The following is a 57671-nucleotide window of genomic DNA, read 5'->3' as shown; positions in this document are numbered from 1 at the left end:
TACAATAGAACCTTTGATATTTTCTTCAATTTGTTCAGGTTGTCTATTCGCTGAGTTAATCAATCTTGTATATGGTGGTTCTTGTCCTGGCATCATACGTACATGCATTTTTTTAAATGTTCCTGAAATTTTAACAGCAGAGAATAAATTTTCACTTAACATTTTTTCTTTAACTTCATCATAAACTTCTGCTGAAGATTTATTGCTCGTGCTATACGTTTTATCAGGTGTAAATCTTGATACGGTTGCATATGGTGATAATTCGTCACCTTTCAATTCTACAAATTCTTTATGTTCATTGGCATGATAAGCTTTACCATCAACGATAATCACTTCACCATCTGAACCTGTTAAAGTCGCAATACCAATGTCTCCATGTTTTAATAAATCATTGATTGAAGCAGTACCTTGTAAAAGGCCTGCCATCAATGTACCTAGTGTGCCGTGTTGATATAGTACGTTAGTCATAACTTTATTCACTCCTATTTTGATAAATAATTAATCATTTTCGCCGTTTGATTCGATATTAGTTAAAAGCGTCAGGTAACATATTTGTTGAAAGTTTGACATTATCTTTGTAATTCACTGGGATATCAATTAATACTGGTCCTTCAGTTTCGTATCCCTCTTTAATTGCCGCTTCTAATTCTTCTTGATTTGTTACACGTAAGCCTTTAGCACCAAATGATTCAGCATATTTAACGAAGTCTACTGAACCAAAGTCTACACCTGAACTACGTTCATATTTCATTTCTTCTTGGAATTCAACCATGTTATATTTACCGTCATTCCAAATTAATTGAATGATATTAAGATTTTTACGTACAGCAGTTTCTAAGTCTTGTGCTGAGAATAAGAAACCACCATCACCAGCAACGGATACAACTTGTGTATTAGGACGTACTAAAGCAGCTGAAATAGCCCATGGTAACGCAACACCTAACGTTTGCATACCATTACTGAATAGCAAGTGTCTTGGATTGTAACTTCTAAATTTACGTGCCATCCAAATATAGTGACTACCTACGTCTACAGTTACTGTTGTATCATCTGATAATACTTTTTGCATTGACTTAATGACTTCAACTGGGTGTAACACGCCATCTTCATGTGTTGGTTTGATACCAGTTGATTCAAGTATATGCGCTCTTAAAGTTTCTAATTCGTCTAAATGTTTTTGACTGATAAAAGGTTCATCGACTTTGTCAGAAATAAGTTCGATTGTGCCAGCAATATTACCAACCAATTCTTTTGCTGGTTGCATATGATTTGTAATTTCCGCTTGAATTTCATCTATATTAATAATTTTAGTATCTAATTCTTTATTCCAATTGCTCGCTTCATATTCAATTGGATCATAACCAATCGTAACAACGAGGTCACTTTTTCTTAATAATTCGTCACCGACTTGGTTACGGAATAAACCAACACGACCAAAGAAATGGGATTCTAGTTCACGACTAATCACACCCGCACCTTGGAATGTTTCTACAACTGGTAAATTTGTTTTTTCAACTAATTTACGGATTGCATTCGTTTCGTCTGAACTTGAACTTCTCATACCTGCTAATAATACAGGGAATTTCGCGTTTTTAATCGCTTCAATTACTTCATTAACATTTTGTTCACTTGGCACACCTAAGCTAGGTTTTTGGCAAAGTGCAATCGCTTGTGATTCAACCGGTGCAGAAATAACATCTTGCGGTATGCTTATGAAACTTGCGCCATTTTTACCTGAAGTTGCAGTTCTCATCGCATTTGTCATAACTTCTGATAATGACTCTGGATCTTGAACTTCTTCACTATATTTTGTTGAAGATTTTAATAATGCTGCATTATCAATACTTTGGTGTGTTAGACGTAATAAATCGTTACGTTTAACTTGGCCACCTAATGCTAATACAGGGTCTCCTTCTGATGTCGCTGTTAAAAGTCCAGTCGTTAAATTACTTACCCCTGGGCCACTTGTTACTAAGGTAACACCTGGTTTACCTGTTAAGCGTCCAATACCTTGTGCCATCATTGCCGCGTTTTGCTCATGACGCGTTACAATAAGTTCTGGGCCATCATCTTCAAGTGCATTGAATAAATAATCGATTTTAGCACCTGGGATACCGAATACATATTCCACACCATTATTTTTCAAAGTATTTATTACCATATTTGCTGCTGTATAATTTTTGTCAGCCATTTTACATTCATTTCCTTTCAACATTTAATGCAAAAAATCATTAATCATTGCAAGCAATTTAAATTATTCACTTAACAATGTATTAAAAATTTAATCTCATTACATTATTATGAAAAATTCATATTTAATACTCTAAATTAGCGCCGTTCACATTTAGTCCTATACCATGGCATGTCATAACGAATGATTTGCGCTGTAAATTGATTACATACTTATTATAAAACGCTGCAACATATATATCAAATACATATTATCTATCTAACCCATAGAAAAAAGTAATGGTTAGAACATGTGAAAGTTGGATAATTTGCGTGTATATGGATAACTATTATATAGGAAGTTTTTAAAATAGCTGTTATCTTTCCAGTTGCTCAATGTTGATATTAGAAAATTAAACTTTCCTACTTTAATATGTACGCACGTGTACATACGCACGTGCGTGAATAAATAAATGTACAAATATTTTGATAGTCGTGTTTGTTGAAGATTGATCGGGGTAAAATTACATAGAACTATAATTTTTCTATATTTAATTAGCAATGCTATATTATGGAATGTTTGTAAATTTTCTGTTAAAATGAAGTTATACATCAATCGAATAACAAAAAAGATATTTAAAAAATTTATTTCTCTCTATGTTTTAATAGTAGAAATAAAAAAGATTCCATATTAGAATGGCACCTATAAAAAATATGTATTTTAATGATAGGTGATTTAGTATTATACTATAGTTGCAAGTTGAGATAAGGAAAGGTGATTAGATAATGGCTACTAACAAAGAGTCAAAAAGCGTTGTAATAATTGGCGCTGGGGTATTAAGTACTACATTCGGTACAATGATTAAAGAATTAGCACCAGAATGGGATATTAAATTATACGAGCGTTTAGATCGTCCAGGTGATGAAAGTTCTCACGAGCGTCATAACGCTGGTACAGGACACGCTGCTTTATGTGAATTGAATTATACAGTTAGACAACCAGATGGTTCAATTAACATTGAGCAAGCGAAAGAGATTAATGAACAATTTGAATTATCAAAACAATTTTGGAGTCATTTAGTTCAAAACAAAACAATCAGTAACCCTGAAGAATTTATTCGTCCGCTACCACACATTAGCTTTGTAAGAGGTAAAAATAACGTTCAATTTTTAAAAGATCGTTATGAAGCTATGAAAGAATTCCCAATGTTCGACAATATTGAATATACAGAAGATATTGAACAAATGAGAAAATGGATTCCATTAATGATGCAAGGTCATAGTGCAGGTGACATTATGGCAGCTAGTAAAATTGATGAAGGTTCTGACGTAAACTTTGGTGAACTTACTCGTAAAATAGCCAAAAACTTAGAAAAACAACCTAATGTAGATGTTCAATACAACCACGAAGTAATGGACTTTAACCAACGTAAAGACGGTAAATGGGAAGTTAAAGTACGTCAACGTAACAGTGGTAGTGTAGAAACACAACTAGCTGATTATGTATTTATTGGTGCAGGTGGTGGCGCAATTCCACTATTACAAAAAACAGGTATTCCTGAAAGTAAACACTTAGGTGGATTCCCAATCACTGGTCAATTCTTAATCTGTACAAATCCAGATGTTATACAAGCACATGATGCTAAAGTATACGGTAAAGAACCTCAAGGTACACCACCAATGACTGTACCTCACTTAGATACACGTTATATTGATGGTGAACGTACATTACTATTTGGACCATTCGCTAGTATTGGACCTAAATTCCTTAAACAAGGTTCTAATTTAGATTTATTTAAATCTGTTAAACCATATAACATCACAACTTTATTAGCATCAGCAGTTAAAAACTTACCATTAATTAAATATTCAATTGATCAAATCTTGATGACTAAAGAAGGTACTATGAACCATATTCGTACATTCTACCCAGAAGCACGTGACGAAGACTGGCAATTATACAATGCTGGTAAACGTGTTCAAGTAATCAAAGATACACCTGAAAACGGTAAAGGCTTTATCCAATTCGGTACAGAAGTGGTTAATTCTGAAGATCATACTGTAATTGCATTATTAGGTGAATCTCCAGGGGCTTCTACTTCAGTATCAGTTGCATTAGAAGTATTAGAGAAAAACTTCCCTAAATATAAATCAGAATGGACACCAAAAATCAAAAAAATGATTCCATCTTATGGTCAATCATTAATTGAAGATCCTGATTTAATGAGACGTACACGTCAACAAACTTCTAAAAGCTTAAACCTAAACTATTATAGTAAATAGTAGTTTAATGCATAATAATTTTAAAGGATTGTGAAAAAAATGAAAAAACTATTAGTAGTTTCAGTAATCGGCGCTATCGGTTTTTGCGCTTTAAAACGTTATCAAAAACACGTGAATAAAGCACCGAATATCGAATATTAAAAACAACTAACAATTGTAGGGCTTCAATTGAGAGTTTAGAACGACCCCCACTCTTAATTGTAAAAAGACTAATTCGCTTGAGCGAATTAGTCTTTTTTTATATTTCCAATCTTCTTAATCATGCTTCGAATTTCATTACACTTCTCTCAAACCAATTCAAAATACTCAAATTAATAAAATTCATATTTCCCAAAATTCATTCCAACTATATTCCAAATATAATTTTATATAGTATTATTTTTATATATTAATCATTTCATAAAAATTAGGAAGCTCATATGACAGAATATCTATTGTTATTAGGTGCAGATCAGTTTTTAAGAGAACATGCTTACGCTGGTGGCAAAGCAATCGGTGATTTTCAAATATGGACAGCAATTCAAAATGCAAAATATAAGTACAATGCGTATTTTGATTTTTGCATTGATGCCAATCCTTTAAGCTATGAAGAGATAAAGAAAGAGATAGCATATTATCAAATTCAGGGGTACGAACCAAAAAGCATCGTCCCCTTAAATGATTGGACATTAGAAGTAGCTAATCAATTAAATCGAGACTACGGTTTGCCTTACCTTGAACCAAAGGTTATTAAAGCTTGCAGAAACAAGCACATCATGAAATCCTTATTTGAAAAAGCAAACATTCCTACAGCAAAGTCGATACAATTTAATGATGCAACAGAATTGAAAGAATGTATCAAAGAATTTACTTTCCCAGTAATTATAAAACCAATGGATTTTGGAGGCAGTGATGGGGTTTACTTAGCAAATAACGAAAAAGAATGCATGGATGCCTATAGAAAATCGAAACAAATTATGGAGACTTATGCTGATACCTTTCATGTATCTAAAAATAAATTTCTGATTGAAACATTTATTGATAGTGATGACGAAGTTTCAGTTGAAGTGTTGTGTGGTCATCATTTTTATGAGGTCATTACAGTTACCGAAAAATATTTATCTCCCAGACCATGGTTTACTGAAATGGGTCATTTAGTCCCAAGTCACAGATATAAAAATGAAGATATTAAAAACCTTGCAATCCGCACGTGTCAGACTTTAGGTATTACGCGAGGCGTTGCTCATGTGGAAATAAAAATCAAAGGCGACCAACTCTATGTCATAGAAGCTGCTGCTAGACCTGGTGGTGACGCTATAATGGACTTAGTTGAAAATGCTTATGATATGAACCCTTATCAACTCCATATTTCTATGTACATTAATAATAAAGTTAAATCAGCAGATATATTCACACCAAAACGTACGTCTGCTATCGCTTTTATGAAAGCTAAAAAAGGTAAGATACAAAATATTAACTATCCTGATATAGCCAATGATTCTGAAATAAAAAAAAGTAAATTTATTAAAGGGTATTGGAGACAATGTAACCGATCCTGAAAATTGGAGCAGTCGTGAAGGACTTGTGTAGTTTAGCTGGCCTGAATTATCGACTACAAAAACTTTCAAACATATTCATAAAGCCAATGAACTGGCATCTAAAATTTTTGATTGTAGTGATGCGCATCATGACTAATTATTTAATAATCACTGCATTATACCGTTTTATCTGTTTAGCCTACCTAATTCTTTGCTTAGCAATTAGAAGTAGAAATAAGATGATGCATCTTACCTCTATAAACGAATCATCTCCACCCAAGTCATCTGTAAAATTAATACATTATTTTATGAGCATGCTATTGATTTTATTTTGAGTGCAGCAGTAAATCAATGCAATCTTTACATAGCAAAATCAGAGGATAATGAAAAGGCATTACGTGAAATATTATATGTCATTGATGATCAGTACACTATTTTAAAGACTTTGTTTAAAAGGTCGGATCTTAATATAGTTAAACAAACATTATCAAAGAAAATGCGCGACAACATGAATCAAGAAAATAATGAAATTACAATCCAATTTTTATCATCAGCTGTAGTAGGCATTATTGTATGGTGGATTGAAGCATCAAAACCATGTGATATTGATACTTTAACAACAGAGCTGTCCGTTTTATTGGAACCCCATTCAAAGCACTTATAATGCTAAAATTGATTGGAGCATAAAGTTTATATTAAATCGTGTTATAAATTGGGAGTCTGGGACATAAATAAATGTCTCAGTCTCTTTATGTACAATAAAAAAGAATATCTAAATCATTAACTAGTCATTTTTCAATGTCTATCCCTATGTCACTCAACAAAAATTAAAAGTTATAGAATTTATACATAAAATCGATTTAAATCCAAAATAATTTCAACTCTAGTTTAAACTGCGCCTGTTTTATAATTATAAACACTATCTTCATCATCCCCATTAAAAACATTAGAAATTTGTTTGAGAATGTCCTCAGTTATCATAATTAGATCCCCTTTCACTAATTATAGCCTCACAAATAAAGAAATTGATCTTTACTATTTCTATCTCAGTCGTTAAAATCGTTCCCTTTTATGTTCAAACTTTTTCTACATTAAACTGATTTTAAAAATTAATTATTTTAATTATAACAATTTAAGAACTTCTGTTCCCTATAAATATTTATATGTCTTTAGAGTATAATTAAAACAAAATGAAGAAATGAGTGATTTGATGAACAGCGATTGGGGACATGAGTTGCAATCAATAATTGGGAAGATAGATCCAAAAGATGTAAAGAAAGTACTTAATGATTCAAACAAATCATATGAAGAAATAAACAATGCTAGTAAAACTCGTAATAAAAATGAATATTCAATGAATCTTAACGAGATTATTAAATTAGAGGTAGAATTCATTTATTACAATAATGTTAAAAGCTCTACAGATATTAGTGAGGCACTTGAAAACAAACCAGATAAATGGGAAGATGATGATTTATTTATACCAACCAAAACGAACTTTTCAGCAAACTTCAAAAAGTTTTGTCATTACCTTGGTATCAATCCAGATAACTTTAAAAATGGAAAATCCTTTGCATTTAAACCTAAAAGTAAATATGTAATACATGATATTTTATCAAACAACTCTGATTACCTTCATTTTTTAAAGTATGGTGCTAATGAAAAAGACTTAAATCATATGAATAAAATCAATGAAAACCTTTTTTATTTTATTAAAAATGAAATAACAGATTCCACTGATTATGAGACAGCTCTGACAAATTATTACTTATATTTTTTAGTGAATTCAAATGTCGAAGTAGGTATTAAATCTAAAATCGTAGATATTATAACCGTACCTGACCTTAATAATAATCAAAAATTAAATGTTCTAGAATACTACTTAAGCGAACTAGCAGAGTTGAATGACGAGATAAACTCAAAATTAGCTGAATATCAATCGTATGATTATAACAAGTATTTAAAACATGAAACGCGTGTTCCAATAGATATTAATTTAGCTAAATATATTACTAATAAAGAAACACAATCTTCTGCACCTAAAGATTTAATACTCAAACTGTTAACTAATAGTGAATTAGTCGGCCAACCGAAATTTACTAAGGAACATAGAAATAAACTCATTTCTGAATTAAAAAAAGCATTAAATTATCATTTAAATAAAAGTGATAATTATTCAGAATTTTTTTATATTACAACTAAATAGTTATATACCAATGAAGTATCGACTAATGTCGGTACTCTTTTTTTGTCAATATAATTTTCAATTATTATTGTATGGAAATTACTCCCCTATTTTCCGAACTTACACCTGTCGTTTTTCATTATATATTTATACATGTATTCGGCCGATACATAAATTAAAATAGTCGGAGGTAAATTATTATGAAGTACAAAGGTGAAGATTTTAACGAATTTAAAAGAAGAATTTTAGGTGCTGCTTTCAGTCTATCTGAAGATATTACATTTACATTTAGTGATTTAAACTTAAAATCTGGATTTACCTGTTCAACTGAAGTTCAACAAGAGGTAGGTCGTTGGTTCTCATACTTTGTAAAGCACACACCAAATGTTCCATTTGTCATTATTGGTAAGAATAGTAATGGGAACTTAGTTTACCGTAAGACAGGACCTAATCCAATGCGTCACAAACGTAACTGGAAAGGTGGTAACAACTAATGACTAACAACATATTCGAGCAAAATCCATATTTTTTAAATTCAAATGGATTTTATGAAGTGATTCCACCTAAAAGTAACAATGATATAGAAAAAATCATCCAATTGTCTAGTCCCATAATTATTGAAAATAAATTTCTCGACCCGTCTACAGGGGTTGAGAAATTGGTTATTACAGACGGAAAAAATATTGAACGTATTGAAGCATCAGATATCTTAACATCTTTCAAGCTACCTGGATTGATTAAGTACGGCTTCAACATCAACGAACGGTACATTAAATCATTAAGCTATGCGTTACAATCGATGCGCCAGTCACTTCCATTATCTAAATTATATACCGGCGTAGGTGTATTACAGTCTGATGATGAAGGTATGGTCATTTCATTGGATAAACCATACTTTTCAAAAGAAATAGAGCAGTCTCAAGCTAATGAAATCATTTGTGAAACACACTATGATTTACAACCAAAAGGTACTTTCAAAGGCTGGTGGGAGATGTACTTAAAACAAGTTAAAGGGAACTTACTCCTAGAACTTGCAGTAGTATTTGCTGCTTCTTCATTAGTTACGGCTTTCCTAAAAACAAGACATGAGGTCGAGTTTGCGGGAACCATCTTCTCATTTATGGGAAATTCAAGCACAGGTAAATCGACTGCAGCCGCTTTAGCTGTTTCAATAGCCGGCAATCCTACTAAAGGTAGCAATACACTTTTTAGGTCTTGGAATGGTACTAGAAACGCGCTTGAAGGATATTTAAGTAGCAATTATGGTTTGCCTATCGTATTGGACGAATTATCGGCTGCAACCTTCAAAGACACTACTGGGTTGTTGTACAGTCTGGCAGAAGGACAAGGCCGACAACGATCTAATATAGATGGTAATGTCAAAGCACTCAAAAATTGGGGGACCTCAGTGATAAGTACGGCAGAACACAGTGTTTTAAATAATAGTGCACGTAATGATGGATTAAATGTTCGTACCATTGAAATATCAGAAGCTTTTACGACGAGTGCTGACAATGCAGATGCAATTAAAAGGGCTACATCGGTCAATTATGGCCATATCATGCCATTAGTAGCTGAATATCTTTTAAAACGTGAAGACGAAGTAATTAAATGGTTTCATGCGGAACATGATTGGTTCAAAAACCAACTAAAAAATGAAACGAGTAATACTGGTATTCGTATGTTCAAACGCTATGCAGTGATTGCGACATCTGCTCGGATATTCGAACGTGTTATTGCAGTACCTATTGATATAGATGCAGTAAGAGCATACTTGGTTAGTTATCACTTGGAGTCAGTTTCAGAACGCTCACTAGCAGAGAAATCTATTGAGGTCATTGTTCAGTTTGTAGCGCAAAACCGGGGGAAATTCTCTGAGGATGCCAAGCTATCAACAATGATTGAGAATTATGGACTTATTGAACTCAAAGAAGACCACATACAAGTTAAAATCCTGAAAAATGTATTTAAAAATATGTTGAATGAAAATCAATTCCAAGATGTAAATATTGTAATTGATGCTTTACGAGACAAAGATTATATCCATTCTGATCGGAACCGTAAAACAACAAAACGTAGCGTTCCAGATTCTAATGGCAAAAAGAAGACTATTGTCTTTTACCATCTTAAGCTAGATATGACTTATGCTTCAATGTTTGGTTTGAGTTCTAAAACAGAACCTAGTATACCCCCACCATTCGTTGATAATACAAATCCAAATTTGCTAGAAGATTTTGTAACGAAAGCTAAACAATTCGAAGCAAATGACGATTTAGGATTATAAAATATCGCTATAACACCCTAAAGGCTGTTGTAGCTTACTTAATCAAATACTTGGAGGAAATTAAAATGAATACTAAATTCAAATTAACACAATACACATTATGCTCTTTGGTCGAATTAGAGAATCAACAATTAGTCGTAAACTATATTGATCATGACTATGATATAGAATCCTATACGTTAACTGAGACACAACGTAAGCTCTTGATACTTTATAAATTGCACCCTGAATTTATGAATGAGGTAGCTCTCACTAATTTCTTTGTGAAAAGTACAAGAGACGACAGAATGACTGTTTATCATATTATCAAATCCTTAAATATTTTATAGAATCGGAGGTCTTTTCATTGGACGAATTAATCACATTACTCGCTGATTTAGTGATTGAAGAAATCAATCACTCTGATGACTAATAATAACGCCCAACACCTCACTGGTGTTGGGCTTATATATAAATTCGTTCATAAATATATATTATCAATTTGGAAGGAGGAAACAGGATGAAACAAGCAATAGGTTATCTACGTCAAAGTACACTCAAACAACAATCACTCTCAGCCCAGAAACAAACCATCAAGGCATTAGCCGAAAAGCATAATATTCAACACATTACCTTTTATAGCGATAAGCAATCAGGACGCACTGATAAGCGAAACGGTTACCAGCAAATTACTGAACTGATTCAACAAGGACAATGTGACGTACTATGTTGTTATCGTCTGAATCGACTTCATCGTAATTTGAAAAATGCGCTAAAATTAATTAAATTATGCCAGCAGTACAATGTAGATATCTTGAGTGTTAACGATGGCTATTTTGACTTAAACAAATCATTTGATCGTCTAAAACTCAATATCTTCATTTCATTAGCTGAACTTGAGTCAAATAATATTGGTGAACAAGTAAGCAACGGGATAAAAGAAAAAGCACGTCAAGGTAAACTGATTACCACACATGCACCTTTTGGATATCATTATTATAAAGGCACATTTGTAATCAACCCAGTAGAAGCACAAACGGTGACTGCAGTATTCAAATACTATCTTCAAGGGTATGGTTACAAAAAGATTGCACAATATTTGGAAAAAGATAATAAGTTAATCAACCGAAAACCATATCAAGTACGTAACATTATTATGAACCCTAATTACTGTGGACGTGTGAATAACAAATACGGCACCTTTGATAATATGTTCCCATTTATTATCAGTAAATCAGTGTATAAAGATGCTCAAGCAATACGAGTAAATAAACAAGTTCAGCGCACGCCTTCTGCTAATTTACTCAAACAAAAGATCAAATGTCCTTGTTGTGACTCAACGCTGACAAATATGACGATAAGAAAAAAAGAACATACATTGCGATATTATGTTTGTCCTAAAAATATGAATGAATCTCGCTTTGTCTGTTCATTCAAAGGGATAAATGCACAAGAATTAGAAGTTCAAGTCTTAGCAACATGTCAGAACTTCTTTCAAAACCAACAGCTCTATTCAAAAATTAATAATACGATTCATCAACGCCTCAAAAAACAAAGAGTGATAGAAGCTAAAAGTACGCTAACTCAAGAACAACTGATAGATAAACTTGCCAAAGGTATGATTGATGCTGAATCATTCAGAAAACAGACTCATTCGATGAATCAAAAGCACAAAACCATATCCTCCATAAGTGATAATCAGTTACAAACATCACTACAAAATGTGATACAGCAAAGTTTCACGTTAAACATGCTGTATCCCCATATTGATGAAATTCATATTACTAAAAACAAAGCCCTTGTTGGGATCTATTTCAAAAATGAACCATTGAATATTGTGAACCAAACCTCGCAATCATCGATTGCCTAACAAGAAAGGATGAAAAAATATGCAACAACTTAAACAAAAACGTGTCGGTATCTATGTCCGTGTATCAACAGAAATGCAAAGTACTGAAGGATATAGTATCGATGGACAAATCAATCAAATTCGAGAATATTGTGATTTCAATAACTTTGCTGTTGTAGATGTATACGCGGATAGAGGTATCTCTGGAAAATCTATGAACCGACCAGAACTACAACGTTTGTTAAAAGATGCGAACGAAGGCCAGATCGATTCTGTTATGGTCTACAAAACAAACCGGCTAGCACGTAACACTTCTGACTTACTCAAAATTGTTGAAGACCTTCATCGTCAAAATGTCGAATTCTTCAGCTTATCTGAACGTATGGAAGTTAATACAAGCAGTGGTAAACTGATGCTACAAATTCTAGCGAGTTTTTCAGAATTTGAAAGAAATAATATTGTCGAAAATGTATTCATGGGTCAAACCCGACGCGCTCAAGAAGGCTATTATCAAGGCAATTTGCCATTAGGCTATGAGAAAATACCAGATAATAAGCATGAACTCATGATTAATCAACATGAAGCCAATATCGTTAAATACATCTTTGAATCATATGCTAAAGGCCATGGATATCGTAGAATTGCCAATGCACTCAACCATAAAGGTTATGTCACTAAAAAAAATAAACCATTCAGTATTGGTTCAGTGACCTATATCTTATCCAATCCGTTCTATATTGGTAAAATTCAATTTGCAAAATACAAAGATTGGAATGACAAACGTCGTAAGGGATTAAATGATAATCCAGTAATTGCTGATGGAAAGCACTCCCCTATCATTAGTCAAGAGCTGTGGGATAAAGTACAAGCTCGTAAGAAGCAAGTCAGCAAAAAACCACAAGTTCATGGTAAAGGGACAAATATTTTAACTGGGTTAATTTCGTGTCCCCAATGTTCTGCTTCAATGTCTGCGAGCACAACAGTTAATACACTTAAAGATGGTACTAAAAAACGCATTCGCTACTATTCGTGTAGTAACTTTCGTAATAAAGGGTCAAAAGTATGTTCTGCGAATAGTGTCAGAGCCGATGTAATTGAAAAATATGTTATGGATCAAATACTCGAAATTGTTAAAAGCGACAAGGTTATCAAGCAAGTCGTTGAGCGTGTCAATCAAGAACATCAAATTGATACGTCTGCACTCAATCATGATATCGCATATAAGCAACAACAATATGATGAGGTCCAAATCAAATTAGATAACTTGATAAAAACGCTTGAAGATAATCCAGACTTAACATCTGTGCTTAAAAATACGATTCATCAGTATGAAAAACAACTCAATGACATCACAACTCAAATCAATCAACTTAAGCAACAACAAAATCAAGAGAAACCATCTTATGATACGAAACAAATCGCTGCCCTATTACAACGAATATTTCAAAATATAGAATTCATGGATAAATCACAGCTCAAAGCTTTGTACCTAACGGTTATTGACCGTATTGATATTCGTAAAGATGAGAATCATAAAAAGCAATTCTATGTCACACTCAAGCTCAATAATGAGATTATTAAACAACTTTTCAATAATACTCAGCTCGACGAAGTGCTTCTCAGCACTTCGTCTTTGTTTTTGCCTCAAACTCTTTACCTTAAAATCTAATAAAAAAAGCAAGATGCATTTATGCACCTTGCCTATCACTTATCTTCATCATATTCAAATGGAAACCTGTATGGATCGTCCATCAGACGCTGTCTTTTTTCGTCTAGTTTTGGGATATCCTCCTCATCTGCAATAGCTTCATCATAATTCAAACCTAATGCATTGAGAGCATCTTCAAAATCCATATCTTTTTCCTGCATGTAAAACCAAACTCTATCAGTAATGTATATTCCATCATATAAATGATAACCATCAATGGAACCATTCATATCATACTTCAAGTCATCATCTGAATAATGACCATATTTACTAAAACTTACCACTAGCTTCAACTCCTTTGACTTTCACTTTATATTACACCAAAAGTCAAAGTTAGTCAAAGTTAAATTATATGTATTTCAACTTATTTTCTCAGTGTCCTTTCGTCATTCAATAACACTCATCTAACAAATATATTCAACACGCTAACAAATCATGGCTCAATGTGAAGCTTATATTGATATGACGAAAGAACATCCCAAAACAAAATATAAGTGGGATAGTAACGGGATTGGCTAACTTCATGTAAGAGAAGGATTACGCAAGCGTAATCCCAAAATCCCATTATTATTTATAAATAAATAATATAAAAAGAAAAAAGTAAATCATAACCACACCTATTAATCCAAATGATATATAAATATATAGCTATATTTCCCGAGAAATGAGCGGGATAACGGGATTTCCTTGTCATATCAACAATTATCACGACTTTCGATTGGGATCTTTTCTGTATTTCAGTGGGATTTCTAGGCGAAACAAATGGTATTTCAAACTTATATTATCAAAATGATGTATCACATGCATACGTCAATCCAATACATTAGGAGGTCATAACAATGACACTAGAACAACAACTCAAGCACTATATAACCAACTTATTCAATCTGCCAAAGGACGAAGTGTGGCACTGCGAATCTATCGAGGAAATCGCTGATGATATCTTACCCAATCAATATGTAAGACTTGGCCCACTCAGTAATAAAATACTTCAGACTAATACCTACTACTCTGACACACTTCACGAAAGTAATATCTATCCTTTCATTCTCTACTATCAGAAACAACTCATAGCCATCGGTTATATCGACGAAAATCACGATATGGATTTCTTATACCTACACAACACTATCATGCCTCTTTTGGATCAACGATACTTACTAACAGGAGGACAATAATATGCATAAATACATCAAAATTACACAATTAGTCATTACAATACTAAGTGAAATCATCATTTGGATGAAAGAGTCAGAACGAAAGGAAGTCTCTTATGAATAGATATATCACCCGGGGTATCGCCAACAACTTACCTAATATCTTACAACACCAATTATGGCAACTCGTATCTGAACGAGAACAAGAACAAACCAAAGATAATACCTTAGTAGATTATTTTCATATATTCCAGTTCAATACACATCGCAATCAATTATATATCAAACACAAACAAGAACGACCAGCGTATGTGAAAACTCAAAAGGCAAATATCAATCAACCTATCAATATCAATAAGGTCTACATTATCCGTGAAGATGATGTAGACCTTTCTTATTACATTATGTTATTACCAAATGAATATTAAGGAGATAAAATCAATGGAAAATATCACAAATACACTTGTCACTACTGCAATATTTGACGAAAAGAGAACTCACCGCTACTTACTAACAAAGACATGGGACAGTGAAAAACAAACACTTACAATCATCACGATGTATCCGCACTATGATGGCATTATCAATATTGACCTAACAACCCAACTCATTATGAACAAAGTTTCAGAAATGGATGCATTTGGGTCCATCTATTTTGTGAATCTATACTCTAATATTACAACACCTATCAATCTCAAACATTTAGAAGAAAATGCTTATGATAATCATACAAATATTCAAATTATGAAAGCAGTGAAAGAATCAGATGAAGTGATATTAGCATGGGGTGCTTACGCTAAAAAGCCCGTTGTTGAAGCACGTGTTAATGAAGTATTAGAAATGTTGAAACCACATAAGAAGAAAGTGAAACAACTCATGAACCCAGCAACCAATGAAATCATGCACCCCCTTAATCCGAAAGCACGTCAAAAATGGACATTGAAATAAAAGGAGGATTATCTATGAACCATGACACTACACAATCAGGTTGGCGAACAGTTGCTAGTTGCTTAGCATCTCAAAATTATACTTCAATCTTAAAAGGGCTAGTACATCACTTCACAGCAATTGAAAATGAAGAAATACTTGATAAGATCTATGATGATTTTATGAATGATGATTCTATAACAACGGTACTTAACAATGATTTACAAACAATTATTAGCCATTATCTATCAAAATGAAAACTATATTCTAATAAAACTAGAGCATCCTTCACTTTTACGGTGAGGGATGCTCTTATTACTGTTTTTTTTATTTTAATCTCTGATAATATAGAAATAGAGAACTTTAACTTTTTATCTACTAAAGGAGATATACATAATGAATGAATATAAAAGACACCACCAAACATCAATCAACGTCCAAAAACAAGCAAATCTTATTTGGAACGTCGCAAACATTTTAAGAGGTTTATATAAACCACATGAGTACGGAAAAGTCATCTTACCGATGACAGTCATTAAACGTCTCCATGACACATTACTGAAAACACGAGAAGAAGTTCTTAAAACCGCAGAAAATACCCAATCAATGAATGACGTGATGCGAGAAAACTTTTTGAAGAATGCTTCAGGATATTCATTTTACAATACAAGCCTATACACTTTTGAAACATTACTCGCAGATCCAGCAAATATTGAATCGAACTTTAGAGCTTATCTCAACGGTTTCTCTGAAAACATGCAAGATATTCTCGATAACTTTAAGTTTGATGTTGAAATTACGACAATGGCAGATAATGATGCGCTATTTTATGTAATTCAAGAATTTAACAAGGCAGATGCATATCTAGGTCCAGACAAGATGACGAGCACCGATATGGGATACGTGTTCGAAGAGCTTGTCCGAAAATTTTCAGAAAGTTACAACGAAGAAGCAGGAGCGCACTTTACAAGTAGAGATATTATTTATCTTATGACTGATTTATTGCTCATCGAAGATAAAGATACTTTGTTTAAAGATCATGTATTTAAAACAGTTTACGACCAGACAATGGGAACTTCTCAAATGCTCTCAGCAATGACAGAACGTATTCACGATATGAATGATACTGCCGAGGTAGCTACATTTGGTCAAGAGCTAAACCCCGAAACTTATGCGATTGCGAAAGCAGATACAATGATTCGTGGTGGAGATCCTGAAAACATGGCGCTTGGAAGTACATTAACGAGTGATCAGTTTGAAGGATTTACATTTGATTACTGTATCTCCAACCCACCATTTGGTGTCGATTGGAAAAAGGACCAAAAAGTAGTAAAAGTAGAACACGAACTTGGTGAACTCGGTCGTTTTGGAGTTGGATTGCCTCGGGTTAGTGACGGACAGTTGCTGTTTCAACTCAATGGTATTTCAAAGTTAAAGGAAACAGGACGCATGGCAATTATTCACAACGGTTCTGCCTTGTTTTCTGGAAATCCTGGTGGAGGCGAGAGTTTAATTCGTCAGTATGTAATTGAGAATGATTGGTTAGAGGGCATAATCCAACTTCCTAACGACTTATTCTACAATACAGGAATTTCAACATATATTTGGATTATTACTAAAGATAAATCTCCAGAACGTCAAGGGAAAGTACAACTCATTGATGCGTCCAATATGTATGAAAAACGCCATAAGAATATTGGTGAAAAACGCGTAGATATTTCTGAAGCATGTCGAGAAATGATTGTGCAAGCTTATGGAGAATTTGATAATAAAGAATATTATCTAGGAGACAGAACAGTAGAGTCAAAAATATTTGATAATGAATCATTTGGTTTTACTCAAGTCACTATTGAACGGCCTCAACGAGACGAAAACGGAGATATCGTTTATAAGAAGAATGGAAGCAAAAATGTAGACACGAACCTTAGAGATACAGAAGATATTCCTCTAACAGAAGATATAAATGAATATTTTGAACGTGAGGTATTGCCGTTTAGTTCAGACGCATGGGTGGATCGTAAAAAAGATAAGGTTGGCTATGAAATTCCCTTCACGCGACTTTTCTATAAGTACACAGCACCAGAGCCATCAGAAGTCATTGCTGAACGCATCAAAAAATTAGAGGAATCAATTGTCGCAAACTTCCAAGCACTATCAGGGAAGGATGTGGAAAATGTTGACTAGGAAAATGAAGGATAGCGGAATTAAGTGGATTGGGGAAATACCAGAGGATTGGGAAATTAGAAAGCTAAAGTATACACTTGAAGAAAGAAAAGAAAAGAATAATCCAATAGTTACTGATAATATTTTATCATTATCAGTCGAAAGAGGAATCTTTCCTTATGCAGAAAAGACTGGTGGCGGAAATAAATCCAAGGCGGATCTAACAGCCTATAAAGTAGCTCATCCAAATGATATTGTAATTAACAGTATGAATATATTAGCGGGTGCAGTAGGACTATCTCGATACACGGGTGTTGTTAGTCCCGTGTATTATACGTTATACACAACTTCGGAAGAAATTAATATAACTTATTACTATTATTTATTTCGAACAAGAGAGTTCCAACGAAGTCTTTTAGGTTTAGGCAATGGAATAATGATGAGAGAGTCATCTACAGGTAAATTGAATACAATTAGAATGAGAATACCTATGGATAAATTAGCTGGTTTATTTCTTCCCCTACCTCCTAGGAGAGTTCAAGACTTAATTGTCAAGAGTTTAGCAAAAGACATAAAAGTTGTAAATAAATTAATAAATCAGACCGAACAATCCATCAAAGAACTAAAAAATTACAAACAATCACTCATCACAGAATCGGTGACAAAAGGCATAGACCCGAATGTGGAAATGAAAGATAGTGGTGTTGAGTGGATTGGAGCTATTCCTAGTCGCTGGGGACTAAATCAAATTAAAACTGTCGCCAAAGTGATGAATGGTAAAGAGATTGAAAACGATGGTGGGCATATACCCGTATTTGGTTCAGGTGGAGTATTTAAGTATACAAATACAAAATTGTATGATAGAGAGTCTGTATTGTTCGGTAGGAAGGGTACTATAGGAAAGCCATTAATAGTTAACCAACCTTTTTGGACAGTTGATACAATGTTTTATACACATATTTTTGAAAATAGAGCTTTTCCAAAATGGCTCTATTATATCTTAATATCATTACCCTGGGATGTTTATTCAACCCAAACTGCTATTCCTAGTATTGTTGGAAGTGAAATCGAAAGCATTAGAATACCTGTACCAGCAATAGAAGAACAACAACAAATCGTTGAATATTTAGACGATAAAGTAACCACTATCGATAGACTCATCGAGGATAAAACAAAAGTTATTGAAGAGTTAGAGAACTATAAAAAATCATTAATTTATGAATATGTCACAGGAAAAAAAGAAGTGTAAGGAGGGGTGTCTATGATTGAAAATAGAGAAATTAACTTTGAACAAGATATAGAAGCAAGTCTGGTTCATCACGGGGGATGGGATTCTATACGGTTTCAAGATACTCATTACGACGCAAGACTCGCTCTTGACTCAATAGTTTTATTAGAATTTGTAAAAGAAACTCAACCTAAAAATTGGAAAAGATATATTTCTATTTACCGTACAGATGCAGAACAGAAGTTTCTAAAACGCTTAAATGAAGAAATCACAACACACGGAATATTACATGTCCTCCGAAAAGGAATCAGAGATCGTGGAGTCTCTTTTAAAGTTGTTTACTTCCAACCCGCATCATCTTTGAACACACAAAATATTAAAAAGTATAGAGCCAATCGTTTCCAATGTGTGCGTCAATTTCAGTATAGTAACCAGCATAGAAACACTATTGATATGGTGTTAATGATTAATGGGATTCCTCTTGTTGCATTAGAACTTAAGAACCAATATACAGGTCAAAATGTAGAACATGCGAGATTACAGTTTGAACAAGATAGAGACCCACGAGAATTGGTTTTTCAATTTAACACTCGTTTTCTAGTATATTTCGCAGTAGATCATTTTAATGTGTTGATGACAACAAAACTTGCAAAAAACAGAACTTACTTTCTTCCTTTTGACCAGGGATCTAACGGTCCTGGTCATGTCGGTGACGCAGGGAACCCGCCAAATCCTGATGGATATCCGACTTCTTATTTATGGGAGAATGTACTCACAAGTCATCAGTTATTGGATATTATTGAACGATTTATGAATTTAGAAGAAAAAAAGAAACTACTGATTTTTCCACGTTATCACCAACTGGATGTTGTAAAAAAATTAGTATCAGATACTCAGCATTATGGTCCTGGAAAGAATTATCTCATTCAACATTCTGCTGGTTCGGGTAAGTCTAATAGTATTGCTTGGTTGGCATACCATCTTGCTTCCTTGCATAATGACGAGGATCAGCCGATTTATTCATCGGTCATTATTGTTACAGACCGTACTGTTTTAGATCGCCAACTTCAAAATACATTAATGAGTTTCGAACATACCACTGGGCAAGTCGAAACTATTGGAGATAATAAAACTTCTCAAGATTTAAAAATAGCTATAAATGACCAAAAGAAAATTATTATTACTACATTACAGAAGTTCCCAGTAATTTATGATGAGATAGATAATACAGCTGGTAAAAGTTTTGCTATTTTAGTCGATGAAGCGCATTCTTCTCAAACAGGGAATAGCGCACAAAAACTAAAACATGCGTTAGCAGACAAAAAAGCTTCTTTAAAAGAATACCAAGAATTTGAAGAAAGCGTTGAAAATCAATCGTTAGATGACCAAGATCAAATTGTTCAAACATTACTGTCCCAAGGTCAACACGACAACTTAAGTTTTTTTGCTTTTACAGCTACACCGAAAGAGAAAACGATTGAAATGTTTGGAACAAAACAAGCAGATGGGTCCTATCATCCATTTCATATTTATAGTATGAGACAAGCCATTGAAGAAGGATTTATTCTAGACGTTTTACAAAATTATATGACATACAACACTTCCTATAAAATTGCGAAATCGATTGAAGAAGACCCGGAATTGCCAAAAACAGAAGCAGTTCGAGCTATCGCTAAATATCAATCTCTTCATCCTTGGGTGCTTAGACAAAAAGCCGAGATTATGATTGAACAATTTAGATCAGTGACACAAAAAGCAGTCCAAGGTAGAGGAAAGGCAATGATTGTGACAGCTTCACGACTCCACGCCGTACGGTATATGCAAGAGTTCAAAAAGTACATCAAAGAAAAAGGATACACGGATATGGATGTGTTAGTCGCTTTTTCAGGTACTGTAGAAGATGATGGAATTGAATATACAGAACCGAAGATGAACTTAACGCATTCTGGAGAACGCATACAAGAAAATCAACTGAAAGAAGCATTTCATAGTGAAGACTTTAATTTATTAATTGTCGCAGAAAAATACCAAACGGGATTTGACGAACCTTTACTTCATACAATGTTTGTCGATAAGAGATTACGCGGAGTAAAGGCAGTCCAAACATTGTCTCGCCTCAATCGTACTATGCCTGGAAAAACAGATACTTTTGTTCTTGATTTTATAAATACAGCAGAAGAAATATATGAAGCATTCCAACCTTTTTACGAAGCAACTTCTCTAAAAGAAGAAATTAATATTAATTTAATTTATGATACACAGAGTAAACTCCGTAAATTCCATATATACGATGATGATGACATTCAAACAGTAATGAAATTAAATCGTCAAGCAAAACAAAAGCAAAATGATCAATTACTTGGTCGATTGAGTAGCGTGTTACGCCCCGTTATTAGTAGATACAGTGATCTTCCAGAAGATGTTCAATACGATTTCAGAGTTACACTAAGGAACTTCAACAAATGGTATAACTATATCGCCCAAATTGATCGTACTTTCGACAAAGAGTTACTAGAAGAAAATATTTTTACTGGTTTCTTATTAAAATTTATTCCTAAAAAACAACGCAATTATATCGATATCGAAGACAAAGTTAAGCTAGAGTATTATAAATTGCAAGAAGATTTCAGAGGAGATATAGAACTTGTCAATGAAGATATGGAAAGTGGGCAATTGGCTCATCCTTCAGAAGTGAATGCAACTGTTGGACCTGAAGAAGAATACGATTCTTTAAATGAAATTATACAAAAAATCAATGAACGATTCCCAGATGATTTTACTCAAGGTGACAAAGTGCTCGTTAAACATCTGCGAGAAACATTGATGAACAATACAGATGCGAAACTTGTAAACATGGCTCAAAACAACAGCGAAGAAATGTTTGCGAGTAGTTTATTCCAACAACAATTCCAAGATTTCTTGATTGATCAATATAATCAAGGAGAATCTGCATACTCTAAAATGTTTAGCAATAATAGAGATTTTTATGACACTGTTTATCAACTACTAGCAAAAGATTATTACAGATGGCTACGATCACAAAAAGCAGATAATTTTTCTTAAATTAATTATTTTTAAACTAACTTAAAGATTGTTCGCAGTCTTTAAGTTAGTTATTTTAAAATTTTAATTTAGCAATAGACTCTCGTCCTAAGTTCACTTTCATATGATATGTTTTTTAATATTTAACCCTTCTAAATTTTCCGATTCTTCTAACAACTGTGATATGTATGCCTCTAGTTTCTTATCCATTGATATTTCTCCACGATAATCCACTATATAAGTTGCTCTTTCTAAATAAGTAGGTAATTTTAATAATTCCATTTTATAAGGCGACATAAAAACTTTTCGATAACCTTTAATTTTTTTATTATATGAAATTTTATTAATAATAAAAGCCCATATAGCTCCAATTACTGCACTAACTATTTCACTTGACATTGTTAATCACTTCTGCTTTCCAAATAAATTAAAGGACTCTAATGTCTGATTAACTTTTTCAAGAAAAAACCGCATCATTTATGATATGCTTCTCCTCGCATAATCTTAAACGCACGGTAGATCTGCTCTATCAACACGACACGCATCATTTGGTGTGGGAAAGTCATTTTACTGAAGGATAATGCATAATCGCTACGGTCTAGCACATCTTTATGTAAGCCGTTGGATCCACCAATAATAAAGGTGAAGTCACTTTGTCCTCTAGTCATGCGTCCTTCCAGTTCTTTGGCTAATCCTTCTGAAGTCAACATATGCCCTTTAATTTCTAAAGTAATGACTGTGGATTGTGGTTTTACTTTTGCTAATAAACGTTGTCCTTCTTTGTCCTTAACTTGTTCAACCTCTTTGTCACTCATATTTTCTGGTGCCTTTTCATCTGGTACTTCAATTATTTCAATTTTGGAGTATGCACCTAGTCTCTTTTCATATTCTGCAATTGCTTGTTTCCAGTACTTTTCTTTTAATTTACCTACTGTGAGTATTGTAATTTTCATTATGAGCCTCCATGTTTATAAATGTAATAAGTTATTATAGTTATCCACAAGTTATCAACTTATTCACACTGTTCCCTCTTATTATAACAAGATTGCATACTAAAAATTAATATAAATTACGCTTTATTCACAAAAATTCGTTAATAAGTCACTATTATGTGGATAACTCTGTGTATAATGTGGGTATTTACCTGTGAATTGTGCACATCTCTGGATAACCGTGCACAAAACCGTGGATAACTTGAAGGTCGTCTTACATACTTATTCACAAATTTTACATTCCTTTTACAAATATATGCTGATAACGCTTGAAAATCCTCAAGTTATCCACTGATGATTATTTATCCCCTAACTGTATATTCCATTTCTAAATTAAGACCTCGGTTTGTATACCTAATAAAATTTTCACTGTTCTCTTTTTTGTAGCTAACAATCAACCTTTAAATACACTAGGGTATGTTCAATGATGAATTATATATTAGATAAGTTAAATGATTCATCAGTTTACAACCGCTCACTACACTTGCATAATGCACACGATCCAATACATCTTTATAAGTCTGCCTAACATCGCCTTCAAAAGCTCTAATCTTGATATTATAGTTATCGATGGTTCTGGTTTGCTGAATGTAATACATTGAACGCCCACACATGCCCAAGTGCTACGTTAATTTTCGATATAATATTGCTGTTATGACATTAAAAGACGCTGTACCTCAGAGAGGTAAAGCGTCTTTATAAAGTATATATAGGTGTTGCTTTGGCTTTGTCTGTATCACACAGCAATATGTCACGTTCTGTATCGATATCATGTTCGTTTAGGACTTGTCCCACACTCATGCGAGCAAGATCTTTCATGTTGTTATCTTGTGATAGATGCGACAGGTAAATGCGTTTAGTGCTACCTGTGATGACGTCTGTCATTGCGTGTGCTGCATCTTCATTGGAAACGTGGCCCATATCACTCAAGATACGCTGTTTGGTTTTCCACGGATAAGCGCACATGCGTAACATATCCACATCGTGATTACTTTCAAATATAAAGGCATCACTACCTTGAATCATACCTTTCATGCGATCTGAAACGTAGCCTGTGTCTGTAATAATTGTGAATTTCTTATAGTTATTATGGAAAATATAGAATTGAGGATCAATCGCATCATGCGATACATTAAATGATTCTATATCAAATCCAGCTATAGATTTCGTATCATATGGATTGAAAATGAATTTTTGATCCATTGGAATCTTACTATCTTTCTTTTCAATAGCTGTCCATGTTTTCTCATTGGCATAAATCGGTAAGCCGTATTTACGAGCTAACACACCTAAACCTTTAATATGATCAGAATGTTCATGTGTAACTAATATACCGTTTAAATCTTTAATTTGTTTATCAATCTGTCCAAATAGTTCTTCCATTTTCTTACCTGTCAAACCTGCGTCGACAAGTATACTTCCTTTATCACTTTCCACATAAGTGGCATTTCCAGTACTACCACTCGCCAATACACTCATTCGTATCAAGCGATTCACCCTTTCTAATCTATAAACACTGTTTAGCCCAAATGGCTATGGGGCAGACTTCGGTTTATGTGCCCTCAATATGCCCTCTGTCTAATTTATTATTTTATATAAAGTCTGTGCTTCAATATTATGGCATTATGAAATGACTGCTCTTCCATAAATTCCTATAAGCACGTTTTAAAATATCACTTATATTATACTATATCGAATCATTACTCACTGCTTCAATTACTCTGTTTAACAGTATTTAATTTTAACATACTTTCAGCTATCCGCGAATCATTATTAATTTCCTATCTGACCTCTAATATATTTAACCTTTGTTCATAATTAGGTCCTTATGTTGATTACTATATTTTTGAACCTCTATATTTCAGACGTATTTTATTCTACTTGTTTATGTATACACCATACCAAAAACGCACATCTACTTAAAAGATGTGCGTGTCTTGATTAAAGCTATTCTTCAATAATCTTTGGACTATCAGAGACTGCTTCTACATAATATGTTGTAATCTTATTGTCGTGTTTGACTTTGATTTCCCAGTTAGCTTCTAACACTTGTACATTCGGTTCTTTTACTACAGTGTAATAACCTAGACTTGTATTCATTACTTCGTCATTTCGTTTTAAATATTGATTGTAGTAAAGCGCTTCAATAGCACGTCTTGCCGTAATCACTTGTTTCTCATCGTTATTTGCACCCTCTGAAGGCTCGATAGATTTCATAGCAGTTTGTTTATAACTTGAGGCTTTCCCGTTATCATTCACGTTAAATTGCAAGCGCGCTTTATCATTATTCATAATCGGATAATTGTTATACGTCTGTTCAAAAGTGACGTTTTTATTATTAATCTGACTCATCTCATAATTTGAACCTTTGTAGACTTTATCTTTTACATAAGATTTTAAGTCTGTATATTGATCATTGCTTACATCGATTGGGCTACTAATATCACCTTTAAGCAAAGAGCCTGACTGCGCGCTCGAAAGATGCGTATGTCCTTTTGCATAGTCTGAGAAATCATTAGATCTTGCCGTCAATAATTGCATTTTTAGATTTTTCACACTCGGGAGATTGTCTGGAATTTTAATTTCTTCTTGTTTAAAATTCACTGCGTTTTCATCTTCACTATCATTGATATGTGATTTATTCACTTTATCAATATAAATAATAACTAGACCAATATTAACTAGAATAAATACGAAAATAAATAATGTCTTTGCGCGTTTCCAGTTCATTTATTCTAGCCCCCCATCTTTGTACGTGAGCCATTCTCCATTATACTCAACATACCATTGTGGTTTGAATTCACTGTTACGCTGAATTTCAATATCACTTTTATCTGGTTGGTTTTCCATTTTATAACCAATCGTCATATTCGTCACTTTTTCAAAATCAATATTCGGATTATTCGCCAACTCTGAACGAACGGATTCAGCACCAGGTAAATCTTGTTCGTCTTCGCCACTATCAATCGTTACATTGGCTTTCAATAGGGCACGTGCATAGCTAAAGACACCTTTATTGCCCCATGAGACCTTAATATTATTTAGATCATCATCGTTAAATGTAGGACGACCGTTTAAGAACATTTGGTAAGTGAGCTCACCCTTTTTATTATCTGTGCTAAACAGTCTGAAATCATCTGTAAAGCCACCATGATTATTAATATAATCATACGTACTTGGTATGCTGTCTTGCATATTCGTTGAACGGTTTTCATCTTCTGAAAGATTCGTATAACGATATTTTTCACTATCGTCATTGTAATTGGCGACACCCGTATTGTTATTGTATGTTGTCGTACCACTCTTTGAACTGCGCACAACGACTGAATCATTAAACAAAATGGAGTTCATCGTATCTACACTGATTCGGTTATAGATCGTGTGGTATGATTTCAAGTCCTTCGGTGCACTTGGTGCGAATATATGTGTAGCCTTATCAATCGTATCTTTATTTGTAATAATTTCTGTATAAGGCTGCATTTTTTTACGCAATGACTCTAGTTTTTGTGTGAATTTGTCTTGTTTAGCTGTTGTCATCATACGCACGACATTGTGACGATCTTTACTAATCGCGTACAGTTTGACCTTACCATCTTTCGTTCTATCAACTAATAAACGATTAAATTTAAAGTTGTTAGGTACTTTGGCATTGATATTCAGGGCTTGACCTAAGTATGTAGCCAATGGCATATCATAAGTAAAATCAAGTACTAAAAAATCATCACTCAAGTCTGGAATAATCAAATTATGATTACTATGCATTTGTTCTGACTGAATTACACGTTGATTCTTCAATGGTTTCGTCATTTCATTGATATTACTACGTGTGGCTTCCATCCCTTTAGTGTCTTCACCTTTTGAATAGATGACTTGGTAAGGTGTTATGACTTGATTCATACCTTGATTCAACGGCTTGCCAATAGTATTCGGCTTAGATTCATCACTATGCTCTTGCTTATCAACGTCAGCTAAATCCGGTGAAAAATTCCATGTCATATAGGTTAAAACGACACTCATTAATACCAGTAGGAATAGGATCATAGATTTGATTAACTCTTTACTCCGCATCCCAATCACCATCTTCTAAAACTTCACAAGGCAGCGTGATAAAGATTGACGTCCCCTGGCCTTCCACACTGTTCGCCCATATGCGACCATTGTGTGCTTCAACAATTTCTTTAGAAATCGCTAAACCTAATCCTGTACCACCCATTTTTCTTGTACGTGCCTTATCCACACGGTAGAAACGATCAAAGATTTTATCTACTTTATTGATTGGAATACCAATACCATTATCTTTCACACGGATCGTCATGCGATTATAGAGTGCATTCTGTTTCACGTGAAACTCTACGCGTTTGTCGCCGCGTGAATATTTCATTGCATTGGTAATAACGTTATCAAATACTTGTGTCATCTTGTCTGGATCGATTTCTGTAAAAATGGTTTGTTTTGGAATTTCACGAATAAATGTAGTATCTTTCGCTGCCATTTCATGTCGATTAATAATTTTGTTGATAAACATATTGAAGTCGACAATTTCTTTCGTAATTTGATCTGACTCGTTGTCCATTTTAGACAATTGAAGTAAATCATTAACAAGACGAATCATTCGTTCTGTTTCTTCACGCGTTACCGAAAGGAATTGTGGCGCTAAGTCATCATCTTTCCAAGCACCTTCTTCTAAGGCTTCAATGTAACTATTCATAGATGTTAACGGTGTCCGGAGTTCATGTGAAACGTTAGCAACGAATTCACGGCGTTCACGTTCAACTTGTTGTTGTTCTGTGACATCATGCAGCACGGCAATATAACCTGTTACAAAGCCTGTTTCCTGCACAATCGTACTAAAGTTAACCCGGGCAATAATGCCTTCTGTCTCATTGATGTCTAACAAGAAGCTGTCATTATTCTCTTGAATTTCATCTAGTGAAAAATATTCTTCCAAGTTCAGTACATTTAGCATGTAATCTCCGATGATATCTTCCTTCACCGTCCCCATCATCGTCAATGCCATGTCGTTAACAATACGTACACGCCCACGACGGTCGGTTGCAATAATACCATCACTCATGTGGGTAATCACGGAGTCAAGACGACGCTTCTCACTTTCCGTATTAGCTTGTGCTTCTTGAACACGTTTGGACAAATTGTTAAAGGCTAGCGCAAGCTCACCAATTTCATCATTCCCATAGATTTTCACGCGTTGTGTATAGTTACCTTTAGACATCTCTACAGTTTGATTTCTCATATCTGTGATTGGCTTTGTAATGGTACGCGCAATAAAGAACCCTAGAATAACAGTGATCAGTAATGAGATACCTGTCCCGACAATAAAGATTTGGTTAATATTGCTTAACTGGTTATACACATCATTGATGTCTGCTTCGATATAGACGTCACCGATTGTACCGTTATTTGAAGTCTTAACTGGCAAATTGTAGACCCACACACGTTGTTTCCCGCCACCGTAATCTTTGAGCACTGTATGGCTATTAATTTCGCCTAAAGATAATGCTTTTTGAATGGAATTATCATTCGCTTTTTGATTGATTAGACTACGCGTAGACTGCTTCGATGTTGCCATAATGATTTGGTCTTTATCAATAAAACGTATTTCTTCAATTTCTTGTCTATTGGCATACTCATTTAATAAGTTTTGAACTTCTTTTTGAGCGTTTACCGAATTGTCTTCGTCATAGACTTTTTCTATATTAATTTCTATTTGTTTCGCATATTGCGAAATATTATTTTTAAATGTTTGTGTTAATTCTTTTTCTAGACTATTGGTAAAGTATAAACCGATAATTTGCATACCGATTATAATTAGCAACACATAGACGATTACAAGCTTCGTGTGTAAGGATTGAAAATGCTTAAGCCATTTCATTTATCGTTGCCCTTTATTCGTGTTGTTGGAGGAAATATCCAACACCACGACGTGTCACAATATATTCAGGATGCGATGGATCGTCCTCAATTTTTTCACGTAAGCGTCGAATTGTTACATCTACAGTACGCACATCACCAAAATAGTCATAACCCCAAACGGTTTGTAATAAGTGTTCACGTGTCATTACTTGGCCCATATGTTTAGACAAATAATGGAACAACTCGAATTCACGGTGTGTTAATTCTATGTCATCGCCACGTTTTTTAATTGAATAAGCATCAGGATATATTACGATATCTTTAATAGAAATTTCATTAGAAGCATCATTTACTTCCTGTGCAGGTTGTGAATAGTGACGACGTAAGTTCGCCTTCACACGTGCAATTAATTCGCGTGTACTAAACGGTTTCGTTACATAGTCATCTGCACCAAGTTCAAGGCCTAATACTTTATCAATTTCCGAATCTTTCGCAGTTAACATGATAATTGGCATTTCATATTTTTTACGTACTTCACGACATACTTCCATGCCATCACGGCCAGGTAACATAATGTCTAGTAACACAATGTCTGGCTCTTCATCATATATTAAATCTACTGCGTCATTACCATCGTAAGCACAGAATACTTCATAACCTTCTTTTTTTAAGTTGAATTCTAAAATATCAGCAATTGGTTTTTCATCATCGACTACAACAACTTTTCTAGCCATATTTATAAACCTCATTTCTTTATTGTAGTACTTTTTATTTAAGCATCTACATACACATTTCCTTATTATCTAATTTACCATTTATGCAGTGCTAATTCTATTGTTGTAAATAAAAAGTTATATTAGTAGATTGTATAATAATACCATGTCTTTACACACTTCGTAACTAAAGTGATGTTTCACATATGTATTAATTGTATACATTTTTCAATCTATTTACGAAATAATTGCTTGATACTTTTTTAAAATAAAAAAAGATACATTTAAGTTTCATTATTTATCTTTAAAATGAACACTTATCTGTATCTTTATTTATATTATTTTTAATGATTTAAATTATATTGCTTTAGGCTTTTTCACAAAGCATGCACAAATCAATCCAATCATTGCTAAAGCAATAATGAAGTAAAAGACATATTGTACACTGTGGGCGATTGCCACTTCATTAGTCGCATGTGCATGACCTTTCATAAACATGCTCATACTCGCTGTGTAAAGCGTAATGGATAGTGCAGTACTTGCAGAGCCACCGACTTGGATTAACGTCGTAATCGTCGCTGAGCCGTCAGCATATAGAGCACGTGGTAGCTGATTTAACGCATTCGTTTGTGCAGGCATCATCACAAGTGATATGCCTGCAAATAGAATCATGAAGGTAAGGATAATTGCCCATACCGGTGTAGAAGCGGAAATAATGACTGCAAATATGATAGCCGCTACTAAGATACACAAGAAGCCTATGATTCCAAAGTATCTTGCACCAAAACGATCAAATAAAGATCCTATCACTGGTGATAATACTAAATTGACTGCATTGCCTGGTAATAATATCAAACCAGCAATAACGGCACTATAGAGTAATGCACCTTTTAAATACAATGGTAATAAAATACCTGTTGATAAAACACATAAAATAGTAACAAATACCATGACTGCACCAAGTACAAACATTGGATATTTAAATACATTCAAATTAAGCATAGGTGATTCTAATTTAAATTGACGTACAATAAATGTTACTAAACTTACAATACCTATCGCTAACGGCAACCAAACGATGACATTGGTCACTGCTGCTTCTGCCATAGTACTTAAGGCAAATACCAATCCTGCAAAAGCAATGGTTGATAAAAAGATAGAGATAATATCAATTTTAGGTCTTGTAATTTCTCCTACATTTTCTACTCTCCAAAAAGCTAAGATTAATACCACAATATATAACATTGCGCTAATCCAAAATATAAAATGCCAACTTAATGCTGAAATAATAATTCCGGATAAAGTGGGCCCAAGCGCCGGACCGGCCGTTATCACGAGACCCATAATGCCCATGATAGCGCCACGTTTTGCTACTGGGAAGATGAACATTAATACTGTCATCATAATAGGTAACAACATACCTGTCCCTAATGCTTGAATAATACGTCCGAGTAATAATACGCCGAAGTTTGGAGCGACAGCACCTATTAATACACCTGCTAACGATAACAATATTCCTGTGATGACGAGAGACTTCGTATTAAACCATTTGATTAAATAAGACGATGCAGGCACTAAACATGCCATCACAAGTAAATATCCTGTTGTTAACCATTGTACCGTTGCCGCTGGTACTTGAAAGTCCTGCATAATATCTGTTAACGCCATATTCAATGCTGTTTCACTAAATAGACCCATAAAACCACTAATCATTAATACAAATGCGTACATTTTTGGGTTTTTTACTATTACTTGTTGTGTCATTTGCTATACTCCTTTGTTAATGACGAAATGAAGTATAAGTATAATTGAAAGATATTAAGTAAGTTATTCTTGAAATAAAATATTAATAACTCATAAATTGCTGTTTATTGGCAGGCCATTTTACTACAATGATCTTTAAAATTATTTATCACTTATTCCTGTATTTCAATTCACATATTTGTCTTTTTTATCTTACCTATCTGTATTGTTAGAACAGTAAACATTCAAAATCAGTACTACTCATATAGTCATTAAGTAAAGTACTTACTAGGTACTATCTAACTGTCTAAAAATAATATGCACTAAAAAGACGACTTACTTACTTTAGCAAAGAGTCCTAAATATTGTCAACTAGGTTGACAATATTTAAGGTAAAAAATTTGAGCGTTTGTTTCTCTCTAAACAGATAAGTATTAAACCAACGCTCTATATCACTGAAACACTATATTTCATTTTTACTTTTAAATTCAGTCAAATGCCAATCTTGTTGTAAGATGGTTTTAAATATTTGAAATTGTTCTGTACCTATAATCGATTCAATGTGTTGTTCCAAAGTTTGTTTGCATGAAATGTAACTGTCAAAACACGCGCTGCCATAAGAAGTCAACGTTACACATTTTTCTTTTTTATTATTTGTCATGCTACCAATGATAACCAACTCTTTTTTTTCAAGTTGCTTAACAGATTTATGAATAGCTTGTCTTGTTAAATTCACCTTATGTGCAATTTCTGAAAATGTTAAAGTTTGGTTGTATAGCATAGCCATGATGTACCATTCAGAGCTATTCACGTTTATATCATTCATTTGATTGGCTTTTGACTCTACTATATTTCTCATAGCCCCATGCCTCTCACTCAAGGTATCTATCACATCTAACACTTTTAAGTCTACATTTTCAAACATTGTTACACTCCTTAACTTCGTTTCTATCATTTTAACGCTTTTTATTTCAATTACATAAAAAAAGCATTATACACATATAATTTCCACAGTCAGGCCCTTCAACCATTGCAAAACTAAGCATAAAAAAATGCCCATCCTATTGGATGGGCAATACGGTCTCGACGGGAATCGAACCCGCGATCTCCTGCGTGACAGGCAGGCGTGTTAACCGCTACACTACGAGACCTAAAAAATGGTGACTCCTACGGGACTCGAACCCGTGTTACCGCCGTGAAAGGGCGGTGTCTTAACCGCTTGACCAAGGAGCCTGTCTTAAGCACAAGATAAATTATATCAACTCTCGCTAGGGATGACAAGCTATTTTTTAAATTTTATTAGTATAATTTTCCTTATAAGTTGTATAAAGTGAGAAAAAGGTGGTTTATAGCAGAAAATAACATCTTTTCAAACTTTAAATCTTCTTAAAAACATCTATTTTAGAGATTACAATAAACACTTTTTATTTTCTTCCTTATCTAAATTCTCAATTAATATAAAACAATTTATAATGCAAATAAAAACTATTAATATTTAAATCTTTTTTGTTTACAAAGATATTTGATAAACTTATCTAATAACACATTTTAGGAGGAAGACAATTGGCAAAAGTATTATTTATTAATCCAGGACCATCAGGCCATCTCAACCCAGCCGTAGCAGTCAGCAAGACATTAGTAGAACGTGGCGAAGATGTTGTGTTTTATGCTAACGATCACTACAAAGAAAAATTAAGCGGTACAGGGGTAGAACTGCGTATCATCCCTTCAGAACCTATCGTGGAGGCTTTTACTACATATGGTATGAATCATCTCTTTAACGTCATCAATGGCCTTTTAAAAACGACAGACATTATCTTGCCACAAATATTAGAAGACGTACAACATGAACATTATGATTATCTCATCCATGATTCTATGTTTGGTTGCGGCCACTTAGTATCACAAAAATTAAATATCCCTACTATATCAACCGTTACATCGTTTAACCAAACTACACAAACGTTTGATGCTTTTACGAAACATTTAGCCACAACGCTTACTCAAGATGAAGTTGATAACGCAAATGCAGCGTTTGATGAATTGAAGCAACACGTTGAATCTACATATCATGTCGATGTGCCTTCTCGCTTTGAAGTCATGAATAACCCAGGTGATTTAAACCTATCTTATGTTATGGAAAAATTTCAAATAGACTATGCTTCTTTTGATTCACAGCGCAATTACTTTGCAGGTCCTTCAGTGATCCAGCCACAACCATCTGGTTTTATGGAGCAAATTGATCGTTCTCGACCTATCATTTATATTTCTCTAGGCACCATCTTTAATCAAAATATTGCCTTTTTCAATAAATGTTTTAAAGCATTGAGAGATTTAAATGTAACTGTAGTTGTTTCCATAGGCAATGAAAATCGTTTAGAAGATTTTGAAGACATTCCAGATAATTTTATACTTAAAGCATATGTTCCTCAAACCGAGCTCCTCCAACATACTTCATTATTCTTAACGCACGCAGGGATGAATAGCACAAATGAATCTATGATGATGGGTGTGCCGATGCTTGCATTTCCGCAGAGTGCCGATCAACCAGTTGTTGCTCAACAAATAGAAGACTTAAATTTAGGCCAACAATTAAATGCAGAAACGATGACACCTGAAATACTAAAACAAACTGTATTAGATATGTTAGGCAATTTGGATTATTACCAACACAATATAGACCAAATTAGAGATACTGAACCAAATCAGCGTCCAGGTTATGAATTAGCCGTAGATCGCATACTCGCATTTCGCGACCAAAATTGTAAGTAATTCATACAATTTAAGATAAACAAAAATACCTTGTAGATGCGCCAATATTGGCAACAGCTACAAGGTATTTTTTTGAATATCTTAACATGCTCGATTTATGTACTTTATACTTCCCATAAATCTTCTAATAAGTTTGTTTGATTACGGTCTGGACCTACTGAGAAGATTGAAATCTTCACATCACATAACTCAGAAATACGTTCTAAATAGTTACGTGCATTATCAGGTAACTCTTCTAAAGTACGGCAACTTGTAACATCTTCAGTCCAACCTGGTAATGTTTCAAAGATTGGCTTGCAGCGTTGTAAGTCTTTTAAGTTTGCAGGGTATTCAGTGATTTCTTTACCGTCTAATTCGTATGCAGTACAAATCTTCACATTTTCAAGACCTGTTAATACATCGATAGAATTGATAGATAAATCTGTAATACCACTTGCACGACGTGAGTGACGTAATACAACTGAGTCGAACCAACCTACACGACGTGGACGTCCTGTAGTTGTACCGTATTCACGACCAACTTCACGGATATGATGACCATCTTCGTCAAATAGTTCTGTTGGGAATGGACCATCACCAACACGAGATGTATACGCCTTACATACGCCGATTACTTTTGACACGAACGTTGGACCTACACCGCCACCTACAGTAACATTACCTGCAACTGGGTTACTTGATGTAACGAATGGATATGTACCATGATCGATATCTAACATAACGCCTTGTGCGCCTTCGAACAATACTTTTTCATCTGCAACAAATGCATCATCTAACACTTTAGCTGTATCTGTAACGAATGGTGCTAAACGTTGACCTGCAGCATAATATGTTTCAAAGATTTCATCAAATGATGGGCACGTTTTACCAAACATACCTTTGAAATAAGCTTCTTTATGTTCAATATTTTGTTTTAATAGTTTTTCAAATGTTTCTTTGTCTAATAAATCCGCTACACGAATACCGATGCGTTGTGCTTTATCTACATAAGCTGGACCGATACCTTTTTTCGTTGTACCGATTTTATTATCTCCGCGGCGTTCTTCTTCATATTCATCTTGTTTTAAGTGATAAGGTAAAATAACTTGAGCGCGATTAGAAATACGTAAATTATCTGTTGAAATACCTCTTTCATTTAAAGCGTCTAATTCTTTTAATAATGCGACTGGATCTACAACTACACCATTTCCGATAACTGCTAATTTTTCTTTATAGAAAATACCAGATGGTACTAAGTGTAATTTGTATGTTTCTCCACCAAATTTAATTGTATGGCCTGCATTGTTACCGCCTGAAAAACGTGCAATAACATCTGCTTGTTCTGCTAAGAAATCCGTAATTTTACCTTTACCTTCGTCTCCCCATTGTGTCCCAACGACTACGATTGATGACATATGAGCACCTCCAAGTTTTTCTCAATTAACCATTTCGTATTCTACCAATACAAAAGGCATAATGCAAACAAAAATCGAACATTGATTTTTCATCATTTTATAACTTTTTGAAATTCTTAAAAACTAAACGCACACGCTATAGACCTAGTCATACCAACCTTTTACCTTTAATTATCATAAGATTACGATACATACTTCCATTGAAACAAACGAACTGAATGCAAACAAAAACCGTACAATAAAACAAATTCAAGCATTATTGTACGGTAAAATTATTTTTTATCTTTTTTTATCCCATCTCTGCATGGGCATAATCTATATCGGTAAATTTATTGTATTGTTTCATAAAGTGTAACTTCACTGTGCCGGTTGGGCCGTTACGCTGTTTGGCGATTATAATTTCAATCTCACCATTATCGTCATTTGTTTGAGGTTCATAATTTGAATCATCGTCATCTTCGTCTTCGCCACGATTATAATAATCATCACGATATAAGAAGGCAACGATATCGGCATCTTGCTCAATAGAACCTGATTCACGAATATCACTCATCATTGGTCGTTTATCCTGACGTTGTTCCACGCCACGAGAAAGCTGACTCAATGCAATAACTGGACATTCTAGTTCTCTGGCTATCGCTTTTAACGTACGAGAAATCTCAGAAACTTCTTGTTGACGGTTATCTGAAAAGCGTGATCCACTACCAGAAATTAACTGCAGATAGTCAATGACAATCATATCTAACCCATGCTCTTGCTTTAAGCGTCGACATTTCGAACGGATATCCGTAATACGAATACCTGGTGTATCATCAATAAATATCTTTGTGCGTGATAGTTTACCTACTGCTATTGTAAAACGGTTCCAGTCTTCTTCTGTCATCATCCCCGTTCTCAAACGGTTGGAATCGACATTACCCGAACTACAAATCATACGTGTTGCTAGCTGATCAGCACCCATCTCAAGCGAGAAGATCCCTACAGAGAAATGATCTTCATGTGTGGCTACTTTTTGCGCAATATTAAGTGCGAAGGCAGTCTTACCTACAGAAGGTCGGGCTGCTAAAATAATTAAATCATTACGGTTGAACCCAGCAGTCATCTGATCTAAATCTCGATAACCTGTAGGTATCCCAGGTGTCTGACCACTATTTTGATCTAATAACTCCGCGTTTTCATATACGTCACCAAGTACATCACGAATATCTTTAAAACCGTCACTTTCACGTGTCGATGATAATTCTAATATACGTCGTTCCGCATCATTAAGTATCGTATCAAGTTCCAGTTCATCATTGTAACCATCATTTGCGATGCTATCAGCAGTTTGAATTAATTTACGCTTAGTTGCGTGTTTAAAAACAATCTCTGTATAGTACTGGATATTACGCGTTGTTGGTACATTGCTAGATAACTCAGCAAGATATTGTGGTCCACCCGCTTCATTCAATCGTCCTTCTTGTGACAATTGATCCATGATTGTTACCACGTCAATATCTTTATTGTCTTCGTTGAGATTCATCATAGCTCTAAAGATGTGTTGATGTGCGCCTCTATAAAAGGACTCAGGAAGCAAGACTTCCTGAGTTGTGTTAATCAATTCTGGATCTATGATAATGGCACCTAAGACAGATTGTTCAGCCTCATTGCTATGTGGCATTTGATTTTGTTCATACATTCCATCCATTACGATTACACCTCATATACTCAATCCGTTATTATTGTTCCACTGTGTGCACACGAATTGTACCTTCAACTTCTTTGTCTAGTTTAACTGGTACATTTGTATAACCCAATGCATGGATACCGTTTGGTAAATCCATTTTACGTTTGTCAATTTTAATATTATGTTGCTCTTGTAATGCTTGTGCAATTTGTTTTGTACTTACTGAACCAAATAATTTGCCGCCTTCACCTGTTTTAGCAGATACTTCGACTTCGATATTGCTGAGTTGTTCTTTTAATTTTTTGGCATCATCAATTTCTTGTTGACGTTCTGCTTCTGCAGCTTTATTTTTTCTTTCTAATTGTTTTAGATTGCCTGGTGTTGCTTCTACAGCGTAGTTATTTTTTAACAGAAAGTTATTTGCATAACCCACTGGTACATCTTTAACTTCGCCTTTTTTACCTTTACCTTTTACATCTTGTGTAAATATTACTTTCATGAATTTTCACTCCTACTCATTTGTTCTGTGATTGCTTCTTGTAATTGCTCAATCGCTTCATCGACAGTCACATCTTTTAGTTGTGTGGCTGCGTTAGTCAAGTGGCCACCGCCACCTAGCGCTTCCATCGTTAATTGTACATTAACTGCACCCAGTGATCGTGCAGACATACCTACGACATTATCTTCACGTCTAGCAATTACGTATGATGCTTCTACACCATCTAAACTTAACAGTTCATCAGCTGCCTGTGCAACTGTAACAGGATGATAGATTTTTTCGTCTGAACCATAAGCGATTGCAACACCGTGCTCTTGCAATTTCACAGTTTGAATTAACTCAGTACGATTAATGTAAGTATCGATATCATCTTTTAAGAAATGTTGGGTCAAAATAGTATCTGCACCATGTGCACGTAAATAACTCGCAGCATCGAACGTTCTCGAACCAGTACGTAAAGTAAAGTTACGTGTATCGACTATAATACCTGCAAACATCACGGTCGATTCTAGACGTGTCAGTCGTTGTTCGGTCGGTTGATACTCTAATAGTTCTGTTACAAGCTCTGCTGTGGAGCTCGCGTATGGTTCCATGTAGATTAACAATGGACTAGAAATGAAACTTTCACCACGTCTATGGTGATCAATAACGACTTTACGATTAGCTTTATTTAAAATATTTTCATCAATAACCATTTCTGGTTTATGTGTATCGACGATAACTAAAGTTGTCTTAGATGTCATAATATCCCACGCTTCATCTGAAGTAATGAAACGATCTTTCAACTCGGGCTTTTCATTCACTGCTTCCATGACTCGACGTAACGTTGGATCTATGTCTGATTCATTCAATACGATATAGGCATCTAAATTATTCATCATTGCAAAACGTGATACACCAATTGCGGCGCCTATCGCATCTAAGTCAGGACGTGTATGTCCCATAATGATAACTTTGTCGCCTTCCATTAAGATATCTTTTAAAGCATGTGAAATCACTCGTGCTCTTACGCGCGTACGTTTTTCCATAGGGTCAGTCTTACCGCCGTAAAAACGGACGTTCCCGTTCATATGCTTAATCGCAACTTGGTCACCGCCGCGACCGAGTGCTAAATCTAGACCTGATTGAGAAAGCTCTCCAAGATCAATTAAGTCCTCTGAACCTTCTCCAACACCAATACTTAACGTTAATTGCGCACGGTAACCCACACTTTTTTCTCGTAATTGTCCCAAAATACTAAAGTTAGAGGCCTCAATTTCATTTAAAATACGCTGATTTAAATAAGAAACAAATTGATCAGAACTATAACGTTTAAAGTACACATTATATTCTGCGGCCCACCTACTAATGACACGCGTTACCATAGAGTTAATCTCTGAACGCTGTGTATCGTTCATATTTTGAGTAATTTCATCATAATTATCTAAGAAAAGTGTTGCAATAATCGGTTTAGATTCTTCATACAATTCATGTGTTTGAACTTCCTCTGTTATATCGAAGAAATACAATACATGTTCGTTTTCTGAATATCGCACACGATAATGGTAATCATTTTCTTGAATTTCAATTTCTTGCGTTTTTTCTAATTGTTTTAAGATATTAGGATATACTTCATTAACTGGATCGGAAATCACATTACGAGTTAAACGTTCCGACATAAATTGGTTCATCCACTCTATGTTTTCATTCTCATCTAGGATGATCATTCCAATAGGTAAATTCTTAATTGTTATGTTATTGCCTGCTGAAATTTTCCCACCTAGATTATTTACATAGTTGTCTAATTTCTGTAAAGCCTGCCTTACCATAAATGCTGTCCCGATAATTACAAACACTAATACAACCGTTGCAATACCTGCAATCAATTGATTAAATATAAACCAAACAACGACAAGTGCAATTGCTGTTAGTGCCATAATAATAAATGGTAAAACCAAAGCTTTTTTAGTGGATTGACGGTTCATTCTTCCACCTCAAATCATTTTTTAATGATACTTTTTAGATTAACACATAAATCTATAACACCCAGCAAACTTACAATGTGTGTGACTGGCATCAATATTGTCCCTATCACCATCAATACAACTGTAAGTGCAGGCGGCATGGATTTAGCTTTACCAAAAAAGTGAATAACACTTAATCCCTGAATATACATACATAATGATAACACAATTTCTAAATTTAATACGGTACTTTGGAATGTACCCGGTTGGGCGGCAAACATAACACAAAGCAATACAATTATATAAATAAATAATAATGAACGCTTCATTTGCCATGCATATAATGGTTTGAATATTGGTGTAGCAATCTTGAATTTACGTAAAATTGGAAAAGTGATAATTAAATTGATTAATACGAGTAGAAATACTGCAAAAACTACATAACTCGGTAGTTGCACCGAAACTTGACGGAAGCCTTCTGCAAGCATTTGTTTATAGTCTGCGCTCGCTCCAGATTCTGAAATAAGATGATACAATTGTTGTTTCACTGGCTTCATAATTGTTGTTGCTTTTGGCAATTTATCAGATACTTGTAAGACCATAACTGCAATTAATGAGACTATACTGATATATGTAGTTGTAATATAAAGTATACGCTCTTTAGACGTACGTTCTTTTAATAATTGGCCTACAACGAAACTCAAGACGAGTACGAGGACCATGATAGTTAATACAAAAATATTACCCAATAAAGTTGTTAAAATAACTGTAATAACCGCTGTTATGCCAAATGTTTCTAAAGATTTATGCCATAAGATAATGCCTGGTATTGTTGCAAAGAGACTTAATACCAGTCCAAGCGGTGGTAATATATGTAAAGCTAAAGCGACTATGATTAGTGCTAATGTACCAAGGATAGCTGCCTTAGGATATATTTTTGAAAACAAATTCGCCACTCCCATACTATTTTTGACTATAACTTCTATTTTAACCTCTTTAAAACTTTTTCACAATTTTGTCGCCCATATTAATTAAAGATTAAAATAAATTGCATTAGTCTGTGGTTGCTTATGGTTCATTCACATAAAAATAGGACGACAAGTAATAACCATGCATAAAATATGCCCAGTTATGCCCAGTATAGTTACTGTTTGTCGTCCTGTACGTCATTTTATTTAGCTTAATCAGGCAATATCATTTTCTTTTAAATTGAGAAACTTTTAAGAAATGATATAAATTAGGTGCCCAGTCATTAAAATTAAGCAAGAAACCGTCATGCCCGACATTATCTGGCACAAAAAAGTGTTTATGATATTTAAAGCGCTCCCCTACTGCACGTACAAGGTCATCTGGATAAAGCAAATCATCTGTAAATCCCATAGTCATAACTTTCGTATCTAATTGCCTAAACACTGTGTCCACGTCATTACGCCCTCTATCTACATCATGACTATCCAAGACATCCAGTAGTGTTAAATAGCAAGCTGCATCAAAGTAATCTTTAAATTTATCGCCTTGGTGTTTTTGATAAGCCACGACTTGGTCTGGTGTAAAACGCTTATCATAACTTTTAGATGAACGATAAGTTAAGAAACCCAACTGTCTTGCAATACTCATACCTTCCTTGCGATTCAAATGAATAGACTGTCTCGCAATTTGATTAAAGGCACGGCTATACGAGGAAGTTCTATCTGTAGCAGCAAGAATCACAGCCTTTTCAACAACAAATTTACGGTTGTACAATAATTCCACTGCTTGCATGCCGCCTAAAGACCCACCGATAAGAATATTAATTTTTTGATGTCCTAATGTTTCAATACCCAATTCTATGGCGCGTACAATATCACGTAACGTAAGATGTTGTGGGAAATCTTCATCAGTTAGCGCTGAACTTGAACCATACGGGCTACCTATTACATTAAATGTTAAAAATTGATAATCATGTATTGGCATATAACCACCATCAATAATTTCTCTCCACCAACCGGGGTTTTCACTTGTTCCATAAGTTAAATGGTTTCCTGTTAACGCATGGCATACTACGACAAGCGGTTGTCCTGCTAATCCAACATGCTCATATCGTAACTTTAGGTTAGAGATTGTCTCACCTGACTCTGTTGTAAATGGCCCTAATTCTAATGTATCAACCGTATAATTCGTCATGATTTACCCCCTACTTAATAAAAAACTCCTCACCCATTATAAGTAAGAAGTTAATCATACTTATCATTCGAGTCTCTCGTTGGTTTTAGCACCGTACTTAAAATAGCCGGTTGCTGAAGCTTCACGGGGCCAAATCCCTCAGCTTCTCGAAATAAGATTTGATTTTAATTGTATATATCTCAGTGTACTAAATATCATTCCCTAATAAACATACTTGAAATAAAGAAATTTCATAATTTTCTAATTATTGTTATTCTAACGGATATTACGACTTACATCAATGAAATAATTAAAAGAACCATCGTATAATTGCTGTAATAATAATTCCACTAATGATCGTAATCGTTAGACTTCTAGTGTATAGAGCAATCAAAATGGTTGGAATCATCGTAATTAAGAATGGCACGTTCAAATTATAACCCATACTACCTTCATGTTGTTCTATCGCTCCGTCAATAACCAACGCTGTAAATAACGTTATCGGAATAAAAGATAGCCATTTTACTGTCTTTTCAGATAAACGTATCTTGGATATCATAACGAATGGTATTACACGTGTAAGCCATGTCACAATACCACACAATAAGATAATCATTAGCATATGTAGTGTAGTTGTCATCGATCCATCACCACCCCTAAAGCAGCAGTTAGTGTGGCTGCAAGAATAATTGCTATATATGACGGCATTATCAAACTAAATAAAAGCATCATAACAATGACGCACACGATTAATACAAGATAAGTCTTAATGTGTGAGCGTTGGATGGTTTCAAACTGTGAAATTGCTAAAAAGATAAACATAGCAGTAATTGCGAAATCGAGACCTAATGCATCTGGATTATGTATGTATTTACCAAAAACTGCGCCTACAATCGACGCAAGCGTCCAAAATAAGTATGCAGTGATGTTTAACCCGTGTAACCAACGGTCATTAATTTTTTCACCTTTTAGATGTGGTGTAATCGCAACACCAAATGTTTCATCTGTAATTAGCGTTCCAAGGCCTAGCCGGTTGAATAATCCATAGTTTTTATAACTTGGAGCAAGCGTCATACTCAGTAGAAACATTCTAGAATTAACAATAAAAGTAGTTAATATAATCGCCGAAATGGGTGTTCCTGATATGACTAACGCACAAATAATAAACTGTGCTGCGCCAGCATAAATGACAAGACTGAGCAAAATAATTTCTAGTAAACTAAAACCTGAGGCTATTGCCACAATACCAAATGACAACCCCACTCCTGCATACCCTAACAACGTAGGTATACATTCTTTAACACCTTGTCTAAACGTTACATGTGGCTCCACAGCCTCACTCCTTTATATTAAAATAATAGCTGTATTCTAATATAAAGTATAAACAACATTCAACGCCTTTACACTACCGTTTGTGTGACGGAAGACAAGTGGTTGTGTAAAAGCATTGTTTTACCGCCTTATTTTAGGTTTCGGAATTTTCTGTAAATGTTTAGACTACCCTATCTTTTTCTCTAGCACTTCGTCTGTTTCTCTTCTGATTCGCTGCTTTATTTTTGCTATTTTTATAATTTTTTATGTATTTACACCTCCCCCACCCTACCCTGCAAAATAAAAAACCACACGACAAGGGGCGTTGTCATGCGGTTCTTAGTATTGCTTTATTATATTTATTAAACTGATTGAATAACTGTTTTACCACCCATAAATGGAACTAATACTTCTGGAATTGTTACTGAACCATCTTCATTTTGATAATTTTCAACTATAGCAGCAAATGTACGTCCAACTGCTAAACCACTACCATTAAGTGTATGGACTAATTCTGGTTTTGAATTTTTATCACGTTTGAATCGAATATTCGCTCGACGCGCTTGGAAATCAGTAATGTTTGAACAAGAACTTATTTCTTTATAATCATTATAGCTCGGTAACCAAACTTCTAAATCATAGGTTTTACTTGCGCCAAATCCAATATCTCCTGTGCATAAGTTTACACGACGATAAGGTAAACCAAGTTCTTCTAATATTGCCTCTGCATGTCCCGTCATTTCTTCAAGTGCTTCCCAAGAGTCTTCAGGTTTTTCTACGCGTACCATTTCAACTTTATCGAATTGGTGTAAACGAATAAGGCCTCTTGTATCACGTCCAGCAGAACCCGCTTCACTGCGATAACAAGCTGATTGTGCTGTGAATTTAGCTGGTAGTACATCTGGATCAATAATTTCATTACGATAGTAGTTTGTAAGTGGCACTTCAGCTGTTGGAATTGTATATAAGCCTTCCTTTTCAACTTTAAATAAATCTTCTTCAAATTTAGGCAATTGACCTGTACCATACATTGAATCTGCATTTACTAATTGTGGCACCATCATTTCAGTATAACCATGTTGTGTAGTATGTTTTGTAATCATGTAATTCATTAACGCTCTTTCTAATTGTGCCCCTTCACCTGTTAAGAATACGAAGCGCGCACCTGAAACCTTAGCAGCACGTTCAAAATCGACCATTTTTAACGCTTCTACTAAATCCCAATGTGCTTGGGCTTCAAAGTCAAATGATCTTGGCGTACCCCAACGCTTAACTTCTACATTATCATCTTCTGTAGCACCTTCTGGCACTTCATCTTGAATGATATTTGGAATACGAGATAATTTGTCATTAAGCTCTTGATCAACTTGGTTTAAAGTATCATCTAATACTTTAATTTCATCGCCAAGATTACGCATTGCTGCAATTGCATCATCGGCATCTTCTTTATTACGTTTCTTCTGAGCAATTTCTCCACTTACTTTATTACGCTCTGCTTTCATTTCTTCTGCTTTACTAATTAACTGACGACGTTGCTCGTCTAATTCCAATACATCATCTACAACTTTTACATCCATACCACGTTTTTTGACTTTTTCTTTAATGAAATCTGGTTCATTACGGAAAACTTTTATATCTAACATGTTATTTCCATCCTTTCATTTTTTAAATTATTGGATAAAAACGCATAGAAAAGACCACGTCCCCTTTACAAGGGACGTGGTCTACGCGTTGCCACCCTATTTAACAGTCAAATCAGACTGCTCTCTCACTAAAATAACGGCTAAAACCGATTGTTCTCTATAAAGTAGGTAGATTCATATTAATGTCGATTACTTGTTCTCACTAACCACAAGCTCTCTGAAATCAAGCAATTAATATTACTTAGCCTACGAACAATGACTTATTTACTTGCTTTAAATATAGCAAATAACATCACTATTTTCAAGGGAGATACTATTGTCCGAATTATATTTCATCACTATATGCCATATCTCGTAAATATTGTGATACTGATTCAATGTCTTTATGGAATTGTCTATCTTCAGTAATTGAAGGGACAAGTTGACGTAAGGATTGATATTTTTCATATGTCTTAGGTGATAGTTTATCAATGTCTTTATATTCTACAGCTTGTAATGCAATGATTGTCTCTATTGCTAAAACTCGGCGTGCATTTTCAATCATTTGATAGCCATGGCGTGCACCAATGGTCCCCATAGAAACATGATCTTCTTGATTTGCTGAAGATGGAATAGAATCCACACTCGCTGGATGGGCAAGTGTTTTATTCTCTGATACTAAACTTGCTGCTGCATATTGCATTATCATTGCACCACTTTGTAAACCTGGTTGTGGGCTTAAGAAGGCAGGTAATCCATTATTCAACTGAGGATTCACAAGGCGTTCCAGACGACGTTCTGATACATTTGCAAGCTCACTCACGCCAAGTTTCAAGAAGTCTAAGGCAAAAGCAATAGGTTGCCCATGGAAATTACCCCCAGAAATTACAAGTGTCTCATCACCTTCATCAAATATTAAAGGATTATCATTAGCTGCGTTCATTTCGCACTCTAACTTTTCTTTAACATAATTGAAGACTTGGAAACTAGCGCCATGTATTTGAGGAATACAACGCAATGTATAAGCATCTTGTACGCGTACTTCTCCTTGTTTCGTCGTTAACTCAGATCCTTCCAGCCAATCCAACATACGCGCTGCGACATCTATTTGTTCTTGGAAATTACGTACTTTATGTACATTTTCATTATAAGCATCTGTAATACCATTTAATGCTTGGTGTGTAAGCGCAGCAATCCATTCAGCTTGATAGCCTAAATGCTCTGCTTCAATATAATTGATAACACCTTGGGCAGTCATTGCTTGTGTACCGTTAATTAACGCTAAACCTTCTTTAGCTTGTAGTTCTAATGCTTGATGATTTAGTTTTTTTAAGACATATCGACTGTCTACCTCTTCGCCTTGGTAAAACACATTGCCCTCACCAATTAAAGCTAATGCTAAGTGTGAAAGTGGTGCTAAATCACCAGAAGCACCGAGTGAACCTTGTTGCGGAACAACTGGTATGATACGTTGATTGATGAAGTAAACTAATTGATCTACTAAAGCTACAGTGGCGCCAGAGTGACCTTTTAATAATGTATTCAATCTTAAGATCATCATCACTAATGAAACTTCTTCTGAAAATGGTTTACCTATACCACACGCATGTGAGCGAATTAAATTAACTTGTAATTGATTGTACTCGCCTTCATCTATACGGACATCACTAAATAATCCAAATCCAGTGGTAATACCATAAATAGTTTCTTTATTTTTAATAATATTTTCCACTATTGCCCGACTCTTCTTCACACGTTCATAAGCGGCTTCTGTGATCGCTATGTTGTCTTCTTCATATAAAAACCTCTTTATATCACTAATCGTTAATGTGTCTCCATTAAGTTGTAATGTCATATACCCATCTCCTTGTTTGTTTTATCATTTCTCTTCAATTAATCCGAGTATATGCTTACAAATTTAATAGAACAATAGTATAACGCACATCCGTAACATGGTATTAAATTACTGTTTTAATGGGATAAAGGAGAGATTGTCTGAATTTTTATAGCTATAAATAATGTCTTCATCTCTTTAACTATTGACTAAAGTGCAAAGCAGGTATAATATACTCTATTGTATTTGATAAACTAATAAAAAATATGACATTTAAAGAGGTCAGGACAAAAGTGTTTATGTTTTAAACAAAATCGGTCGACACACAAATTGTTTCTTAAATTTCAATGAGTTGGGTAAATTTTGTGAAAACGTACTTCGGGTGCCGCAAATTGGGCTCCCATTGTATAAAATACGTTTGTCTCAACCTCTTAAGTAATTCCTTTATGATATTAAAGTGATTTACTTCTATTTTTTCAAACAATCATAAATTATATTATAAAAATTATAAGCACACACATAGAAGATGATTAGCTTTAAAAGGAGGTTTCAAATTGGAAATTTTGTCATCAGTCAGCATTCCAAAACGTAAAGATGAAACGCACAAAGGTGATTATGGTAAGATTCTTTTGATTGGAGGCAATGTCAATTTAGGGGGCGCAATCATGCTTGCTGCACGTGCATGTGTATATAGTGGTAGTGGATTAATCACAGTAGCAACACATCCAACTAATCACGCTGCACTTCACTCGCGTTGCCCTGAAGCGATGGTTATTGATATTAATGATACAAAAATGTTAACTAAAATGATTGAAAATACAGACTGTATCCTTATCGGGCCTGGATTAGGTTGTGATTTTAAAGGTAATAATGCAATTACTTTCTTACTACAGAATATCCAACCTCACCAAACGCTTATTGTAGATGGTGATGCGATAACCATTTTCAGCAAATTGAAACCTGCCATACCAACATGTAAAGTGATTTTCACGCCACATCAAAAAGAGTGGGAACGTTTAAGTAATATTCCAATAGAAGAACAAACTGATGAGCGTAATCGTGAAGCGGCAGACCGTATTGGTGCTACAATTGTGTTAAAAAAACATGGTACAGAAATTTATTTCAAAGATAATGAGTATAAATTACCTATTGGTACGCCTGCAATGGCTACAGGTGGAATGGGCGATACTTTAGCTGGCATGATTACGAGCTTTGTAGGTCAATTTAATGACATGCAAGAAGCGGTAACGAGCGCAGTGTATGCACATAGTTTCATCGGCGAGAAATTAGCAGAAACAATGTATGTTGTGCCACCGTCAAGACTTATTAGCGAAATACCACACATTATGAAAACATTAGAGGATTAATCATCCACATTTAAAAAGACCCACCTCTTAAGAGGTGGGTCTTAATTTATACACTATCTCTGTAATAATACTTTATTCTTCTTCATCGTCTGCATGATCAATATCTTCATTCACACGATCCATGAAGTCTTGTCTTACCTCTTGACGACCATCTTCATCAGCATCGTCTTCAGTGTGTATAGCATTGCCTGGAACATCATCTTCAATAACTGTTTCATTTACCGACTCTTCTTGAGTCAGTTGTTCCGTTTGTGCTATTTCTAGCGCTTCGTTATCAGTTTCTAAATCTTCAGCTTCTTCAGCTGCTTTATCTTCCTCACTCACCTTCGCTACAGTTGAAACAAATTGATCGTCATTAAGTTTAATCAATCTTACACCTTGTGCAGCACGGCCATTTTGAGAAATATCTTGGATATCAATACGGATAATAACACCTGAATTAGTCACAACCATTAAATCTTCTTGTCCGTTCACTGATGTGATGCATACGATGTTACCATTACGCTCTGTGATTGTAGCCGTCTTAATACCTTTACCGCCACGGTTAGATAATCTATAGTCGTTAACTGGTGTACGTTTGCCGTAACCATTTTCTGTTACAACTAAAATCTCATCGTCACTATCGGATTGCGTAACATCTAATCCTACAACTTTATCGCCTTCTCTAAGTGTAATACCTTTCACACCTGCTGCGGTACGACCTAGTGGACGTAATGAATCTTCTGGGAAACGTATAAGTGATGCATGTGATGTACCAATCAGAATATCATGCTGACCATCCGTTAATCGAACTGCTATCAATTCATCGTCATTTTTAAAGCTAATCGCAATCTTACCGTTTCTATTAATATGTGCAAAGTTACTTAATGCTGAACGTTTCACTCTACCTTTAAGTGTTGCAAATATTAAATAGTCTTCTTCACTTTCTAAATCTTTCACGGCAATCATTGTGCTTATCACTTCATCGCTATCCAATTCAATTGCATTTACAACTGGGATACCTTTAGACTGACGTGAGAGTTCTGGCACTTCGTAACCTTTAAGTTTGTATACACGGCCTTTATTCGTAAAGAATAAAACATTATCATGTGTACTTAATGTTACAAGTTGACTGACGAAGTCTTCTTCTAACGTATTCATACCTTGTACGCCACGTCCGCCACGATGTTGCGCTCTATATGTTGAAACTGGTAAACGTTTAATATAATTATTGTGACTTAATGTAATTACAATTTGTTCTTCAGGAATTAAGTCTTCATCTTCAATGTTATCTAAACCACCGAGTTGAATTTCAGTCAGACGATCATCACCAAAACGCTCACGAACATCCATAAGTTCATCACGTACAATTTGTAATAATTTTTCCTCATCTGCAAGAATAGCTTCTAACTCTTTAATATATTCAATTAAATTATTATATTCTTCTTCAATCTTGCCTCGTTCTAGACCAGTTAAACGTCTTAAACGCATATCTAGGATAGCTTGTGCTTGGCGTTCAGATAATTTGAAGTCTTCTTGTAAGCTTGCCATCGCAACTTTATCTGTATCTGAGTCACGAATCACTCTTATAATTTCATCAATATTATCTAATGCAATTCTTAATCCTTCTAAGATATGTGCACGATCTTGTGCTTTTTTAAGATTGTATATCGTACGTCTTCTAACGACAATCTTTTGATGTTCTAAGTATTCAACCAAAGCTTCTTTTAGATTTATAAGTTTCGGTCTACCTTTAACTAAGGCAATCATATTAACACCGAATGATGTTTGTAATGGCGTTTGTTTATATAAGTTATTTAGTACGACACTCGCGTTTGCATCTTTGCGTATATCGATAACCACACGTACGCCGGTACGTAAACTTGTTTCATCACGTAAATCAGTGATACCTTCTATCTTTTTATCACGTGCCAATTCTGCAATTTTTTCAATCATACGTGCTTTATTGACTTGATATGGAATTTCAGTAACTATGATACGTTGACGGCCACCGCCACGTTCTTCAATTTCTGCACGCGCACGCATTTGAACTGATCCACGACCAGTTTCATATGCACGACGGATACCACTTTTACCTAAGATTAAGCCTGCCGTTGGGAAGTCAGGACCTTGAATATCTTCCATTAATTCTGCAATTGTAATATCTGGATTATGACTTAAACTCAAGACACCATTGATAACTTCAGTTAAGTTATGTGGCGGAATATTGGTAGCCATACCAACCGCGATACCTGATGCCCCGTTCACAAGTAAGTTAGGGAATCTTGATGGTAAGACTGACGGCTCTCTTTCGTTACCATCATAGTTATCGATAAAGTCAATCGTATCTTTATTAAGATCTTTAAGCATTTCTAGCGTTATTTTAGTCATACGTGCTTCTGTATAACGCATGGCAGCAGCGCCATCACCATCCATTGAACCGAAGTTTCCTTGTCCATCTATTAAAGGATATCGATAGCTGAAGTCTTGTGCCATTCTTACCATTGCTTCATAAATAGATGAGTCACCATGGGGATGATATTTACCCATTACATCCCCAACAATACGTGCTGATTTCTTATATGGTTTATCAGGTGTCATACCTTGTTCGTTTACTCCGTATAAAATACGTCGATGTACTGGTTTCAAACCATCTCTAACATCTGGTAAAGCACGTGAGACGATAACACTCATCGCATAATCTAAGAACGATTCGCGCATCTCACTCGTTATATTCCGTTCATTAATTCTTGATTCAGGTAATTCAGCCATCAAGATATCCTCCTTCAAAAATTCAGTTCATTGTTTTAGAAATCTAAGTTAGCATAGACTGCGTTTTCCTCAATAAACTGTCTACGATTCTCAACAACATCTCCCATTAACATTTCGAATGTTTGGTCAGCTTCTATAGCATCTTCTAGTGATACTTGTAACATTGCACGGTTTTCAGGATTCATTGTTGTTTCCCATAATTGATCCGCATTCATTTCACCAAGACCTTTATAACGAGAGAGTGACCACTTAGGACTAGGGTCTAACTCTGCTTTAAGTTTCTCTAATTCACGCTCATTGAACACATAGTATTTTTGTTTACCTTGTGTCAATTTAAACAATGGTGGTTGTGCAATATAAACATAGCCCGCTTCTAATAAAGGTCTCATAAAACGATAGAAGAATGTTAGCAGTAATGTTCTAATATGTGCACCATCAACGTCGGCATCCGTCATAATAATAATTTTATGATAACGTGCCTTACTCAAATCAAATTCTCCTCCGATACCTGTACCGAATGCAGTAATCATTGAGCGAATTTCATTGTTATTTAAGATTCTGTCTAAACGTGCTTTTTCAACATTTAAAATCTTACCACGTAATGGTAAAATCGCCTGTGTTTCTGAGTCGCGGCCTGATTTTGTAGACCCCCCGGCAGAGTCACCCTCGACGATAAAAATTTCACTACGTGAAGGATCTTTACTAGAACAATCGGCAAGTTTACCAGGTAAACTTGAAATTTCTAAAGCCGATTTACGACGTGTAACTTCACGTGCTTTTTTCGCAGCAATACGCGCACGTGATGCCATAATACCTTTTTCAACGACAATACGACCCACTTGTGGATTCTCATATAAAAAGCGTTCAAAAAGCTCAGAGAATAATTTATCTACAACTTGGCGTACTTCTGAGTTGCCTAATTTCGTCTTAGTTTGTCCTTCAAATTGAGGATCACCATGTTTGATAGAAACAATTGCAGTCAAACCTTCGCGCGTATCTTCACCTGAAAGTCGCTCTTTATCTTCTTTGATAATTTTACTATTAAGTCCATAGCTATTTAACACACGCGATAACGAACGTTTAAAGCCTTCTTCATGTGTACCACCCTCATACGTGTGGATATTATTCGCATAGGTTAATAAATTGGTTGCATAACCTTTGTTGTATTGCAATGCAATTTCAACTTCTACATCATCTTTTGATTCATGAACATAAATCGGTTCATCGTGAAGTGGTTCTTTGTTTTCATTTAACATTTCAACGTAAGATTTAATACCACCTTCATAGTGATAAGAATCTTCCCTTACTTCTTCTTCACGTTCATCTCTTAACGTAATCGTGATACCTTTATTTAAAAAGGCAAGCTCTCTAATACGTTGTTGTAATGTTTCATAGTTGTATGTTGTTGTTTCTGTGAAGATTTCAGGGTCAGCTTTAAAGCGAATCTCAGTACCAGTGTTTTCGTCTGTTTCACCAATGACTTTCAAGTCAAATTGCGGTGCACCTTTTTTATATGCTTGGTGATAGATTTTTTCATCTTTGTGTACGTATACTTCAAGATCTTCAGATAATGCATTAACTACAGATGATCCAACACCGTGTAAACCACCGGAAACTTTATATCCGCCACCGCCGAATTTACCACCAGCATGAAGTACCGTTAAAATAACCTCAACAGCTGGACGTCCCATTTTTTCTTGTATGCCTACAGGGATACCACGACCGTTATCTGTAACTTTAATCCAATTATCTTTTTCAATAATCACTTCTATTTTGTCAGCATATCCAGCGAGTGCTTCATCAATACTATTATCGACAATTTCCCAAACTAAGTGATGTAAACCTCTTTCTGCAGTTGAACCTATATACATACCTGGTCTTTTACGAACCGCTTCTAGACCTTCTAATACTTGAATCTGTCCAGCACCATAATCTTCCGTGTTATTCACATCTGACAATGCTTCCACCTTCACTTTCCGTTACTTTATAATTTCGCCTTTGTTAATGCGATAAAGTTTAGCATTCTTCATAATTTCATGATCTATTCCGTCTACCGATGTTGTAGTGACAAAAGTCTGCACTTTATGTTGAATTGTGCTTAATAAATGAGACTGACGCGAATCATCTAATTCACTCAATACATCATCTAGCAGTAATATTGGGTACTCCCCTACTTCGACATTCATCAACTCTATTTCCGCGAGTTTAATTGATAAAGCCGTTGTGCGTTGTTGACCTTGTGAGCCATACGTTTGGGCATCCATACCATTTACATCGAAACCTAAATCATCTCTATGGGGACCGTACAAACAAACTCCCCTATCTTTTTCACGTTCCATATTGTCATTAAGTAATGTTAAGACTTCCTCTAAGCGTTCTGTCTCATTTTTTTCTTCCTTAGAGCGTTTAATGCTTGGTAAATACTTTAATGACAATGCTTCTCGCTCATCTGTGATACCTGAGTGAATAGGTTTAGCTAGTGATTCAAGTTCTTTAATAAAATGTTCACGTCTTAACGTAACTTTGAGCGCATACTCTGCAAATTGTTGGTTTAAGACTTCCAGCATTGTACTGTCTGTCTTTTGACCATATTGCAATTGCTTCAAATAATTATTCTTTTGTTTTAAAATGCGTTGGTATTGTGACAAATCATTTAAGTAAACTGCAGAAATTTGTCCAAGTTCCATATCTATAAATCGACGTCTAATGTGTGGTGAGCCTTTGACAATATTTAAATCCTCAGGCGCAAACAATACGACATTCAAGTGACCGATATATTGTGTCAGTCTACTTTGTTCTAAGTGATTGATTTTTACTTGCTTGCCTTTTTTGGTTACATACATCGTTAGAGGCATCTCACCATATCTATAACTAAGTTCACCCTCTATTTTAGCATAATCACTATCGAAACGTATAAGTTCCTTGTCATTCGATGTTCTATGGCTTTTAGCCAATGCTAAAGTATAAATAGATTCAAGGAGATTCGTCTTCCCTTGGGCATTTTCACCAATCAATATATTTACCTCTGGATGACAATTTAAGGTAATTGATTCATAGTTACGATAGTTTTCTAGCTGGAGTGTCTTTAATTTCATTCTTCACCTTGATGTAAAATCAAAAATGAACCGACTTCTAGTATTTCAATACGATCTTGATGGTTTAATTTTTTACCACGACGTGTTTCGCGTTCGTCGTTAATCATGACTTCGAAGTCTTGTAAGAACCATTTTGCTTGTCCACCAGATTCGATAATACCTTCTGTCTTAAGAAATTGTCCTAATGTGATGTCTCCATCAACAATTACTTCTTCAACCAAATCAATCACTCCATTTCTTTATAAACTCATTAATATATTATACCTTTTTTAGCAGAAAATTTCATGTAAAATACAGTTAGAAAGCGATTTCTTTCTACTTATTTTGATTTATTTTCAATAATTATTTTCAAACGTGTCTTTAGTGACTGTTTTACTAATAATATTATATCAAACATTTATTCCTAAATTAGAATTTTATTTAAATATTTATTATTTCTAACGTATTCACTTATCAATACTTTTGAATTTAAAAGCCATTTTAAGATGTTTTAAAGCACAAATAACTATTTTGTGATATTTTACCTATATTTTAAATCGTCGTATCAAGAACGGCCTCTGAGTAGCCTTAAAATTGATATGAGGTAATTTATATAACATTTATATTAAGAAGGCTTTTCTTTAAGTATCTTTATTGCTATACACGTCTATAGACGATCAATTACTTTAAAAAGTTTTTCACAAAAAAAAAGCCCAGACAAAATACATTGTCTAGGCCCAAATCATCAATGGCTTAGTATGTTCTAATTGGTAAAATTAATTGTGTCACTGAATCATCGTCTTTAGGTTTTAAAATAAATGGTTTCATTGTGCCAAAGAACTCAATCTCAACTTCATCGTTATCGATTGCTTTCAATGCGTCCATCATATATTTTGAGTTGAAAGAAATTTTTAAGTTTCCACCTTCAACATTACTTGCTCTAACTTCCTCATTTACAGTACCGATTTCTGGAGACGTCGAAGATAATTCTACTAATTCGTTACCAGTGCTTAGTTTAATAACGTTATTGCCGCCTTCACGTGCTAATAATGATGCACGATCGATTGCATGATAGAACTCTCCGTTATCTATACCTAATTTAAATTCGTAATTCTCTGGGAACAAACGTGAAGTATCAGGATAATGTCCTTCTAATAAACGTGAAATAAAGTTTACGTTCCCCACTTTAAATAAAACTTGGTTAGATGCAAAGAAAATATCAATATCTTCTTCACTGTCGCTCATGATTTTGTTTAATTCAGATAATGCTTTACCTGGAATGATGACATTTTTATTCTCAGAATTATCTTCTAGAGCTACTTTTCTTACAGCTAAGCGATGTGAGTCTGTGGCTGTGCATATTAATTCATTATCTTGTATAAGCCAGTTAACACCTGTGAGTACTGGACGTGTTTCTGAGGTGGACACTGCAAAATTCGTTTGTGCTATCACGTTTTTAAGTACTTTTACGGATAATTGAATGGCATCATCACGAGAAACTTGTGGCAATAATGGATATTGATCAGGATCTAATCCACTTAAATTAAATTCAGAATGACCTGAAGTGATTAAAGTTTGAAATTGCTCATTTGTAGAAAGTTTAACTTCTTTACCTGGTAACTTTTTAATAATATCTACGAAAAAACGACCAGGGAGTACAACTGAACCTGTTTCTGCAACTGCAATAATCTCTTCACCATCAACTTGTTTAGGTATCGTTATTTCTATTGAGATTTCTGAGTCTGATCCAGTAAGTATTACTTCGTTGTCTTTAACATCAATTTTTATACCTGTTAATATGGGTAATGTTGTTCTTGGTGAGATGGCTTTAAGTGTGTCATTTAATTGATTAATGAAATAATCTCTTCTTATTGTGAATTCCATCATTTTTAAACTCCTTCCAGTCGTTTATATATAAATTATATAGGTTTTAAAATCGTAGTAGTAGTAGTAGGGCTTGTGGATTAGGGGATAACTCAAAAAAGCTCAAGCGCCACAATATTTAATGGCTGTGGATAACTTGTGTGTAGTGTGTATTACTTTTGCACATTATCCACAATATTGAAAATGTCCCTTATTTCATTATATCCTCATTTACTACGATTAATCTGTTATAGTACAGAATTTTTATTGATTTCTAATTTCTTTTTCTAGATTTTCAACTTCTTGTTTAAACGTCGGATCATTTTTAATATCTTTTATAATTTTTTCATGTGCGTGAATAACTGTAGTATGATCACGACCACCAAACTCTTCGCCAATTTTTGGTAAAGAGAAATCAGTAAGTTCACGCGATAGATACATTGCTATTTGTCTTGGATAAGCAATCGATTTCGTACGTTTTTTAGCAGTAAAATCTTCAATACGGACACTATAATACTGACCAACAATTTTCTGGATATCTTGAATTGTTATCTTTTTAGACTTAGGTGCTTGAATGATATCTTTGAGCGCAGCCGCCGTCAATTCAGTAGTGATAGGCTGTCCTTGGAGTTTTGAAAATGCTAATACACGCGTCAATGCGCCTTCAAGTTCACGAATATTTGATTGAATTTGATTGGCAATATAAGTTAATGCTTCAGTCGGAATATTTAAATTCTCTTCTTCAATCTTCTTCTGTAAAATTGCCATTCTTGTTTCATAATCAGGTGGTGTAATATCAACGATTAGCCCCCATTCAAAGCGAGAACGTAAACGATCTTCTAACTTTGCGATTTCTTTAGGTGGTCTATCACTAGAAATTACAATTTGTTTATTTGCTTGATGTAATTCATTAAAGGTATGGAAGAATTCCTCTTGTGTTTGCTCTTTATTCTGTATGAATTGAATATCATCAATAAGCAGCACATCAATATTACGATACTTCTCTCTGAATTTTTCAGTTTTGTTATCACGAATTGATTTAATAAATTCATTCGTGAACTTTTCACTTGATGTATAAATTACTTTTGCATCGGGATTATTCGCTAATACATAATGACCAATTGCATGCATAAGATGTGTTTTACCTAATCCCACGCCACCATAGATGAATAGTGGATTGTATGCTTGTGCGGGTGCTTCCGCTACTGCAAGACTTGCAGCATGAGGAAACCTATTGCCAGGTCCAATAACAAATGTTTCAAAAGTATTATGTGTATTGAATTGTTCGCCACCAATAACAGCTTCATCAACACCTGGAGTGTAAGCTTTTTTAGCTTGACTAGCATTTTGATCTTCTCCAGATGTAACACTTTCTAATTGATCCTCAGAATAGAAAACAGGCATGATTTCATGACCAATTGCCTCGTATAATGCGGTTTGAATAATTTCAACGTAATGCGTTTTTAACCAATTGGCAACAAAAGGATCATCGATAACAATAACTGCCTCATCATTTTGTAATGAATGTAGCTTTGTATCTTTAAGAAAAGTTTGATAGCTAGGATAACTCACTTTTTCTTGAGCCAAGGTAAGGACTTTTTCCCAAATTTCTTGTTCAGACAT

The 57671-nt window shown here is 34.6% G+C and carries 47 protein-coding genes, 2 tRNA genes, 1 riboswitch and 1 other annotated feature (1 of these 51 running past the window's edge); of the genes, 19 read left to right on the top strand and 30 right to left on the bottom strand.

Going from position 1 to position 57671, the window contains the following annotated elements:
* A protein-coding gene (budA, locus tag QMO72_RS00245) for an acetolactate decarboxylase (RefSeq protein ID WP_002511818.1) crosses the window boundary here: on the bottom strand, positions 1-468 show its 5' portion. The gene continues 237 nt to the left of window position 1, outside the view; only the first 468 of its 705 coding nucleotides appear in the window; it begins with the start codon at positions 466-468; the stop codon falls past the left edge of the window.
* 58 nt (positions 469-526) lie between these two features.
* Complete coding sequence (alsS, locus tag QMO72_RS00240) at positions 527-2191, bottom strand: acetolactate synthase AlsS (protein WP_002511819.1); 1665 nt, start codon at positions 2189-2191, stop codon at positions 527-529.
* Positions 2192-2955: 764 nt separating this feature from the next.
* Between alsS and lqo the strand changes: the two genes are divergently transcribed.
* The 10 genes from lqo (at position 2956) to ccrB (ending at position 13935) form a co-directional block, all read left to right on the top strand.
* A complete protein-coding gene (gene lqo, locus QMO72_RS00235; protein ID WP_103170146.1) occupies positions 2956-4452 on the top strand; it encodes an L-lactate dehydrogenase (quinone) in 1497 nt (498 codons plus the stop codon).
* Between the two features lie 39 nt (positions 4453-4491).
* Positions 4492-4593 (top strand): SE2200 family small protein, encoded by a 102-nt coding sequence (locus QMO72_RS00230; protein ID WP_019468545.1) that lies wholly within the window; start codon positions 4492-4494, stop codon positions 4591-4593.
* Between the two features lie 278 nt (positions 4594-4871).
* Complete coding sequence (locus tag QMO72_RS00225; protein WP_225486677.1) at positions 4872-5990, top strand: ATP-grasp domain-containing protein; 1119 nt, start codon at positions 4872-4874, stop codon at positions 5988-5990.
* Positions 5991-6300: 310 nt separating this feature from the next.
* Positions 6301-6633 (top strand): TetR-like C-terminal domain-containing protein, encoded by a 333-nt coding sequence (locus tag QMO72_RS00220; protein ID WP_286093211.1) that lies wholly within the window; start codon positions 6301-6303, stop codon positions 6631-6633.
* Between the two features lie 546 nt (positions 6634-7179).
* Complete coding sequence (locus QMO72_RS00215; protein ID WP_002511822.1) at positions 7180-8175, top strand: hypothetical protein; 996 nt, start codon at positions 7180-7182, stop codon at positions 8173-8175.
* A gap of 179 nt (positions 8176-8354) precedes the next feature.
* Positions 8355-8648: a cassette chromosome ssDNA-binding protein gene (ssb, locus tag QMO72_RS00210; RefSeq protein ID WP_002511823.1), complete on the top strand. Its 294-nt coding sequence runs from the start codon at positions 8355-8357 to the stop codon at positions 8646-8648.
* Positions 8648-10438 carry a cassette chromosome replicative helicase gene (gene cch1, locus QMO72_RS00205; protein ID WP_103266535.1) on the top strand — a complete coding sequence of 597 codons (1791 nt, stop codon included), beginning with the start codon at positions 8648-8650 and terminating at the stop codon, positions 10436-10438. Before ssb ends, cch1 begins: the two co-directional genes overlap by 1 nt.
* A gap of 65 nt (positions 10439-10503) precedes the next feature.
* The gene (locus QMO72_RS00200; protein ID WP_047505043.1) at positions 10504-10767 is read left to right on the top strand and encodes a hypothetical protein; all 264 of its coding nucleotides are present in this window, start codon (positions 10504-10506) and stop codon (positions 10765-10767) included.
* Between the two features lie 170 nt (positions 10768-10937).
* On the top strand, positions 10938-12287 hold the full coding sequence (gene ccrA / locus QMO72_RS00195; protein WP_103266534.1) for a cassette chromosome recombinase CcrA: 1350 nt from the start codon (positions 10938-10940) through the stop codon (positions 12285-12287).
* Between the two features lie 19 nt (positions 12288-12306).
* Positions 12307-13935, top strand: a complete 1629-nt coding sequence (ccrB, locus tag QMO72_RS00190) for a cassette chromosome recombinase CcrB (protein WP_103266533.1) — start codon at positions 12307-12309, stop codon at positions 13933-13935.
* Between the two features lie 35 nt (positions 13936-13970).
* On the opposite strand, the gene QMO72_RS00185 is transcribed toward ccrB, so the two are convergent.
* On the bottom strand, positions 13971-14258 hold the full coding sequence (locus QMO72_RS00185) for a hypothetical protein (RefSeq protein ID WP_103266532.1): 288 nt from the start codon (positions 14256-14258) through the stop codon (positions 13971-13973).
* Between the two features lie 555 nt (positions 14259-14813).
* On the opposite strand from QMO72_RS00185, the gene QMO72_RS00180 reads away from it, so the two are divergent.
* The 7 genes from QMO72_RS00180 to QMO72_RS00150 all read left to right on the top strand — a co-directional run bounded on the left by QMO72_RS00180 (position 14814) and on the right by QMO72_RS00150 (position 22512).
* Positions 14814-15152: an SAUGI family uracil-DNA glycosylase inhibitor gene (locus QMO72_RS00180; protein ID WP_011302037.1), complete on the top strand. Its 339-nt coding sequence runs from the start codon at positions 14814-14816 to the stop codon at positions 15150-15152.
* Positions 15153-15247: 95 nt separating this feature from the next.
* Positions 15248-15559: a DUF960 family protein gene (locus QMO72_RS00175; RefSeq protein WP_011302036.1), complete on the top strand. Its 312-nt coding sequence runs from the start codon at positions 15248-15250 to the stop codon at positions 15557-15559.
* Between the two features lie 13 nt (positions 15560-15572).
* Complete coding sequence (locus tag QMO72_RS00170) at positions 15573-16079, top strand: DUF1643 domain-containing protein (RefSeq protein WP_031797623.1); 507 nt, start codon at positions 15573-15575, stop codon at positions 16077-16079.
* 14 nt (positions 16080-16093) lie between these two features.
* On the top strand, positions 16094-16315 hold the full coding sequence (locus tag QMO72_RS00165; RefSeq protein WP_103266530.1) for a hypothetical protein: 222 nt from the start codon (positions 16094-16096) through the stop codon (positions 16313-16315).
* A gap of 139 nt (positions 16316-16454) precedes the next feature.
* Complete coding sequence (locus QMO72_RS00160) at positions 16455-18242, top strand: type I restriction-modification system subunit M (RefSeq protein WP_103266528.1); 1788 nt, start codon at positions 16455-16457, stop codon at positions 18240-18242.
* Complete coding sequence (locus QMO72_RS00155) at positions 18232-19470, top strand: restriction endonuclease subunit S (RefSeq protein ID WP_103266527.1); 1239 nt, start codon at positions 18232-18234, stop codon at positions 19468-19470. The genes QMO72_RS00160 and QMO72_RS00155 overlap by 11 nt, the downstream gene beginning before the upstream one ends.
* A gap of 12 nt (positions 19471-19482) precedes the next feature.
* A complete protein-coding gene (locus tag QMO72_RS00150) occupies positions 19483-22512 on the top strand; it encodes a type I restriction endonuclease subunit R (RefSeq protein ID WP_103266526.1) in 3030 nt (1009 codons plus the stop codon).
* Between the two features lie 99 nt (positions 22513-22611).
* Here QMO72_RS00150 and QMO72_RS00145 read toward each other — a convergent pair whose 3' ends face one another.
* From QMO72_RS00145 to QMO72_RS00095, 11 genes are all read right to left on the bottom strand, one after another.
* Positions 22612-22890, bottom strand: a complete 279-nt coding sequence (locus tag QMO72_RS00145; protein ID WP_241958357.1) for a hypothetical protein — start codon at positions 22888-22890, stop codon at positions 22612-22614.
* A 74-nt stretch (positions 22891-22964) separates the two neighbouring features.
* Positions 22965-23444 (bottom strand): 23S rRNA (pseudouridine(1915)-N(3))-methyltransferase RlmH, encoded by a 480-nt coding sequence (rlmH, locus tag QMO72_RS00140; RefSeq protein WP_071331193.1) that lies wholly within the window; start codon positions 23442-23444, stop codon positions 22965-22967.
* Between the two features lie 735 nt (positions 23445-24179).
* A complete protein-coding gene (locus QMO72_RS00135) occupies positions 24180-24980 on the bottom strand; it encodes an MBL fold metallo-hydrolase (RefSeq protein WP_101117797.1) in 801 nt (266 codons plus the stop codon).
* 450 nt (positions 24981-25430) lie between these two features.
* Entirely contained in the window at positions 25431-26213 is a 783-nt protein-coding gene (locus QMO72_RS00130; RefSeq protein WP_103266525.1) for a two-component system regulatory protein YycI, read from the bottom strand.
* Complete coding sequence (locus QMO72_RS00125; RefSeq protein ID WP_103266523.1) at positions 26214-27551, bottom strand: YycH family regulatory protein; 1338 nt, start codon at positions 27549-27551, stop codon at positions 26214-26216.
* On the bottom strand, positions 27541-29373 hold the full coding sequence (gene walK / locus QMO72_RS00120; RefSeq protein ID WP_103266521.1) for a cell wall metabolism sensor histidine kinase WalK: 1833 nt from the start codon (positions 29371-29373) through the stop codon (positions 27541-27543). The genes QMO72_RS00125 and walK overlap by 11 nt, the downstream gene beginning before the upstream one ends.
* 13 nt (positions 29374-29386) lie before the next feature.
* A complete protein-coding gene (gene yycF, locus QMO72_RS00115) occupies positions 29387-30088 on the bottom strand; it encodes a response regulator YycF (RefSeq protein ID WP_046837657.1) in 702 nt (233 codons plus the stop codon).
* Positions 30089-30424: 336 nt separating this feature from the next.
* A complete protein-coding gene (locus QMO72_RS00110; protein ID WP_103266519.1) occupies positions 30425-31831 on the bottom strand; it encodes a DHA2 family efflux MFS transporter permease subunit in 1407 nt (468 codons plus the stop codon).
* Positions 31832-32273: 442 nt separating this feature from the next.
* On the bottom strand, positions 32274-32735 hold the full coding sequence (locus QMO72_RS00105; RefSeq protein WP_103266518.1) for a MarR family winged helix-turn-helix transcriptional regulator: 462 nt from the start codon (positions 32733-32735) through the stop codon (positions 32274-32276).
* Between the two features lie 153 nt (positions 32736-32888).
* A tRNA-Asp gene (locus QMO72_RS00100) sits at positions 32889-32961 on the bottom strand.
* Between the two features lie 7 nt (positions 32962-32968).
* Positions 32969-33043, bottom strand: a tRNA-Glu gene (locus QMO72_RS00095).
* 330 nt (positions 33044-33373) lie between these two features.
* Here QMO72_RS00095 and QMO72_RS00090 point away from each other — a divergent pair.
* Positions 33374-34582 carry a macrolide family glycosyltransferase gene (locus QMO72_RS00090; protein ID WP_103266143.1) on the top strand — a complete coding sequence of 403 codons (1209 nt, stop codon included), beginning with the start codon at positions 33374-33376 and terminating at the stop codon, positions 34580-34582.
* Between the two features lie 104 nt (positions 34583-34686).
* On the opposite strand, the gene QMO72_RS00085 is transcribed toward QMO72_RS00090, so the two are convergent.
* From QMO72_RS00085 to hutH, 10 genes are all read right to left on the bottom strand, one after another.
* Positions 34687-35976 carry an adenylosuccinate synthase gene (locus tag QMO72_RS00085; RefSeq protein ID WP_103266144.1) on the bottom strand — a complete coding sequence of 430 codons (1290 nt, stop codon included), beginning with the start codon at positions 35974-35976 and terminating at the stop codon, positions 34687-34689.
* 289 nt (positions 35977-36265) lie between these two features.
* A complete protein-coding gene (dnaB, locus tag QMO72_RS00080; RefSeq protein WP_069824502.1) occupies positions 36266-37663 on the bottom strand; it encodes a replicative DNA helicase in 1398 nt (465 codons plus the stop codon).
* 31 nt (positions 37664-37694) lie between these two features.
* Positions 37695-38141 (bottom strand): 50S ribosomal protein L9, encoded by a 447-nt coding sequence (gene rplI, locus QMO72_RS00075; RefSeq protein WP_046837663.1) that lies wholly within the window; start codon positions 38139-38141, stop codon positions 37695-37697.
* The gene (locus tag QMO72_RS00070) at positions 38138-40105 is read right to left on the bottom strand and encodes a DHH family phosphoesterase (protein ID WP_286093210.1); all 1968 of its coding nucleotides are present in this window, start codon (positions 40103-40105) and stop codon (positions 38138-38140) included. Before QMO72_RS00070 ends, rplI begins: the two co-directional genes overlap by 4 nt.
* Before the next feature lie 14 nt (positions 40106-40119).
* The gene (locus QMO72_RS00065; protein ID WP_103266145.1) at positions 40120-41031 is read right to left on the bottom strand and encodes a DUF2232 domain-containing protein; all 912 of its coding nucleotides are present in this window, start codon (positions 41029-41031) and stop codon (positions 40120-40122) included.
* A gap of 247 nt (positions 41032-41278) precedes the next feature.
* The gene (gene metX, locus QMO72_RS00060) at positions 41279-42247 is read right to left on the bottom strand and encodes a homoserine O-acetyltransferase MetX (protein WP_103266146.1); all 969 of its coding nucleotides are present in this window, start codon (positions 42245-42247) and stop codon (positions 41279-41281) included.
* A gap of 57 nt (positions 42248-42304) precedes the next feature.
* A riboswitch (SAM riboswitch) is annotated at positions 42305-42405 on the bottom strand.
* 131 nt (positions 42406-42536) lie between these two features.
* Positions 42537-42866, bottom strand: a complete 330-nt coding sequence (locus QMO72_RS00055; protein WP_103266147.1) for an AzlD domain-containing protein — start codon at positions 42864-42866, stop codon at positions 42537-42539.
* On the bottom strand, positions 42863-43558 hold the full coding sequence (locus QMO72_RS00050) for an AzlC family ABC transporter permease (protein WP_103266148.1): 696 nt from the start codon (positions 43556-43558) through the stop codon (positions 42863-42865). The genes QMO72_RS00055 and QMO72_RS00050 overlap by 4 nt, the downstream gene beginning before the upstream one ends.
* Positions 43559-43899: 341 nt before the next feature.
* A complete protein-coding gene (gene serS / locus QMO72_RS00045; RefSeq protein ID WP_103266149.1) occupies positions 43900-45180 on the bottom strand; it encodes a serine--tRNA ligase in 1281 nt (426 codons plus the stop codon).
* A gap of 67 nt (positions 45181-45247) precedes the next feature.
* Positions 45248-45437 (bottom strand) — a binding site (T-box leader).
* A 68-nt stretch (positions 45438-45505) separates the two neighbouring features.
* Positions 45506-47014 carry a histidine ammonia-lyase gene (gene hutH / locus QMO72_RS00040; RefSeq protein ID WP_103266150.1) on the bottom strand — a complete coding sequence of 503 codons (1509 nt, stop codon included), beginning with the start codon at positions 47012-47014 and terminating at the stop codon, positions 45506-45508.
* Between the two features lie 533 nt (positions 47015-47547).
* On the opposite strand from hutH, the gene QMO72_RS00035 reads away from it, so the two are divergent.
* Complete coding sequence (locus QMO72_RS00035; protein WP_046837671.1) at positions 47548-48360, top strand: NAD(P)H-hydrate dehydratase; 813 nt, start codon at positions 47548-47550, stop codon at positions 48358-48360.
* A 72-nt stretch (positions 48361-48432) separates the two neighbouring features.
* On the opposite strand, the gene gyrA is transcribed toward QMO72_RS00035, so the two are convergent.
* The 6 genes from gyrA to dnaA form a co-directional block, all read right to left on the bottom strand.
* Positions 48433-51111 carry a DNA gyrase subunit A gene (gene gyrA / locus QMO72_RS00030; RefSeq protein WP_069824510.1) on the bottom strand — a complete coding sequence of 893 codons (2679 nt, stop codon included), beginning with the start codon at positions 51109-51111 and terminating at the stop codon, positions 48433-48435.
* A gap of 35 nt (positions 51112-51146) precedes the next feature.
* Positions 51147-53078 (bottom strand): DNA topoisomerase (ATP-hydrolyzing) subunit B, encoded by a 1932-nt coding sequence (gene gyrB / locus QMO72_RS00025; RefSeq protein ID WP_177165123.1) that lies wholly within the window; start codon positions 53076-53078, stop codon positions 51147-51149.
* 12 nt (positions 53079-53090) lie between these two features.
* Positions 53091-54206, bottom strand: coding sequence for a DNA replication/repair protein RecF (gene recF / locus QMO72_RS00020; protein ID WP_103266151.1), 1116 nt, complete (start codon positions 54204-54206; stop codon positions 53091-53093).
* Positions 54203-54436, bottom strand: coding sequence for a S4 domain-containing protein YaaA (gene yaaA / locus QMO72_RS00015; protein WP_176721603.1), 234 nt, complete (start codon positions 54434-54436; stop codon positions 54203-54205). The genes recF and yaaA overlap by 4 nt, the downstream gene beginning before the upstream one ends.
* A gap of 502 nt (positions 54437-54938) precedes the next feature.
* The gene (gene dnaN, locus QMO72_RS00010; RefSeq protein WP_103266152.1) at positions 54939-56072 is read right to left on the bottom strand and encodes a DNA polymerase III subunit beta; all 1134 of its coding nucleotides are present in this window, start codon (positions 56070-56072) and stop codon (positions 54939-54941) included.
* Positions 56073-56312: 240 nt separating this feature from the next.
* Positions 56313-57671 carry a chromosomal replication initiator protein DnaA gene (dnaA, locus tag QMO72_RS00005; protein ID WP_073505247.1) on the bottom strand — a complete coding sequence of 453 codons (1359 nt, stop codon included), beginning with the start codon at positions 57669-57671 and terminating at the stop codon, positions 56313-56315.

The sequence above is a fragment of the Staphylococcus casei genome, assembly GCF_030294405.1.
In the GTDB taxonomy this organism is placed as follows: Bacteria; Bacillota; Bacilli; order Staphylococcales; family Staphylococcaceae; genus Staphylococcus; species Staphylococcus succinus.
This window is presented reverse-complemented; position numbering and strand designations above follow the sequence as displayed.

Coding starts and splice junctions, on each gene's coding strand:
- QMO72_RS00150 (WP_103266526.1), top strand. CDS start 19,483: ATGATTGAAAATAGAGAAATTAACTTTGAACAAGATATAGAAGCAAGT.
- dnaA (WP_073505247.1), bottom strand. CDS start 57,671: ATGTCTGAACAAGAAATTTGGGAAAAAGTCCTTACCTTGGCTCAAGAA.
- cch1 (WP_103266535.1), top strand. CDS start 8,648: ATGACTAACAACATATTCGAGCAAAATCCATATTTTTTAAATTCAAAT.
- lqo (WP_103170146.1), top strand. CDS start 2,956: ATGGCTACTAACAAAGAGTCAAAAAGCGTTGTAATAATTGGCGCTGGG.
- QMO72_RS00170 (WP_031797623.1), top strand. CDS start 15,573: ATGGAAAATATCACAAATACACTTGTCACTACTGCAATATTTGACGAA.
- QMO72_RS00070 (WP_286093210.1), bottom strand. CDS start 40,105: ATGAACCGTCAATCCACTAAAAAAGCTTTGGTTTTACCATTTATTATT.
- metX (WP_103266146.1), bottom strand. CDS start 42,247: ATGACGAATTATACGGTTGATACATTAGAATTAGGGCCATTTACAACA.
- QMO72_RS00085 (WP_103266144.1), bottom strand. CDS start 35,976: ATGTCATCAATCGTAGTCGTTGGGACACAATGGGGAGACGAAGGTAAA.
- rlmH (WP_071331193.1), bottom strand. CDS start 23,444: ATGAAAATTACAATACTCACAGTAGGTAAATTAAAAGAAAAGTACTGG.
- QMO72_RS00155 (WP_103266527.1), top strand. CDS start 18,232: ATGTTGACTAGGAAAATGAAGGATAGCGGAATTAAGTGGATTGGGGAA.
- ssb (WP_002511823.1), top strand. CDS start 8,355: ATGAAGTACAAAGGTGAAGATTTTAACGAATTTAAAAGAAGAATTTTA.
- QMO72_RS00160 (WP_103266528.1), top strand. CDS start 16,455: ATGAATGAATATAAAAGACACCACCAAACATCAATCAACGTCCAAAAA.
- QMO72_RS00125 (WP_103266523.1), bottom strand. CDS start 27,551: ATGCGGAGTAAAGAGTTAATCAAATCTATGATCCTATTCCTACTGGTA.
- QMO72_RS00200 (WP_047505043.1), top strand. CDS start 10,504: ATGAATACTAAATTCAAATTAACACAATACACATTATGCTCTTTGGTC.
- QMO72_RS00225 (WP_225486677.1), top strand. CDS start 4,872: ATGACAGAATATCTATTGTTATTAGGTGCAGATCAGTTTTTAAGAGAA.
- QMO72_RS00130 (WP_103266525.1), bottom strand. CDS start 26,213: ATGAACTGGAAACGCGCAAAGACATTATTTATTTTCGTATTTATTCTA.
- QMO72_RS00215 (WP_002511822.1), top strand. CDS start 7,180: ATGAACAGCGATTGGGGACATGAGTTGCAATCAATAATTGGGAAGATA.
- dnaN (WP_103266152.1), bottom strand. CDS start 56,072: ATGATGGAATTCACAATAAGAAGAGATTATTTCATTAATCAATTAAAT.
- dnaB (WP_069824502.1), bottom strand. CDS start 37,663: ATGGATGGAATGTATGAACAAAATCAAATGCCACATAGCAATGAGGCT.
- alsS (WP_002511819.1), bottom strand. CDS start 2,191: ATGGCTGACAAAAATTATACAGCAGCAAATATGGTAATAAATACTTTG.
- yycF (WP_046837657.1), bottom strand. CDS start 30,088: ATGGCTAGAAAAGTTGTTGTAGTCGATGATGAAAAACCAATTGCTGAT.
- QMO72_RS00055 (WP_103266147.1), bottom strand. CDS start 42,866: ATGACAACTACACTACATATGCTAATGATTATCTTATTGTGTGGTATT.
- walK (WP_103266521.1), bottom strand. CDS start 29,373: ATGAAATGGCTTAAGCATTTTCAATCCTTACACACGAAGCTTGTAATC.
- QMO72_RS00165 (WP_103266530.1), top strand. CDS start 16,094: ATGAACCATGACACTACACAATCAGGTTGGCGAACAGTTGCTAGTTGC.
- hutH (WP_103266150.1), bottom strand. CDS start 47,014: ATGACATTACAACTTAATGGAGACACATTAACGATTAGTGATATAAAG.
- ccrB (WP_103266533.1), top strand. CDS start 12,307: ATGCAACAACTTAAACAAAAACGTGTCGGTATCTATGTCCGTGTATCA.
- QMO72_RS00230 (WP_019468545.1), top strand. CDS start 4,492: ATGAAAAAACTATTAGTAGTTTCAGTAATCGGCGCTATCGGTTTTTGC.
- ccrA (WP_103266534.1), top strand. CDS start 10,938: ATGAAACAAGCAATAGGTTATCTACGTCAAAGTACACTCAAACAACAA.
- QMO72_RS00105 (WP_103266518.1), bottom strand. CDS start 32,735: ATGTTTGAAAATGTAGACTTAAAAGTGTTAGATGTGATAGATACCTTG.
- QMO72_RS00180 (WP_011302037.1), top strand. CDS start 14,814: ATGACACTAGAACAACAACTCAAGCACTATATAACCAACTTATTCAAT.
- rplI (WP_046837663.1), bottom strand. CDS start 38,141: ATGAAAGTAATATTTACACAAGATGTAAAAGGTAAAGGTAAAAAAGGC.
- QMO72_RS00110 (WP_103266519.1), bottom strand. CDS start 31,831: ATGACACAACAAGTAATAGTAAAAAACCCAAAAATGTACGCATTTGTA.
- serS (WP_103266149.1), bottom strand. CDS start 45,180: ATGTTAGATATAAAAGTTTTCCGTAATGAACCAGATTTCATTAAAGAA.
- gyrA (WP_069824510.1), bottom strand. CDS start 51,111: ATGGCTGAATTACCTGAATCAAGAATTAATGAACGGAATATAACGAGT.
- QMO72_RS00175 (WP_011302036.1), top strand. CDS start 15,248: ATGAATAGATATATCACCCGGGGTATCGCCAACAACTTACCTAATATC.
- QMO72_RS00145 (WP_241958357.1), bottom strand. CDS start 22,890: ATGTCAAGTGAAATAGTTAGTGCAGTAATTGGAGCTATATGGGCTTTT.
- recF (WP_103266151.1), bottom strand. CDS start 54,206: ATGAAATTAAAGACACTCCAGCTAGAAAACTATCGTAACTATGAATCA.